Source organism: Jatrophihabitans lederbergiae (assembly GCF_031845305.1).
Lineage (GTDB): Bacteria > Actinomycetota > Actinomycetes > Mycobacteriales > Jatrophihabitantaceae > Jatrophihabitans_A > Jatrophihabitans_A lederbergiae.
In genome coordinates, this window is sequence record NZ_JAVREH010000003.1 from 168630 (window position 1) to 226300 (window position 57671).

At 69.1% G+C, this 57671-nt stretch carries 51 protein-coding genes and 1 pseudogene (1 of these 52 only partly in view); 39 read left to right on the forward strand and 13 right to left on the reverse strand.

Going from position 1 to position 57671, the window contains the following annotated elements:
- The first annotated feature begins 20 nt into the window (after nucleotides 1-20).
- From RM423_RS03735 to nadD, 12 genes are all read left to right on the forward strand, one after another.
- The gene (locus RM423_RS03735) at nucleotides 21-1505 is read left to right on the forward strand and encodes a DUF1800 domain-containing protein (RefSeq protein ID WP_311421646.1); all 1485 of its coding nucleotides are present in this window, start codon (nucleotides 21-23) and stop codon (nucleotides 1503-1505) included.
- A 62-nt stretch (nucleotides 1506-1567) separates the two neighbouring features.
- Nucleotides 1568-2890, forward strand: coding sequence for a DUF1501 domain-containing protein (locus RM423_RS03740; protein WP_311421647.1), 1323 nt, complete (start codon nucleotides 1568-1570; stop codon nucleotides 2888-2890).
- A 25-nt stretch (nucleotides 2891-2915) separates the two neighbouring features.
- The gene (locus RM423_RS03745; RefSeq protein WP_311421648.1) at nucleotides 2916-4907 is read left to right on the forward strand and encodes a TIGR03960 family B12-binding radical SAM protein; all 1992 of its coding nucleotides are present in this window, start codon (nucleotides 2916-2918) and stop codon (nucleotides 4905-4907) included.
- On the forward strand, nucleotides 4907-5713 hold the full coding sequence (locus RM423_RS03750) for a TIGR03936 family radical SAM-associated protein (protein ID WP_396327586.1): 807 nt from the start codon (nucleotides 4907-4909) through the stop codon (nucleotides 5711-5713). The genes RM423_RS03745 and RM423_RS03750 overlap by 1 nt, the downstream gene beginning before the upstream one ends.
- 123 nt (nucleotides 5714-5836) lie before the next feature.
- Complete coding sequence (locus RM423_RS03755) at nucleotides 5837-9259, forward strand: ribonuclease E/G (RefSeq protein ID WP_311421650.1); 3423 nt, start codon at nucleotides 5837-5839, stop codon at nucleotides 9257-9259.
- Nucleotides 9260-9421: 162 nt separating this feature from the next.
- Nucleotides 9422-9739, forward strand: a complete 318-nt coding sequence (rplU, locus tag RM423_RS03760) for a 50S ribosomal protein L21 (protein ID WP_311421651.1) — start codon at nucleotides 9422-9424, stop codon at nucleotides 9737-9739.
- A 4-nt stretch (nucleotides 9740-9743) separates the two neighbouring features.
- A complete protein-coding gene (gene rpmA, locus RM423_RS03765; RefSeq protein ID WP_311421652.1) occupies nucleotides 9744-10001 on the forward strand; it encodes a 50S ribosomal protein L27 in 258 nt (85 codons plus the stop codon).
- A gap of 226 nt (nucleotides 10002-10227) precedes the next feature.
- Complete coding sequence (gene obgE, locus RM423_RS03770; RefSeq protein ID WP_311421653.1) at nucleotides 10228-11697, forward strand: GTPase ObgE; 1470 nt, start codon at nucleotides 10228-10230, stop codon at nucleotides 11695-11697.
- Nucleotides 11694-12797 carry a glutamate 5-kinase gene (gene proB / locus RM423_RS03775; RefSeq protein WP_311421654.1) on the forward strand — a complete coding sequence of 368 codons (1104 nt, stop codon included), beginning with the start codon at nucleotides 11694-11696 and terminating at the stop codon, nucleotides 12795-12797. Before obgE ends, proB begins: the two co-directional genes overlap by 4 nt.
- A gap of 50 nt (nucleotides 12798-12847) precedes the next feature.
- Nucleotides 12848-14224 carry a glutamate-5-semialdehyde dehydrogenase gene (locus RM423_RS03780; RefSeq protein WP_311421655.1) on the forward strand — a complete coding sequence of 459 codons (1377 nt, stop codon included), beginning with the start codon at nucleotides 12848-12850 and terminating at the stop codon, nucleotides 14222-14224.
- A gap of 137 nt (nucleotides 14225-14361) precedes the next feature.
- Nucleotides 14362-15813, forward strand: a complete 1452-nt coding sequence (locus RM423_RS03785) for a glutamate synthase subunit beta (protein ID WP_311421656.1) — start codon at nucleotides 14362-14364, stop codon at nucleotides 15811-15813.
- 145 nt (nucleotides 15814-15958) lie between these two features.
- Nucleotides 15959-16612, forward strand: coding sequence for a nicotinate-nucleotide adenylyltransferase (gene nadD / locus RM423_RS03790; protein WP_311421657.1), 654 nt, complete (start codon nucleotides 15959-15961; stop codon nucleotides 16610-16612).
- Nucleotides 16613-16634: 22 nt separating this feature from the next.
- Here nadD and RM423_RS03795 read toward each other — a convergent pair whose 3' ends face one another.
- Nucleotides 16635-17759 carry a GNAT family N-acetyltransferase gene (locus RM423_RS03795; protein WP_311421658.1) on the reverse strand — a complete coding sequence of 375 codons (1125 nt, stop codon included), beginning with the start codon at nucleotides 17757-17759 and terminating at the stop codon, nucleotides 16635-16637.
- 67 nt (nucleotides 17760-17826) lie between these two features.
- On the opposite strand from RM423_RS03795, the gene secA reads away from it, so the two are divergent.
- From secA to RM423_RS03810, 3 genes are all read left to right on the forward strand, one after another.
- Nucleotides 17827-20700 (forward strand): preprotein translocase subunit SecA, encoded by a 2874-nt coding sequence (gene secA, locus RM423_RS03800; protein ID WP_311421659.1) that lies wholly within the window; start codon nucleotides 17827-17829, stop codon nucleotides 20698-20700.
- Nucleotides 20701-21002: 302 nt separating this feature from the next.
- Nucleotides 21003-22274, forward strand: coding sequence for a chitinase (locus tag RM423_RS03805; protein ID WP_311421660.1), 1272 nt, complete (start codon nucleotides 21003-21005; stop codon nucleotides 22272-22274).
- 88 nt (nucleotides 22275-22362) lie between these two features.
- Nucleotides 22363-22920 carry a hypothetical protein gene (locus RM423_RS03810; protein WP_311421661.1) on the forward strand — a complete coding sequence of 186 codons (558 nt, stop codon included), beginning with the start codon at nucleotides 22363-22365 and terminating at the stop codon, nucleotides 22918-22920.
- Here RM423_RS03810 and RM423_RS03815 read toward each other — a convergent pair.
- The 3 genes from RM423_RS03815 to RM423_RS03825 all read right to left on the reverse strand — a co-directional run bounded on the left by RM423_RS03815 (nucleotide 22917) and on the right by RM423_RS03825 (nucleotide 24801).
- Entirely contained in the window at nucleotides 22917-23486 is a 570-nt protein-coding gene (locus RM423_RS03815; protein WP_311421662.1) for an Rv3235 family protein, read from the reverse strand. The genes RM423_RS03810 and RM423_RS03815 overlap by 4 nt on opposite strands.
- A 2-nt stretch (nucleotides 23487-23488) precedes the next feature.
- Nucleotides 23489-24076, reverse strand: a complete 588-nt coding sequence (locus tag RM423_RS03820) for a LysM peptidoglycan-binding domain-containing protein (protein ID WP_311421663.1) — start codon at nucleotides 24074-24076, stop codon at nucleotides 23489-23491.
- 488 nt (nucleotides 24077-24564) lie between these two features.
- Nucleotides 24565-24801, reverse strand: a complete 237-nt coding sequence (locus RM423_RS03825; RefSeq protein ID WP_311421664.1) for a helix-turn-helix domain-containing protein — start codon at nucleotides 24799-24801, stop codon at nucleotides 24565-24567.
- Nucleotides 24802-24942: 141 nt separating this feature from the next.
- Here RM423_RS03825 and RM423_RS03830 point away from each other — a divergent pair, with 141 nt between their 5' ends.
- The 6 genes and pseudogenes from RM423_RS03830 to RM423_RS03850 all read left to right on the forward strand — a co-directional run bounded on the left by RM423_RS03830 (nucleotide 24943) and on the right by RM423_RS03850 (nucleotide 30221).
- A complete protein-coding gene (locus RM423_RS03830) occupies nucleotides 24943-25632 on the forward strand; it encodes an SAF domain-containing protein (protein ID WP_311421665.1) in 690 nt (229 codons plus the stop codon).
- A complete protein-coding gene (locus RM423_RS03835; protein ID WP_311421666.1) occupies nucleotides 25629-27038 on the forward strand; it encodes a P-loop NTPase in 1410 nt (469 codons plus the stop codon). Before RM423_RS03830 ends, RM423_RS03835 begins: the two co-directional genes overlap by 4 nt.
- A gap of 107 nt (nucleotides 27039-27145) precedes the next feature.
- A complete protein-coding gene (locus RM423_RS03840; RefSeq protein WP_311421667.1) occupies nucleotides 27146-28588 on the forward strand; it encodes a WS/DGAT/MGAT family O-acyltransferase in 1443 nt (480 codons plus the stop codon).
- A gap of 142 nt (nucleotides 28589-28730) precedes the next feature.
- Nucleotides 28731-28928 (forward strand): annotated as a pseudogene (locus tag RM423_RS25395) (patatin-like phospholipase family protein); the annotation flags it as partial.
- Nucleotides 28929-29217: 289 nt separating this feature from the next.
- Entirely contained in the window at nucleotides 29218-29724 is a 507-nt protein-coding gene (locus tag RM423_RS03845; RefSeq protein ID WP_311421668.1) for a patatin-like phospholipase family protein, read from the forward strand.
- Complete coding sequence (locus RM423_RS03850) at nucleotides 29721-30221, forward strand: DUF6912 family protein (RefSeq protein ID WP_311421669.1); 501 nt, start codon at nucleotides 29721-29723, stop codon at nucleotides 30219-30221. Before RM423_RS03845 ends, RM423_RS03850 begins: the two co-directional genes overlap by 4 nt.
- Before the next feature lie 6 nt (nucleotides 30222-30227).
- Here RM423_RS03850 and RM423_RS03855 read toward each other — a convergent pair whose 3' ends face one another.
- Nucleotides 30228-34454: an FtsK/SpoIIIE domain-containing protein gene (locus RM423_RS03855; protein WP_311421670.1), complete on the reverse strand. Its 4227-nt coding sequence runs from the start codon at nucleotides 34452-34454 to the stop codon at nucleotides 30228-30230.
- Between the two features lie 176 nt (nucleotides 34455-34630).
- Here RM423_RS03855 and RM423_RS03860 point away from each other — a divergent pair, with 176 nt between their 5' ends.
- Both RM423_RS03860 and RM423_RS03865 read left to right on the forward strand, forming a co-directional pair.
- The gene (locus RM423_RS03860; protein ID WP_311421671.1) at nucleotides 34631-34924 is read left to right on the forward strand and encodes a WXG100 family type VII secretion target; all 294 of its coding nucleotides are present in this window, start codon (nucleotides 34631-34633) and stop codon (nucleotides 34922-34924) included.
- A 34-nt stretch (nucleotides 34925-34958) separates the two neighbouring features.
- Nucleotides 34959-35534, forward strand: a complete 576-nt coding sequence (locus RM423_RS03865; protein WP_311421672.1) for a suppressor of fused domain protein — start codon at nucleotides 34959-34961, stop codon at nucleotides 35532-35534.
- A gap of 13 nt (nucleotides 35535-35547) precedes the next feature.
- Here the strand turns inward: RM423_RS03865 and corA are convergent, their stop codons facing one another.
- Both corA and RM423_RS03875 read right to left on the reverse strand, forming a co-directional pair.
- Complete coding sequence (corA, locus tag RM423_RS03870; RefSeq protein ID WP_311421673.1) at nucleotides 35548-36630, reverse strand: magnesium/cobalt transporter CorA; 1083 nt, start codon at nucleotides 36628-36630, stop codon at nucleotides 35548-35550.
- A 58-nt stretch (nucleotides 36631-36688) separates the two neighbouring features.
- Nucleotides 36689-37084 (reverse strand): NUDIX hydrolase, encoded by a 396-nt coding sequence (locus RM423_RS03875; protein ID WP_311421674.1) that lies wholly within the window; start codon nucleotides 37082-37084, stop codon nucleotides 36689-36691.
- A 55-nt stretch (nucleotides 37085-37139) separates the two neighbouring features.
- Here RM423_RS03875 and RM423_RS03880 point away from each other — a divergent pair, with 55 nt between their 5' ends.
- The 7 genes from RM423_RS03880 (at nucleotide 37140) to RM423_RS03910 (ending at nucleotide 41224) form a co-directional block, all read left to right on the forward strand.
- The gene (locus RM423_RS03880) at nucleotides 37140-37769 is read left to right on the forward strand and encodes a DUF6758 family protein (protein ID WP_311421675.1); all 630 of its coding nucleotides are present in this window, start codon (nucleotides 37140-37142) and stop codon (nucleotides 37767-37769) included.
- Nucleotides 37770-37865: 96 nt separating this feature from the next.
- Nucleotides 37866-38024, forward strand: coding sequence for a hypothetical protein (locus RM423_RS03885; RefSeq protein WP_311421676.1), 159 nt, complete (start codon nucleotides 37866-37868; stop codon nucleotides 38022-38024).
- Nucleotides 38025-38090: 66 nt separating this feature from the next.
- Nucleotides 38091-38654, forward strand: a complete 564-nt coding sequence (locus RM423_RS03890; RefSeq protein WP_311421677.1) for a PH domain-containing protein — start codon at nucleotides 38091-38093, stop codon at nucleotides 38652-38654.
- Nucleotides 38655-38678: 24 nt separating this feature from the next.
- Nucleotides 38679-39548, forward strand: a complete 870-nt coding sequence (locus RM423_RS03895) for a PHP domain-containing protein (protein ID WP_311421678.1) — start codon at nucleotides 38679-38681, stop codon at nucleotides 39546-39548.
- Between the two features lie 184 nt (nucleotides 39549-39732).
- Nucleotides 39733-39981, forward strand: a complete 249-nt coding sequence (locus RM423_RS03900; protein WP_311421679.1) for a DUF6458 family protein — start codon at nucleotides 39733-39735, stop codon at nucleotides 39979-39981.
- 30 nt (nucleotides 39982-40011) lie between these two features.
- Complete coding sequence (locus tag RM423_RS03905; RefSeq protein WP_311421680.1) at nucleotides 40012-40197, forward strand: DUF6131 family protein; 186 nt, start codon at nucleotides 40012-40014, stop codon at nucleotides 40195-40197.
- A gap of 337 nt (nucleotides 40198-40534) precedes the next feature.
- Nucleotides 40535-41224, forward strand: coding sequence for an RNA polymerase sigma factor (locus tag RM423_RS03910; RefSeq protein ID WP_311421681.1), 690 nt, complete (start codon nucleotides 40535-40537; stop codon nucleotides 41222-41224).
- Between the two features lie 381 nt (nucleotides 41225-41605).
- Here the strand turns inward: RM423_RS03910 and RM423_RS03915 are convergent, their stop codons facing one another.
- Nucleotides 41606-42028: a hypothetical protein gene (locus tag RM423_RS03915; RefSeq protein WP_311421682.1), complete on the reverse strand. Its 423-nt coding sequence runs from the start codon at nucleotides 42026-42028 to the stop codon at nucleotides 41606-41608.
- Nucleotides 42029-42410: 382 nt separating this feature from the next.
- On the opposite strand from RM423_RS03915, the gene RM423_RS03920 reads away from it, so the two are divergent.
- Nucleotides 42411-43709 (forward strand): hypothetical protein, encoded by a 1299-nt coding sequence (locus tag RM423_RS03920; RefSeq protein WP_311421683.1) that lies wholly within the window; start codon nucleotides 42411-42413, stop codon nucleotides 43707-43709.
- 26 nt (nucleotides 43710-43735) lie between these two features.
- Nucleotides 43736-44575: a RecB family exonuclease gene (locus tag RM423_RS03925; protein ID WP_396327587.1), complete on the forward strand. Its 840-nt coding sequence runs from the start codon at nucleotides 43736-43738 to the stop codon at nucleotides 44573-44575.
- On the opposite strand, the gene RM423_RS03930 is transcribed toward RM423_RS03925, so the two are convergent.
- From RM423_RS03930 to RM423_RS03940, 3 genes are read right to left on the reverse strand one after another with little or no spacing between them, the layout of a single operon-like run.
- Entirely contained in the window at nucleotides 44572-45438 is an 867-nt protein-coding gene (locus RM423_RS03930) for an alpha/beta fold hydrolase (RefSeq protein WP_311421685.1), read from the reverse strand. The two genes, RM423_RS03925 and RM423_RS03930, sit on opposite strands and share 4 nt — an antisense overlap.
- The gene (locus RM423_RS03935) at nucleotides 45435-46691 is read right to left on the reverse strand and encodes an outer membrane protein assembly factor BamB family protein (RefSeq protein WP_311421686.1); all 1257 of its coding nucleotides are present in this window, start codon (nucleotides 46689-46691) and stop codon (nucleotides 45435-45437) included. Before RM423_RS03935 ends, RM423_RS03930 begins: the two co-directional genes overlap by 4 nt.
- Before the next feature lie 28 nt (nucleotides 46692-46719).
- Complete coding sequence (locus RM423_RS03940) at nucleotides 46720-48306, reverse strand: DEAD/DEAH box helicase (RefSeq protein WP_311421687.1); 1587 nt, start codon at nucleotides 48304-48306, stop codon at nucleotides 46720-46722.
- A gap of 230 nt (nucleotides 48307-48536) precedes the next feature.
- Between RM423_RS03940 and RM423_RS03945 the strand changes: the two genes are divergently transcribed.
- Nucleotides 48537-49196, forward strand: coding sequence for a ferritin-like fold-containing protein (locus RM423_RS03945; RefSeq protein ID WP_311421688.1), 660 nt, complete (start codon nucleotides 48537-48539; stop codon nucleotides 49194-49196).
- Between the two features lie 76 nt (nucleotides 49197-49272).
- On the opposite strand, the gene RM423_RS03950 is transcribed toward RM423_RS03945, so the two are convergent.
- Nucleotides 49273-49500: a DUF3107 domain-containing protein gene (locus RM423_RS03950; RefSeq protein WP_311421689.1), complete on the reverse strand. Its 228-nt coding sequence runs from the start codon at nucleotides 49498-49500 to the stop codon at nucleotides 49273-49275.
- A 126-nt stretch (nucleotides 49501-49626) separates the two neighbouring features.
- Entirely contained in the window at nucleotides 49627-50259 is a 633-nt protein-coding gene (locus RM423_RS03955) for a TetR/AcrR family transcriptional regulator (protein ID WP_311421690.1), read from the reverse strand.
- Nucleotides 50260-50412: 153 nt separating this feature from the next.
- Here RM423_RS03955 and RM423_RS03960 point away from each other — a divergent pair, with 153 nt between their 5' ends.
- The 6 genes from RM423_RS03960 to RM423_RS03985 form a co-directional block, all read left to right on the forward strand.
- Nucleotides 50413-51450, forward strand: coding sequence for an alpha/beta fold hydrolase (locus RM423_RS03960; RefSeq protein ID WP_311421691.1), 1038 nt, complete (start codon nucleotides 50413-50415; stop codon nucleotides 51448-51450).
- Between the two features lie 71 nt (nucleotides 51451-51521).
- Complete coding sequence (locus tag RM423_RS03965) at nucleotides 51522-52427, forward strand: DUF3152 domain-containing protein (RefSeq protein ID WP_311421692.1); 906 nt, start codon at nucleotides 51522-51524, stop codon at nucleotides 52425-52427.
- A gap of 86 nt (nucleotides 52428-52513) precedes the next feature.
- A complete protein-coding gene (gene moeZ, locus RM423_RS03970; RefSeq protein WP_311421693.1) occupies nucleotides 52514-53674 on the forward strand; it encodes an adenylyltransferase/sulfurtransferase MoeZ in 1161 nt (386 codons plus the stop codon).
- Nucleotides 53675-53704: 30 nt separating this feature from the next.
- A complete protein-coding gene (locus tag RM423_RS03975) occupies nucleotides 53705-54016 on the forward strand; it encodes an MGMT family protein (protein WP_311421694.1) in 312 nt (103 codons plus the stop codon).
- A 72-nt stretch (nucleotides 54017-54088) separates the two neighbouring features.
- Nucleotides 54089-57241, forward strand: a complete 3153-nt coding sequence (locus tag RM423_RS03980; protein ID WP_311421695.1) for an ATP-dependent helicase — start codon at nucleotides 54089-54091, stop codon at nucleotides 57239-57241.
- Nucleotides 57238-57671, forward strand: partial view of an ATP-dependent helicase gene (locus tag RM423_RS03985; protein WP_311421696.1) — the 5' portion only. 2971 nt of this gene lie beyond the right edge of the window; 434 of the gene's 3405 nt are visible here — the first part of the coding sequence; its start codon is at nucleotides 57238-57240; its stop codon lies beyond the right edge, outside the window. Before RM423_RS03980 ends, RM423_RS03985 begins: the two co-directional genes overlap by 4 nt.

Consider the following 57671-nt stretch of genomic DNA (forward strand, 5'->3'; position numbering starts at 1 on the left):
TGACGGAGAGTGAGAGAGCGGTGCCGACAACGATCTGGCCGTCCATCGCTGCGGCGCGCTCGAATGCCGCGCGTTCGGCCCGGGCCCCGCTGGCCTGGGACCCCGACTCGCTGCTGCTGTCCCGGTTCGCCTTCGGCCCCGACGTTCCCAGCCGCGCCCAGCTGGCGAAAGCGGGACCGGACGCCTGGTGGCGCGAGCAGGTGGCGTTCGGTAGCGGCGCGGGGGCGGGCTACGGCGCCTATCCGGCGATCGCCGCGCAGGGCCCGCTGCTGCGGCAGAGCCCGGTAGCGGTGCGGGCCTGGCTCAAGGCCAACGGCAACGAGTACGGCTGGGATGCGATGGACCAGCTCACCAAGGTGACGCTCGGACTGCAGACCTGGAGCCATGGCCAGCTGTACGAGACGGTGGTGGACTTCTTCGCCAACCACCTCAATGTCGCCAACCACAACGGTGACGTCTGGTCCACCCGGCACACCATGGACCGTGACGTCATTCGCATCCACGCGCTGGGCTCGTACACCGACATGCTGCTGGCCTCGGCCCGCAACCCGGCGATGTTGCAGTACCTGAACCTGGCCGATTCCAACAAGACGGCGGTCAACGAGAACTACGGCCGCGAGCTGTTGGAACTGCACACGGTGGGCCTGGACGCCCGCTACACCGAGGCCGACGTCCAGAACTCGGCGCGCATTCTCACCGGCCGGACCCTGGACGGCGACTTCAACTACGTCTACCGGCCCAACCGGCACTGGACCGGCCCCGTCACGATTCTCGGTTTCAACCACGCCAACGAGACCGCGGACGGGGGAGAGGCGGCCGGGGATGCCTACCTTCGCTACCTTGCCCGGCATCCGAGCACCGCCAAGCGGCTGGCCACCAAACTCTGCCAGCGCTATGTCTCGGACAACCCGACGCCCACCCTGATCGCGGCGGTGGCGACGGCGTACCTGCAGAACGGCACCCGGGTCACCCCGATGCTGGCGGTGATCCTGCGTTCGACGGAGTTCTGGTCCAGCCGCGGCGCGAAGGTTCGCCGCCCCGCCGAGAACCTCATCGCCACACTGCGGGTGCTCGGCATCCAGCTCGGTGACGTCGGCAAGTCGCTGAACAGCCTGCACTGGATGACGTCTGCGGTCGGCAATGTGCCGCTGGACTGGTCCGCGCCCAACGGCTATCCCGACGTGGCCGCAGCCTGGCGCTCGTCCGGCTCACTGCTCAACCTGTGGGCCTATCACCGCGGCCTGACCCAGAACTGGTACGACGGCTTTGCCAAGTTCACCGCGACCTCGCTGTACGGCACGGCAAAGCCCCGGACGAGCGGCGAGGCCATCGACATGCTCACCAGGCGGCTGACCGGAATGACCTTCTCGACCGGGCACCGCCAGGCGCTGCAGGCGTTCCTCGGCGAGCCGGCCGGTACCCCGATCGGGCAGTCGCAGCTGCGCTGGTACCTGGAGCATCTGATTCCGGTCATCCTCGACGGCCCGCACCACGCGTTGCGCTGAGCCGCCCACTCCATGAGCCGACGAGCCGGCCGTTTCAGGAACACGCACGAGAGAAGGAACCGATGATCGACACCTCCGGCACTGATCAGACGGCGGCCCAGCCGCTGCTAACCGCACGCGCCGAGCAGGTCAGCGCCGAGCTCGCGGCGCAGGACGCCTGTTGGAGTTCCGGCTGGACCCGCCGCACGTTCCTGGCGGGTGCCGGGATGGTCGGCGTGGCGGCGCTGGGCAGCCAGCTGGTGTCGACGCGCGCGGCGTACGGCGCAACCACCACCGGCAACACCCTGATCACCATCTTCCTGCGCGGAGCGGCAGACGGGCTGCGGATCCTGGTGCCGACGGGAGCCGAACTCGGCGGCAACTACCTGCGCTCGGTTCGTGCCAACCTGGTGCCGGCCGAGGCGGAGCTGCTACCGCTGGCGGGCTCGGCAGGCTGGGCGCTCAACAAATCGTTGAGCCCGCTGCTGCCGTACTGGTCCACCGGCGAGCTGGCCTTCGTTCCTGCCGTGTCGGCCCAGGGCATTTCGCGCAGCCACTTCCAGGCACAGCAGTGCCTGGAGCGCGGGTCGGACACCGCGACGACCGGCTGGCTGGACCGCGCGCTGTCCCAGCTCGGTCCGGGCACCACCTTCCGCGCGGTCGCCCAGGGCTCTGCCGCACCCGCGTCGTTCACCGGGGAGCAGGCCAAGCTGGTGATGAACTCGCTCAAGTCCTTCTCCTTTCCCGGCTGGGACGGCGTCGCGCCGCGGAGCGAGACCGCCATCCGGACGCTGTACCGCGGCCTGGCCGGCCCGCTGGGCGAGGACGTGCCGACCACGCTGGCCGCCCTTGCCACGGCCGGAACCGCGCAGACCAAGGCCGGTCCGCGCAACGGGGCCAGCTACCCGTCCGGCAACTTCTCCACCGCCATGGCGGATCTCGCGACCCTGCTCCGCGCGGAAGTAGGCATGCAGGTGGCCACCGTCGACGTCGGCGGCTGGGACACCCACACCGACGAGGCCGGGGACCTCGACCGCAACCTCGCCTCGGCGGCCAAGACCCTGGATGCCTTTCTCACCGACCTAGGACCTCAGCGCCGCAAGCGCGTCACCATCGCGGTCGTGACGGAGTTCGGACGCCGGGTGCAGGTCAACGCCAGCGGCGGGACCGACCACGGTCACGGGAGCGTGCTGTGGCTGCTCGGCGGCGGGCTGTCGAAGGCAGCCGTACACGGCGCCTGGACACCGCTGTCGGCCTCGACGCTTGATTCCGGAGACGTGCCCGGTCTCAACAGTGCCTTCGACGTCTTCGGTGAACTGGCCCAGAAGCGGCTCGGCGTGGGCCGCGTCGACACGCTGTTTCCGGGGCTGGGGTTCAGTCCGCTCGGCGTCGCCCGCGTCGGTTAGCGCGCAGCCCGTAGCATTGGAGCCCGTGAACACCAGCCCCGATTCTCTCTTCGACACACTCGAACCGCTGCTGACCCAGGTGAGCAAGCCGATCCAGTACGTCGGCGGCGAATTGAACGCGCGGACGAAGGACTGGAACTCCGTCAGCGTCCGCTGGGCACTGATGTACCCCGACGCCTACGAGGTGGGTCTGCCCAACCAGGGCGTGCAGATCCTGTACGAGGTTCTGAACGAGCGCCCCGACGCGCTCGCCGAGCGGACGTACGCGGTCTGGCCGGATCTGGAGAAGTTGCTGCGCGAGCACGACGTGCCGCAGTTCACCGTGGACGGCCACCGTCCGGTCGGAGCCTTCGACGTCCTTGGCATCTCGTTCTCCACCGAGCTCGGTTACACCAACATGCTCACCGCGCTCGACCTGGCAGGGATCCCGCTGCACGCGTTCGACCGCGACGACAGCCATCCGATCGTGCTGGCGGGCGGTCACGCGGCCTTCAATCCCGAGCCGGTGGCCGATTTCATCGACGCGGCGGTGCTCGGGGACGGTGAGCAGATCGTCGGTGCCATCACCGACGTGATCGGGGCGTTCAAGGCCGAGGGCTCACCGGGCGGACGGGACGAGTTGCTGACCCGGCTCGCCGAGACCGGCGGGGTGTACATCCCGCGCTTCTACGACGTCAGCTTCGTTCCCGCCGGTGACGGCCCGTCCGCCGGTCAGCTGGCCGCCATCACGCCGAACCGAGACCGCGTTCCGACGCGGGTCAGCAAGCACACCGTGATGGACCTGGACGCCTGGCCCTATCCCAAGACGCCGCTGGTGCCGCTGGCGGAGTCGGTGCACGAGCGGATGTCGGTCGAGATCTTCCGCGGCTGCACCCGTGGGTGCCGGTTCTGCCAGGCCGGCATGATCACCCGCCCGGTGCGTGAGCGCTCCATCGAGGGCATCGGCAAGATGGTCGAGGCCGGGCTGAACGCCACCGGCTTCGAAGAGGTCGGCCTGCTGTCGCTGTCGAGTGCTGACCACTCCGAGATCGCGCCGCTGGCCAAGCAGCTCGCCGACCGGTACGAGGAGTCGCGGGTGTCGCTGTCACTGCCCTCGACCAGGGTGGACGCGTTCAACATCGACCTGGCGAACGAGTTCTCCCGCAACGGCCGGCGCTCCGGCCTGACGTTCGCCCCCGAGGGCGGGTCCGAGCGGCTGCGCCGGGTCATCAACAAGATGGTCACCCACCAGGACCTCATCAACACCGTGACGGCGGCGTACTCCCAGGGCTGGCGCCAGGTGAAGCTGTACTTCATGTGCGGCCTGCCCACCGAGACGGACTCCGACGTTCTCGAGATCGCCAAGATGGCTCAGGACGTCATCCGGGCCGGACGACAGGCCACCGGGTCACGCGACGTCCGGGCCACCGTCTCGATCGGCGGGTTCGTGCCCAAGCCGCACACGCCGTTCCAGTGGGCCGCCCAGGCCTCGCCCGAGGTGGTCGACGACCGGCTGCGCAAGCTCCGGGCCGCGATCAGCGCCGACAAGTCGCTGGGCCGCGCCATCGGCATGCGCTACCACGACGGGCAGCCGTCCCTGATCGAGGGCCTGCTCTCGCGTGGCGACCGGCGGGTGGGCGCGGTCATCGAGCAGGCGTGGCGCGACGGCGCCCGGTTCGACGGCTGGAGCGAGCACTTCTCCTACGCCCGCTGGATAGCTGCGGCTGACAAGGTTCTGCCGCCGCTAGGCGTGTCGATCGAGTTCTTCACCACCCGTGAGCGCGACGCCGACGAGGTGCTGCCCTGGGACCACCTGGACTCGGGCCTGGACAAGCAGTGGCTGTGGGACGACTGGCAGGACGCGCTTACCGGCTACGAGCAGGACGACTGCCGGTGGACGCCCTGCTTCGACTGCGGGGTGTGCCCGACGATGGGCACCGACATCCAGGTCGGGCCGACCGGCAAGACGTTGCTGCCGCTGGTGGCCACCGGCTCGGCCAAGGTTCCGTGGCCGGTCAGCACCTCGGTCCAGCGCTGATGGCCCGGCGCTTGCCGGAGGGGCCGGCGCACGTACCGCCCGTCCAGCGGATCCGGTTGCAGTACGCCAAGCGGGGCCGGCTGAGGTTTTCCTCACACCGCGACTTCGCCCGGGCCTTCGAGCGATCGCTGCGTCGCGCCGATATCCCGATGGCGTATTCGGCGGGCTTCCATCCGCACCCCAAGATCAGTTACGTCGGGGCAGCGCCCACCGGCGTCGGTTCCGAGGCGGAGTACCTCGAACTGGCGATGGCGCGGCACTGCGAGCCGGAACAGGTGCGCGCCGCCATCGATGCCGTTCTTCCAGACGGGCTCGACATGATCCGCGCCGTCGACGCCGCGGACTGCCCGCCCGGGTCGCTGGCCGAGGTGATGCAGGCATCGGTGTGGCAGCTCGAGCTGGTTGCTGATCCGCAGTCGCTGCGTGAGGCAGTGCTTGCCCTGCTCGCGGCCGAATCGGTGCTCGTCGAGCGCCTCACCAAGGACGGCCGGCGCAGCCTCGACGCCCGGGCCCCCATCGTGTCGGCTGAGATGTCGGACCACCCGGATCAAGAGGGGCGTGCGATACTGACCATGGTCGTCCGTCAGGTAACCCCGACGGTTCGGCCGGACGATGTGCTTACCGCGCTTCAGTCAGTCGCCGGTTTCGCCCCGTCGCAGCCCCCACGGGCCACGCGGCTGGCGCAGGGACCGGTCGATGAGACAGGCACGGTGGCAGATCCGTTGTGCACCACCAAGCTCTCGGCCACCGAGCTGTCGGCCACCGAGACGCTACTGAGCACTGAACCGCCTGTCGGCACCCGCTGACAGGCTGAGAAGACTTTGTGTCCCGCTCGCGGGTGGGACGCCATACCGCCACTGCGCGGCCGCATGCCGGCGAAGTAAGCCGATGCAAACGGCCCCGGTGGTGAGACAGGAGCACCACGAGCCATGCTCGATAACGAACCCATCGACAACACTGGGAACACGTACAACGCTGGCAACACTGGGGAGGCCGGCAACACAGGGTCGGCGCCGGATTCCGGAGCCCCCGTTCCCGCTAAGAAGGCCACTCGTAAGGCGCCAGCCAAGCGTGCCCCCCGCAAGACCGCGGCTCAGAAGGCTGTCGAGGCCGCCGCTGCCGAGAACGCACCGGCCGCAGGCGCCTCTGCTGCCGACGCACCAGCTCCAGAAGCACCGGCCACGCCGGTCGCGAAGGCACCGGCCACGGACGCCAAGCCGAAGCGAGCGCCCCGTGCGCGCAAGGCGCCGGCCAAGAAGGCAGCCGCTTCGGAAGCTGCTCAAGTCGAGGTTCCGGCGACAGCAACTGACGCGCCGGCAGCTACTGACGCTCGGGCCGACAGCACGCCGACGGTAGGCGACACCGATGCCGATAACGCGGCTACCGATGAGGTGCCGCAGGCCGAGGCCCCCGAGCGCAAGGCCCCGGCCAAGCGCACGCCCCGCAAGCGCACCAGCAAGGCAGCGGCCGCTGCCGTCCCAGCCACCGACCCAGCGGCCACCGATTCAGCAGTACCTGACGCACCAACAGCGGACACCGCATCCACGCCCGTTGACAGCACCACCGCCGAGACCACCGAGCCGCTCACCTCGGCAGCGGGCCAGCCGACGCTGACGGCTCCGTCGGTGCTGTTCCAGCCCCCGGCCGAAGCCAAGGCGCCCTCGCGCCGCCGTCGTGGCTCGGCCAAGGCGCCGGCTCCCGAACCGGTCGCCCCGCCCGCTGACGAGCCGACGTCGGCCGCCGATACGGACGGAACCGGCGACCTCGCCGTGGACGACCTCGTCCCGGCGGAGGAGCTCGGAACCGAGGCGGTCGTCGAGTCAGATATCGACGCTGATGCGGACACCGACGCTGATGCCGAGGCAGAGTCCGATACGGACGCAGAGGACAGTAGCGAGACCGGTGGCCGCCGCCGCCGCCGTCGCGGCCGGCGAGGTCGCGGCAACCGCTCCACCGAGGACGCGACCGACTCGACCGAGGTTTCCGACACCGAGCCCACTGAGCCGGCCGAGCTGTCCGTGCTGGCCGAAGACGCCGTCGATGAGGAGGAGGAGGAGGACCACGCGGACGCTGTGGCGGAGGCCGCGATGTCGGCCAGCGCCCGTCGCCGCCGTCGTCGCCGCCGTTCCACCGGCGCGGACGGGGCAGAGGCCGTCTCCGAAGACGACCCGCCCAACACCGTCGTGCACGTCCGCGACAGCCGTGAAGGCCGGGGCAGCAGCCGCGGCAGCGCTGCCGATGACGACGGCGTACGTGGTGTCAAGGGCTCGACCCGGCTCGAGGCCAAGCGCCAGCGCCGCCGTGACAACCGTGACTCCGGACGGGGTCGAGCCCCGATCCTCACCGAGGCCGAGTTCCTGGCCCGCCGCGAGGCCGTCGACCGGGTGATGGCGGTTCGGCAGGCCGGCGACCGGACCCAGATCGCGGTCCTCGAAGACGACATCCTGGTCGAGCACTACGTCACTCGGGCCAGCGCGAGCAGCGCGGTGGGCAACGTCTACCTCGGCCGGGTGCAGAACGTGTTGCCCTCCATGGAGGCTGCCTTCATCGACATCGGCCGTGGCCGCAACGGCGTCCTCTACGCCGGCGAGGTCAACTGGGACGTCGCCGGTCTCGAGGGCAAGGCGCGCTCCATCGAGAACGCGCTCAATCCGGGCGACACCGTTCTGGTGCAGGTCACCAAGGACCCGATCGGGCACAAGGGCGCCCGGCTGACGAGCCAGATCTCGCTGCCCGGCCGCTTCGTCGTGTACGTCCCGGGCGGCGGCATGACCGGCATCAGCCGCAAGCTGCCGGACGTGGAGCGTAGCCGGCTCAAGGCCATCCTGAAGAAGGTCGTTCCGGACGAGGCGGGCGTGATCGTACGTACCGCGGCCGAGGGCGCCACCGAAGAGGACCTGGTCAGCGACGTCGAGCGATTGAAGACCGAGTGGGAAGCGATCAGCAAGAAGGCGGAGAAGACGAAGCAGTCCGGTGACGGGCCGCTCATCGTGCACGGTGAGCCGGACCTGGCCATCCGTGTCGTCCGCGACATCTTCAATGACGACTTCAAGAAGCTGGTGGTCTCCGGGTCCGACATTCACCGGACGCTGACCGACTATGTCTCCGACATCGCGCCGGAGCTGGCCAACAGGATCGCCCTGCATACCGGCGAGTCGGATCTGTTCCGCAACCTGCGGGTGGACGAGCAGCTGGCCAAGGCCTTGGACCGCAAGGTCTGGCTGCCCTCCGGCGGCTCGCTCGTCATCGACCGCACCGAGGCCATGACGGTGGTGGACGTCAACACCGGCAAGTACACCGGTTCCGGCGGCAACCTCGAGCAGACGGTCACCCGCAACAACCTCGAGGCGGCCGAAGAGATCGTCCGTCAGCTCCGGCTGCGCGACATCGGCGGCATCGTGGTGATCGACTTTATCGACATGGTGCTGGAAAGCAACCGGGACCTGGTCCTGCGCCGGCTCACCGAGTGCCTCGGCCGCGACCGCACCAAGCACCAGGTGGCTGAGGTCACCTCGCTCGGCCTGGTGCAGATGACGCGCAAGCGGGTCGGCGAGGGCCTGCTGGAAGCGTTCAGCGAGCCGTGTGAGCACTGCAAGGGCCGTGGCGTCATCCTGCACCTCGACCCGGTCGAGAAGAACCAGCAGAACGGCGGCACGTCCGCTGCTCCTGCCGCGGTGAGCGCCGGCGAGGAGCGGATCGGTCGAGGCCGGCGGAACCGCAAGGCCCGGTCGGAGCAGACCAGCCTGCCGGAGCAGCCAGACCAGGCCTCGTTGGCCGCTGAGGAAGAGAAGCGACGCAGCGCAGCCAATGCCATCGCGGCGATCGTGGCGGCGACGAACGGCCACGAGGCGGTTGTGGCCGTGTCCGACGAGAGCAGCGCCGATCGGGTGGACAGCGACCCGGCCAGCGGTGATGTCGTCAGCAGCGACGCACTCAGCAGCGACGAGATCAGCAGCGCGGTCAGCAGCAATGCCGTCGGCAGCAGTGACGCGACGAGCGGCGCGAACGGCGCTGCCGTCAATGGCAGGCGATCCGGACGTAGGCGTGCCACCAGTCGTGGCGCTGTGCGGCCGGCCGACGAGGCCACGGACCAGCCCAGTGGCGATGCGGCGGCGGAGGCTTCCGCTGTACTGGTCAGCGAACCGGCCGCCAGCCAGCCGGCCAGTGACTCGGCAAGCAGGGAGCCGGCCGCCAGTGAACCGGTGAGCAGCCAGCCGGCGGCTGAGCCAGCTCCAGAGCGGGTCACCGGGACCGCCACGGTGTCTGCGACGGTCCCACCGCGCCCCCGGCGCAGGCGCGCCGCAAGCCGCCCGGCCGGGCCACCGGCGGGCGTGACGGCGGCTGAGAGGTAGCCGCTTTGCCTGTGGGGCAGGACGTGCCGTAATCTGTACAACGGCCACTGCTCTACGGGTGGCCGTTCTCGCGTGACGTCGTTCTGGTGCCTGACTGCAGCCGCCAGCGGACGCAGACGCAGACCATGATCTCGATAGCTGTTCGACAGGAGTGGATTTCCGATGTACGCCATCGTCAAAACCGGCGGCAAGCAATACAAGGTCGCTGTCGGTGACGTCGTGACGGTTGAGAAGCTGGACGTGGCCGCTGGCGGCAGCATTGCTCTCCCCGCGATCCTCCTCGTCGACGGCGAGAACGTCACGACCGACGCCACCGACCTCGCTGCCGTGTCCGTCACGGGTGAGCTCGTCGCCCAGGTCAAGGGCCCCAAGATCAAGATTCACAAATACAAGAACAAAACCGGCTACCACAAGCGGATCGGGCACCGTCAGAAGCTGTCCCAGATCCGGGTCACCGGCATCGAGAGCGGAAAGAAGTAGAGCCATGGCACACAAGAAGGGTGCATCCAGCTCCCGCAACGGCCGCGATTCTCACGCCCAGCGCCTCGGCGTGAAGCGTTTTGGTGGGCAGCTCGTCAATGCCGGCGAGATCATCGTCCGGCAGCGCGGAACCCACTTCCACCCAGGTGACCTGGTCGGCCGTGGCGGCGACGACACGCTGTTCGCGCTCGCCAGCGGCAACGTGCTGTTCGGCTCCCGCCGCGGTCGTAAGACCATCAGCATCGTTCCCGTCGAGGCCTAGGAGCCTTCGGTACCAGCGGAGCAGTTAACTTTCATCAGAAGGCGGGCACCGGGACTCCGGAGCCCGCCTTCTGCGTTATACCGGTACACCTTCTGCGTTATACCGGTACACGCAGTCGCAGCACGAACTTCCGGCTGCTGTACCTCCAGCTACAAGCTGTATGGACTGCCGGCGGCACTCGGAACTCCGTTCCCAGGCCCCGGGCACTGAGAAAGGAGCACCCGGCGTGGTGAAATTTGTCGACCGGGTGGTCCTGCATGTGACCGCCGGTAATGGCGGTCACGGTTGCGCCTCCGTGCACCGCGAGAAGTTCAAGCCGCTGGGCGGCCCCGACGGTGGCAATGGCGGCCGCGGCGGTGACGTCGTGCTCACCGTGGACCCGCAGGTGCATACCTTGCTGGACTTCCACCATCACCCGCACCAGAAGGCAGGCAACGGCCGTCCCGGTGCCGGCAAGCATCGCAGCGGCGCCGACGGGGGCGACCTGGAGCTGGCCGTTCCGAACGGCACCGTCGTGCACGCCGCGGACGGCAGCGTGCTGGCGGACCTCACCGGAGCCGGCGCCCAGTACGTGGTGGCCCGCGGTGGACGCGCCGGGCTCGGCAACGCGGCGCTGGCCTCCACCCGTCGCAAGGCTCCGGGCTTCGCGTTGCTCGGCGAGCCCGGCGAGGCGCTCGACGTCGTCCTGGAGCTCAAGTCCATGGCCGATGTCGGGCTGGTCGGCTTCCCGTCCGCGGGCAAGTCCTCCCTGGTAGCCGCCATCTCGGCCGCCCGCCCCAAGATTGCCGACTACCCCTTCACCACCCTCGTTCCCAACCTGGGCGTCGTCAGCGCGGGGGCGACCACCTTCACGGTTGCCGACGTCCCCGGCCTGATCCCGGGCGCCGCGCAGGGCAAGGGCCTCGGCCTGGAATTCCTGCGGCACATCGAACGGTGCGCGGTGCTGCTGCACGTGCTGGACTGCGCGACGCTGGAGCCCGGCCGCGACCCCATCAGCGACCTGGAGGCGATCGAGGCGGAGTTGTCGCAGTACGAGTCGTCCCTCGGTGACCTGCTGGAACGGCCACGGCTGGTGGCGCTGAACAAGGTGGACGTTCCGGAAGCGCGCGAGCTGGCCGATTTCGTCACCGAAGAGCTCACCGGCCGCGGCTACCGGGTGTTCGAGATCTCGGCGGTCTCGCACTCCGGCCTGCGCGAGCTGACCTTCGCCCTGGCCGGCCTCGTCGAGGAGTTCCGCGCCGGCCAAGGCGCGGTGGAGCCGGCCCGGATCGTGCTCAAGCCCAAGGCCATCGACGACTCCGGATTCACGGTCTCCGAGGACCCTGCCGAGCCCGGAACCTACGTCGTCCGCGGCGCCAAGCCGGAGCGCTGGGTCCGCCAGACCCAGTTCGACAACGACGAAGCTGTGGGCTACCTCGCCGACCGGCTGGCACGACTGGGGGTCGAGGACGAGCTGGCCAAGCTCGGCGCGGAGCCCGGTGCGACGGTGACCATCCTGGACTTCGTCTTCGACTTCCAGCCCACCGCAGGCATGGCCGACGAGGCGTACGCACCGACCCGGCGCGGCGAGGACGAACGGCTCGATCTCAACACCCGCCCGAATGCCGACGAGCGGCTGGCGTCGAAGAAGGTCCGCCGGGCGCATGTCTCGGACGAGGAGCTGCTCCTCGAGCGCGCGGTCGAAGAACGGCTGTGACCGCTCCGGCGGACCGCGGGGCGGTCGCGTCCGCGCCCCGGACCGTCGTCAAGGTCGGCTCGTCCTCGCTGACCCATCGGGGCAAGCTGCAAGCCGGGCCGCTGGATGCCCTGGTCGACGCGCTCGCCGCTCGGCGGGGCGCCGGACAACAGGTGGTGCTGGTGTCCTCGGGAGCCATCGCGGCCGGTATCGGGCCGTTGGGGCTGAAGGCCCGGCCGCGTGACCTCGCCACCCAGCAGGCCGCGGCCAGCGTGGGTCAGTTGCTGCTGGCAGAGCGGTACGCCACGTCCTTCGGCCGGCACGGTTTGACCGTCGGCCAGGTGCTGCTCACCGCCGACGACCTGCACCGCCGGGGTAGTTACCGCAACGCGGTCCGCACCCTGGAACGGCTGCTGGCGCTCGGCGTCATCCCGATCGTCAACGAGAACGACACGGTCGCCACCCACGAGATCCGGTTCGGGGACAACGACCGGCTGGCCGCCCTGGTGGCCCATCTGGTGCAGGCGGACGCGCTCGTGCTGCTGTCCGACATCGACGGGCTCTACACCGCTGATCCGCGCAAGCCCGGGGCGGTGCTGATCTCGGAGGTGCATGACGCCAGCGACCTGGCAGCCGTCACGGTGCTCGGCTCCGGCTCGGCGGTGGGCACCGGCGGGATGGCGACGAAGGTCGACGCCGCGCTCATCGCCACCGGGGCCGGCATTCCGGTACTGCTCACCGACGCGCCCTCGATCGGCAACGCGCTGGCCGGCGTGGGCGGCACGTTCTTCGCCCCGGCAGCCCGCAAGACCGCGTCGCGGCTGTTCTGGCTTCGGCACGCGACGACGCCACGGGGACGACTGGTGCTGGACGCCGGAGCGGTGCGGGCCGTCACCGTCAGGCGGGTGTCGCTGCTTCCCGCCGGGATCACCGCGGTCACCGGTGACTTCTCGGCGGGTGATCCGGTCGAACTCGCCGACGAGGCCGGCCGGGTACTGGCCCGCGGCCTGGTCGGCTTCGACAGTGACGACCTGCCCGACCTGCTGGGCAAGTCGACTCCGGACCTGCCGCAGGAGCTGCGCCGCGAGGCCGTCCACCGGGACGACCTGATCCTGCTCTGAAGTCGAAGTTTCAACACCGTTTCATGCCAGCCGCGATATATCATCGAGTGATGACCCAGCGGGACAGCAGCACCGAGCCCACAGCCGCGACCGAGACAGCCGCGACCGAGACCGCCGCGACCGAGACCGCCGCGACCGAGACCGCCGCGACCGAGACCGCCGCGACCGAGACCGCCGCGACCGAGACCGAGGTACGGGCGGTCGCGGCCCGTGCCCGAGCGGCGGCCATCGAGCTGGCTCCGCTGACCCGAGGCGCGAAGGATGAGGCGCTGCACGCCATGGCGGACGCGGTGCTCGAGGCCACCGACGAGCTGCTGAGAGCGAATACCCGCGACGTCGACCGGGCGCGGCGGGCCGGCACCCCGGAGCAGACCATCGACCGGCTGGCGCTGTCGGCCGAGCGGATCGCCGCCATGGCACAGGGCTTGCGCGACGTCGCCGCGCTGCCGGACCCGGTCGGCGAGGTCGTCCGGGGCTACAACCAGCCCAACGGCCTCGAGATCAAGCAGCTCCGGGTCCCGCTCGGCGTCGTCGCGATCGTGTACGAGGCCAGGCCCAATGTCACTGTCGACGCGGCGGGGCTGGCGCTGAAGTCCGGCAATGCCGCGCTGCTCCGGGGTTCGGCAAGCGCGTACGAGTCCAACTCGGCACTGATCGGCGTACTGGCCGAGGCCGCGGTCAAGGCCGCCCTTCCCGAGAACTGCGTGCAGCTGGTGCCGGGCACCGACCGCTCCAGCGTCGGCTACCTGCTCGGCGCCCGCGGCCTGGTGGACGTGATCATTCCGCGCGGGGGAGCGGGCCTGATCCAGTACGTGGTGGACAACTCCTCGGTTCCGGTGATCGAGACCGGCACCGGCAACGTCCATGTGTACGTCGATGCCGGCGCCGATCTCGAGCTGGCCGAGAAGATCGTGCTGAACTCGAAGATCTCGCGTCCCAGCGTGTGCAACTCGGCGGAGTCGCTACTGGTGCACCAGGCCGTCGCGGCCGAGTTCCTGCCCCGGATCACCGCTGCCCTGCAGGCCAGTGGCGTCATCCTGCACGGCGACGACAGCTTCACCCGGGTCAATGACGAGGTGTGCCCGGCGGTGGACGACGACTGGGGGACGGAGTACCTCTCACTGGACATCGCCGCCCGGCTGGTAGCCGACGTCGACGAGGCGATCGAGCACATCCGCCGCTGGTCCACCGGCCACACCGAGGCGATCGTGACCTGCGACCTCGGCACCGCCCGCCGTTTCATCTCGCGGGTGGACTCCGCGGCCGTGGTGGTGAACGCCTCCACCCGCTTCGTCGACGGCGGCGAGTTCGGCTTCGGTGCCGAGATCGGCATCTCGACGCAGAAGCTGCACGCCCGCGGACCGATGGGTTTGCCCGAGCTCACCACGACGAAGTGGGTCGTGTTCGGCGACGGCCAGATCCGCTGAGTGCGACTGCCGGCCTGGTGCGGTCAGCCGGCTCTCCCCGGCGTGGTGCGTCCCGGACGCTGACGTCACGTATTCTCTTAGCCGGGCCGGTGTTGTCCCGAATCGCATGATGGACTCGAAGAGAACGAGGCTGCGAAGTGGGCGACATCACCGGTTTCCTCAAGCACGAGCGCCAGCTGCCACCCCGGCGGCCGGTCGCGGTGCGGATCCAGGACTGGCGCGAGGTGTACGAGCCGGTCGATCCAGAACTGACCCGTACCCAGGCAAGCCGTTGCATGGATTGTGGAATCCCGTTCTGTCACAACGGCTGCCCACTCGGAAACCTGATTCCGGAGTGGAACGACCTGGTGTACCGGGACCAGTGGCACGACGCCATCGACCGGCTGCACGCCACCAACAACTTTCCCGAATTCACCGGACGGCTGTGCCCGGCGCCCTGTGAGGCCTCGTGCGTGCTCGGCATCAGCCAGGACCCGGTGACCATCGAGCACGTCGAGAAAGAGATCATCGAGCGTGCCTGGGACAGCGGCTGGGTCACTCCGGTGCCCGCATCCACCGAGACCGGCAAGCGGGTCGCCGTGGTCGGATCGGGTCCGTCCGGGCTCGCGGCCGCGCAGCAGCTCACCAGGGCGGGGCATCAGGTCACGGTGCTGGAGCGCGCCGACCGCATCGGTGGCCTGCTGAGGTACGGCATCCCCGAGTTCAAGATGGAGAAGCACGTCATCGACCGCCGCATCCAGCAGATGACCGCGGAAGGCACCGAGTTCCGGACCGGCGTGAACGTCGGGGTCGATGTGACCCCCGAGCAGTTGCGCGCCGACTACGACGCCGTGGTGCTCGCCGGCGGGGCGACCCAGTGGCGGGACCTGCCCATCCCGGGCCGCGAGTCCAAGGGCATCCACCAGTCCATGGAGTTCCTGCCGCTGGCCAACCGAGTTCAGCAGGGCGACCTGGAGGTGGCCCCCATCTCGGCGGCGGGCAAGCGCGTCGTCATCATCGGCGGCGGCGACACCGGGGCGGACTGCCTGGGCACCTCGCACCGGCAGGGCGCGCTGTCGGTGCACCAGTTCGAGATCATGCCCCGGCCACCGGCCGCACGTGCTGAGATCAACCCGTGGCCGACCTGGCCGCTGATGTTCCGGACCGCGTCCGCGCACGAAGAGGGCGGCGAGCGGCTGTTCGCGGTGAACACCGAGCGCTTCGTCGGGGACGGGGACGGAAATGTCACCGCACTGCGAGCACACGAGGTGCAGCTGGTGGACGGCACGTTCGCCAAGGTCGAGGGTTCCGAGTTCGACCTGCCGTGCGACCTGGTGCTGCTGGCGATGGGCTTCACCGGTCCTGAGCGCGCTCCGCTGCTCGACGGCCTCGGGGTCGACCTGACCGCTCGTGGCAACGTCGACCGCGACTCCGGATGGGCGACGAACGTCGAGGGCGTCTTCGTAGCCGGTGACATGGGCCGTGGCCAGAGCCTGATCGTGTGGGCCATCGCCGAGGGCCGCTCAGCCGCGGCCGCAGTGGACCGCTACCTGTCCGGGGACTCGACGCTGCCCGCACCGATCAGCCCCACCACGGCGGCCCAGCGCTGACCAACCCACGCCGCACGGTTAGCCACCCGCCCGTCGGGTTAGCCACCCGCCCGTCGGGTTAGCCACCCGCCCGTCGGGTTAGCCACGCGGGTTAGCCGTACGCCGACGGCCGGCCGTGGCGAGCCGCTCTCGTAGGATGCCCGCCATGACGTTGGCCCCCATTCCGCCCCGCACCGACGGCGACACCTCACCCGCGATCTCGGTGCCGGCCACCAGGGCTCGCAGGGTCGGCATCATGGGCGGTACGTTCGACCCGATCCACCACGGGCACCTCGTCGCGGCCAGCGAGGTGGCCGACCTCTTCGACCTCGACGAGGTGGTGTTCGTCCCCACCGGCCGGCCGTGGCAGAAGGCGGAGCGGCAGGTCAGCGCCGCCGAGCACCGGTACCTGATGACGGTGGTGGCCACGGCCTCGAACCCCAGCTTCTGGGTCAGCCGGGTGGACATCGACCGGCCCGGGCCTACGTACACCGTGGACACCGTCCGCGACATCTCGGCACTCCGGCCGGGGGCGGAGCTGTTCTTCATCACCGGGGCGGACGCCCTGCAGGCGATCCTGTCGTGGAAGGACGCCGACGAGCTGTTCACGATGTGTCACCTGGTGGGGGTGACCCGGCCGGGTTACCACCTGTCCAGCGAGCATCTGCCCAGCGACAGCGTCACCCTGCTGGACGTGCCCGCCATGGCGATCTCGTCCTCGGCGGTCCGGGACCGGGTCCGCGCCTTCCGTCCGGCGTGGTACCTGGTTCCGGACGGCGTGGTGCAGTACATCGGCAAGTACGCCCTCTACCGTGGCTGATGACGCTGAGGGAACCTGCTGCTCAGCGCAGGCCGGGCCGCACCCGTCCGTAGCCGATCTCGTCGCTGAAGCTGCCGTCGGGGTTGCGCAACCGGGCCTGGAACAGCGCGTCGCGGGTGAAGCCGGCCGCCTCGGCCGAGCGGGCGGAGGCGACGTTCCCCACCTTGCAGCCGAGCTCCAGCCGTGCGGTGGAGGTCTGTGAGAAGACCCAGCCGGCCACCAGGTTCAGGGCCCGGGTGGTGAACCGGCGACCCCGGAACTCCGGGAGCACGCCGTAGCCGATGCCGAGCAGGTCCGGTGGGCCGACCGTTCGTAACGTGAGCACGCCGGCCCCGACCCCGGTGGCGGCATCGCAGATCAGCAGCATGGCGCGGCGGCCGGTGAGCCACATCAGGGCGGCCCCGTTGGCGAGCTCTGTCGCGGCCACCTCGGTCAGCGGCTCACCGCCGAATCCCCAGGCGCGAGACAGCTCGTTGTTCGTCTCGGCCTGCAGCGTCCTCCAGTCCGACCCGGTGACCGGGCGCATCGTCACCACGCCGTCGGTGAGTTCGGTGAGCGCCGGCCAACCAGCGGCCACCGGCTCCCCTGAGTCGCCGGCGAGCCGCGCGAAGACCGCGCTGTCGCACGGACCGTCCGGACCGGGCAGGTAACCGCGCAGGACGCCCTCGAAGCCGAAGCCCGCGCGCAAGGCCACCCTCGCCGAGGCGGTGTTGCGGGGGTCGCACTGGATCTGGATGCGCCCCAGGCCGGCGGCGAAGCCGAACCGGGCCAGCGTCGAGGTGGCCTCCGTCGCGTAGCCGCGGCTCCAGAAGTTCGAGGCGATCCAGTATCCGATCTCAGCGCTGGCCCGTCCCGACACCGGAAAGTTCAGGGACGCGCTGCCCACCAGCTCGCCGGTGGTGTTCTCGGCCACGGCGCAGTCCAGGCTGCTGCCTCGGCCACGACCGGCCGTGCCGCCCTCTGTGACGAACGCGACGGCGTCCTGAGCGGTGTAGGGCGTCGGTAGTAAGGGCAGGTAGGCGCTCATCCGCCGATCCGCCATGACGGATTGCACGGCCGGGGCATCAGAACGCTGCCAAGGCCGCAGCGTCAGCCGTCCACCGTGCAGCACCAGGCCGTCGAGCTCGATGCCGTTCCATTCCGCCATGGCACCCAGATTGCCAGATTGTCGACATTGAAGTTCACCGCCGAGACAGGGCACGTACGATGAGGGTGTGGTACTTCATAAACTGCTGCGCGCCGGCGAAGGCAAGATCGTCAGGCGGCTCAATTCCATCGCTGATCACATCGAGACGCTCGAAGAGGATTACGTCGATCTGACGGACGCCGAGCTTCGCGCGCTGACCGATCAGTTCAAAGAGCGCTACGGCGACGGCGAGACGCTGGACGAGCTGTTGCCCGAGGCGTTCGCGGTCGTGCGCGAGGCCGCCCGCCGCACGCTGGGGCAGTTCCACTACAAGGTGCAGCTGATGGGTGGCGCCGCGATGCACCTGGGCAACATCGCCGAGATGAAGACCGGTGAGGGCAAGACCCTGGTCTCGACGCTGCCGGCCTACCTGAACGCACTGTCCGGTGAGGGCGTGCACGTGGTCACCACGAACGACTACCTCGCCTCCCGGGACGGCGACTGGATGGGCCGGGTGCACCGGTTCCTCGGCCTGTCGGTGGGCAAGATCCTGTCGAACATGACACCTGAGGAGCGGCGCGCGTCCTATGCCGCCGACATCACCTATGGCACGAACAACGAGTTCGGCTTCGACTACCTGCGCGACAACATGGCGTGGTCCCTGGACGACCTGGTGCAGCGCGGCCACAACTTCGCCGTCGTCGACGAGGTCGACTCGATCCTGATCGACGAGGCCCGGACGCCGCTGATCATCTCCGGCCCGGCCGATGAGAACCAGCGCTGGTACCCGGAGTTCGCCCGGCTGGCGCCACGAATGCGCAAGGACGAGCACTACGAGGTCGAAGAGGGCAAGCGCACCATCGCGGTCACCGAGGCCGGCGTCGAGTTCGTCGAGGACCAGCTGGGCATCGACAACCTCTATGAGGCGGCCAACACGCCGCTGGTCGGTTATCTGAACAACGCCCTGAAGGCCAAGGAGCTCTACAAGCGCGACCGTGACTACATCGTCCGCGAGGGCGAGGTGCTGATCGTCGACGAGTTCACCGGACGGGTGCTGGCCGGCCGGCGCTACAACGAGGGCATGCACCAGGCGATCGAGGCGAAAGAGGGTGTGCAGATCCAGCAGGAGAACCAGACCCTGGCCACCATCACCCTGCAGAACTACTTCCGGCTCTACTCCAAGCTGTCCGGCATGACCGGAACCGCTCAGACCGAGGCTGCCGAGCTGCACCAGATCTACAAGCTGGGCGTGGTGCCGATTCCCACCAACCGCCCGATGGTGCGCCTCGATGACACCGACCTGATCTACAAGAACGAGGACGCCAAGTTCGCCGCGGTGGTGGACGACATCGCCGAGCGCCACGACAGGGGCCAGCCGGTCCTGGTCGGCACCGCGAGCGTCGCCAAGTCCGAGCTGCTGGCCAATCTGCTGCTGCGCCGCGGCATCCCGCACGAGGTGCTCAACGCCAAGCAGCACGACCGCGAGGCGGCGATCGTCGCGATGGCCGGGCGCAAGGGCGCGGTCACGGTGGCGACCAACATGGCGGGCCGCGGTACCGACATCATGCTCGGCGGCAACCCCGAGTTCATGGCCGACAGCGAGCTCCGCGAGCTGGGGCTGAGCCCAGCCGACACGCCCGAGGAGTACGAGGCCGCCTGGCCCGGTGCGCTGAGCAAGGCAAAAGAGGCGGTGGCCCGCGAACACGACGACGTCGTGGAACTGGGCGGCCTGTACGTCCTGGGCACCGAGCGGCACGAGTCGCGCCGTATCGACAACCAGCTCCGCGGTCGGTCGGGCCGGCAGGGAGACCCGGGCCTGTCCCGCTTCTACCTCTCACTCGGTGACGACCTCATGGTGCGGTTCAACGGCGAGCGCATCGCCACCATCATGAACTTCCTGCGGCTGCCCGAAGACACCCCGATCGAGAACAAGCAGGTGTCCAAGGCGATCCAGTCGGCCCAGACGCAGGTCGAGGGCCAGAACTTCGAGATCCGCAAGAACGTCCTGAAGTACGACGAGGTTCTCAACAAGCAGCGCACGGTCATCTACGACGAGCGCCGGCGGGTGCTGTCCGGTGCCGACCTGAGCGACCAGATCCGGCCGATGATCACCGACGTCGTCACCTCCTACGTCGAGGGCGCGACGTCCTCGGGCTACCCGGAGGACTGGGACCTCGACCAGCTGTGGGTCGCGCTGAAGACGCTCTACCCGATCTCGCTCACTCCTGACGAGGCGATCAAGACCGCGGGCGGTGAGCGCAACGACCTCTCCCGCGAATTCCTGGTGGAAGAGATCGTGGCCGACGCCCAGGCCGCCTACTACCAGCGTGAGTCCGAGCTCGGCGAAGAGGTCACCCGCGAGCTCGAGCGCCGGGTGCTGCTGTCGGTGCTGGACCGCAAGTGGCGTGAGCACCTGTACGAGATGGACTACCTGCAAGAGGGCATCGGCCTTCGCGCGATGGCACAGCGGGACCCTCTGGTCGAGTACCAGAAAGAGGGCTTCGACATGTTCAGGGCCATGATGGACGCGATCCAGGAGGAGTCGGTCGGCTTCCTGTTCAACCTCGAGGTGCAGGTCGACGCCGATGAGCCTGAGGCCGGGGCGTCGGCCGAGCTGGTGGTTCCCGACTCCGAGGGCGAGCTTACCGACGTCACGGCCGCGCGGCCGGAGATCAAGGCCGGACTGTCCGACCTCGATCCCGACACCGCGTCCGGCGAGGTTGAGAACGAGGAGCATCCCACCGTTCTGGCAAAGGGTCTCGGGCCGTCGGGTGACGGGGTGCCGTTGACCTACAGCGCACCGGCGCTCGGCTCGGATACCCCTGAGGTGCACACCGAGGACGGTCACCCGGCCGCTGAGGCCAGCCGGGGCGCCATTGCTGAGGCGAACCAGGGCGCCGCGACGAAGCAGCGGCGGCCCAATCCCAACCGGGGTAGCCGGGGGAACAAGCGCAAGCGCTGACCTGTGACGGGCTGGGTGGCGTCCGTGCTGTCCGGTTCGCACATTGGTCTGGACCAGTTTTGCCGGTTGGTGGCCACTCGCGCCCGAATTCGGGCTACCACCAGGCAAATCTAAATTGGACTAGACCAAAGTATTGACAGCGCCTTCCGTGTTGGTGCACATTCTCTCTATTGGCGCGATCTCTTCCCAGAGTTCCCGCTAACCGAACGGCACAACAGTGCCGAGCGGCGAGAGCGCCCGTCCGGCGCGACCCCCCACGCAGGTGCCGGACGAGGGTGCAACCCGTGCCCCAGGAGAACGAAATGAAGCGAGCACACCTCGCGTCGGCCCTGCTGGCGGTGACCGTGGCCGCTGGTGTCAGCGCCGCGGCCACCGGCAACGCCGACGCAGGAGTCACCCGGCCTGCCGCGGTCACTCCGGCCGCGACCCTCAGCAGCAACTGGTACGCCTCGGCGCCGTACCTGATGCCGCAGAGCAACAACCCGCCCGACCCGACGGTCGTCATGGCCGCTACGGGACAGAAGGCGTTCCAGCTCGCGTTCATCCTGGCGCCCAACGGCGGTGGCTGTAGCCCCACCTGGGACGGGACCAGCGCCGTCTCCTCCGACACCGTGGTCGCGGGGGTCATCAACAAGATCCGTGGCGCCGGCGGCGACGTCTCGGTGTCCGTCGGCGGTTACGGCGGCACCAAGCTCGGCCAGAACTGCGCCGATGTGGCCTCTACCGCGGCCGCGTACCAGCAGGTGATCACCAAGTACGGCCTGAAGGCGATCGACTTCGACCTCGAGGAGCCCGAGTACGAGAACACCGCGGCGATCGCGAATGAACTGGGCGCCGCGAAGACCCTGCAGGCGAACAACCCGGGCCTCTTCATCTCGATCACCATGCCGGGAACGACCTCGGGCACCGGCTACTTCGGCACCCAGCTGATCGATGCGGCAAAATCGATCGGCTTCACTCCGAACAACTACTCGATCATGCCCTTCGACGGTGGGTTCAACGGCGGGTCATCGCAGGTTGCGGCTCTCGAGTCGTTCCACAGCCTGCTGATGAGCCACCTGGGCTGGAGCTCGGCCACCGCGTACGCCCACGAGGGCTTCTCCGGCATGAACGGTAAGTCCGACGCCTCGGAGATGTTCTACCAGGCCGACTTCCAGACCGTTCTCGACTATGCGACCAGTCACGGCCTGGGCCGGTTCACCTTCTGGTCGGTCAACCGGGACCGACCGTGTGGCTCCACCACCGACAACGGCGTGTGCAGCAACGTCCCGCAGAATGCCTGGGACTTCACCAAGTTCACCACGAAGTTCGCCGGTGCGACCCCGCCTACCAGCACTCCGCCTACCAGCACACCTCCGCCGACGACCACACCTCCGCCGACGACCACGCCGCCGACGACCACGCCTCCGCCGACCACCGGCACGTGCACGATTGCGGCCTGGAGCTCGACGGTCGCCTACAACGGCGGGGCGGTGGTGTCGTACAACCAGCACAAGTGGACCGCCAAGTGGTGGAGCCAGGCCGACGTACCGGGTGGCGCCGCTGGCGTATGGACGGACAACGGCACCTGCTGAGCTCAACGCGCGCCTGGTTCTCCAAGTGCACCGAAGCCCGACTCGATCGCAACGCACACAACACCTCACAGAGCGGGGAGCGGGCCTGATGCGGTGGGACGGCCTGTTTGCGGACCTGGAAGCGCAGGCCGCGGCATTGCACAGTGCTGAACGCGGCGCGGAGATCGAGGAGCGCACCCGGGCCGAGGCCGGTCGACTGACGTTGCTGGATCGGTTGCGTCCCGCGGTGGGCGCCACGGTTCGGGTGCGTAGCCGCGGCGGGGTGTCGATAGCCGGCGACGTCCAGCAGGTCGGTAGCGAATGGATATTGCTGGACGAGGGAGCAGGACGCGAAGCCCTGGTGGTGCTGTCGGCCGTGACGTCCGTCGCCGGACTGGGTCGGCTGTCGGCGGTGCCGGACACCATGGGTGTCGTGCAGCTCCGGCTGGGACTGCGGCATGCGTTGCGGGGCATCGCGCGGGACCGCTCACCGCTTCGGCTGCACCTCGTCGACGAGACCGTCCTGGACGGCACGCTGGACCGAGTGGGTGCGGACTTCATCGAGTTTGCCCTGCACCCGCCTGGTGAATCTCGACGGCGTGCCGAGGTGCGGGAGGTGCTGGTGGTGGCGCTGTCCGCGGTCGCCGTACTACGCCGGGACGGCTAGCCGATCTGCAGCCGGACGCAGCGCCAGCGGCCGTCCAGACCCTCCAAGCGCAGTGCCATCGCACGGAAGCGGTCCTCCACGCGCAGGACGGCCGCTACCTCGGCGACACCGTCGGCCGGCTCGGTGAAGTGCAATGAGTGCACCGCGGCCGGACGCTGGCTCGTTCCCAGCCGCGAGATCCGGCCGGCGTCACGGGCCAGGCCTGCCTGCACGGCGGGGCTGGTGTGCTGACTGAGCTGACCGGGGGAGCGGCGTCCGGTCGCGGTCTCGATCACCCCGACGACCAGGCGGCGGGTAAACGAGCGAAGCTCCGGAAGGTCGTGCCGACCGGTCGGCTGAGCCGCGAACGGATCGATACCGGCGTTCAACCTGCGGGCCGACGGAATGCTGAGATCAGCGGGTTCAAAGGGCAGCAACTGGTCGAGCGGGCCGACCAGGCTGAGCCTGCGCGGCGGCTGCTCGTCGTCGAAGGGCGGTTCACGCTGCGGAGCGGGGCGCAGCGCGAACCGCTGCCGTGCCGCCTCGGGAGTCGGTGCGAAACTGGACGCGAGGGTCGTGACTGACATGGCTATTCCTTCGTGGTGGGTTGAGTCGCTGCCGGTGCATGGAGCTGCGATCCGGGCCTGAGCACGTTGGGGTCCGGGCCGACCGTCGCTCGGTTGGCGGCGTACCAGCGGGGCCACTCGGTGGCTATCTGCGCCGGTGTGGCGGAGCCTCCGAGCTGCCGGCGGGCGATGAGCCATAGCGAGTCGCCGGGCCGCACGGCGACCTCCGAGGCAGGTGCTCCCCGCGGGGTGGTCGCACCGGTGCCCGGCGAGTCGCTGTCCGTGGGCCACTGGAGAGCCAATGCGCTTCCCGCTGCGGCATCCGTCGGCCACGCGGGCGCGGCGGCCGATTCCGCGGCACCCTGCGGCGATGCCGACCCGCCGGCAGCGAACGCGCTGGCCGGGGCTGCCAAAATGCTTGCCCCCGCCGCCGCGATCACCACCCGGCGAAGCGCGGACGGCAGGGCGTGACGCGCGATGAGGTCCGCTACCCGTCCGAGCTGGCCGGGACCGAGCGACAGCACGGTGGCCGACGTGCCGAGACAGAGCCACATGGCGGCCAGCCACAACAGCGCGCCCGCCAGCGTGGCCACGGCGCTGTCCGCGCCCACGGCATCGATCCACTGGTGCGGCGCTGACAGGTCGAGAACGAGCTCACGTGCGTGTGGCCAGTATCGAGTCGCTACTACGGCAGCCGCGAGTGGAGCGACGGCGGTAGCGGCGCGGGCGAGGCAAGAAGACACGGCAAACCCTTCATTTGCTTACGTTTGCATTCATACGCTGCTGTCTGCGCCTAGGTCAAATACGGACGCTTGACGTGAAGAGTCCCTGCCGTTACGGCATGACGACGTGCGGCTTGGCGAATTACTGGTGCGGTCGCGGCACTCTCCAGTCTTGGAGCCCACTGCTTGAGCCGAGTGCCTGCGGCCGGCTGACGTGGAATGGAGTCGACGTGGTCATTCACATCGGCACGTCGGGTTGGAGTTACCACGCGAGGGCGTTGTCGACGGTGCTCGTGGGATGGGCCGACGGGTGACATCTCCGCGCTGCTGGGTAGGCGCTACCACGGATCACCGATCGCTGCCGGCGCGCGCCCCGCTCAGGTCTGGTCGGCCGCGGATTCGATGAAGGGGTGCTCGGCCACGAACTGCCGGGTCTGGTCATACATCCGGGCGATGTAGGCCTCGAGCTGCTCCCGCTCCACCCGCCACTGGCCGCGGCCACCGATCTTGATCGCGGTCAGCTCACCCGAGCGCACCAGCGCGTACGTCTGGGAGGCCGAGATGTTCAGCACCTCGGCGACATCACTCAATGTCAGGAACCGTGCGTCGGTCATCGGGTCACCTCCTGTGCGCTCGCTGCCGGGGCGACGATATCGCCTCGTCGAGTGTGGCAGTCGGTGTGGATGCCGCCCGGGTTATCCACAACCTTCGACGCGGCTCCACCCGCAGCCGTTCCATCAGGCAAGATGCACGCTATGGCCGATACGTCACAACGGGCGCTGCCCGCCTCTCCGACACCGCGTCGGGTGAAGACGCCCAGCTGGCTCGATCGGAGGCTGGTGACCGGCGTGGTGCTGGTGCTGGTGGCAGTGCTGGTCGGTGCGTCGGTGCTGTCCTCGGCGGACAAGCGCCAGCCGGTGTGGAGCCTCACCCATGACGTCGCGGCCGGCACGGTGCTCACCGGAGCGGACCTGCGACCGGTGCGGGTGCAACTCGGCTCCGCGGCGGCGGGCTACCTGCCGATCACCGAGGCGGTGGCGGGCAAGACGGTCCGGCACGCGATGGGTGGCGGGCAGCTCCTACCGCGGGACGAGGTCGCCGTGCCACCGGGCGGCGTGACGGTCACCGTGCCCGTCCAGCCCCAGACCGCTCCGGGAATCGGCAGGGGTGACCGGGTCACGGTGTGGATCAGCACGAAGACCTGTCGCGGCGTGGTGCTGGTCAGTGGCGTGCCGGTGCAGAGCGCCGATCGGGCGAGCAGGGCCGGGTTCGGCTCGGACAGCGGCTCGCTGCTCGTACTGCGGGTGCCCTCCGCCGAGGCGACCAGGATCGTGTCGGCGCTGGACCTTCCCGGGGCGGTGATCCGGGCCGGTGTCCTGTCGTCGGATCAGCAGGCCGAGGACGGCACCGCCGACCTGACGGCCTGCGCGGGTCCGGGCACGTGAGCATCGCCGTGGTGACCGCCGCCGACGGCGCCGCCTGGGAGGCGGTCCTGCTGGCCGACCCCGGCCTTCGCGCCGCAGACGTCATCGACATCGTGCGCAGATGCGTCGACGTCGTGGAACTGCTCGCAGTGGCAGCGTCCGGGCAGGCCATGGCAGCCTTGGTGGACGCCCGGCTGCGCAGGCTGGATTCGGACGCGGTGGACCGATTGCTCGCGGCGGGGGTCGCTGTGGTCGGCGTCGCCGGTGGTGAGGCCGACTCGGAGCTGTTGCGGGAGGCGGGGGTCGGCTTCTCCGTCATGGCCGGCTCCGACGCCTCGGTGTTCGCCGAGGTGATCGCGGGCGCCGTCCGGGATCTCGCCGGTGACGAACCCGGCGGTCGAAGCTTCGGCGACCCGGCCTTCGCCACCGGGTCGGTGCTTCCGCCGGTCGACCCGCAGCGGCCGGGTCTGATCCAGCCCTTCATCCCCGCTGAGAACTTCTCCGCGGGGATCGGTGCCGGCGTGACCGCGTCCCCCAGCTCGCCGGTGGCCGGGCTGCCGGCCAGACCTGCCGGTAGCCCGGCGAACGGAGCCTTTGCCACCGAACCTGCCGTGATCGCCGTCTGGGGTCCGACCGGGGCTCCTGGCCGCAGCACCGTCGCGGTCACGCTGGCTGACGAACTGGCCAGGCTCGGTATGAGTTCGCTGCTGATCGATGCCGATGTGTACGGCGGTGTGGTCGCCACCATGTTCGGCCTGCTCGACGACTCTCCCGGCCTGGTGGCCGCGTGTCGACAGGCGCAGGCCCACCGACTCGATTCGACCGCCTTGGCCTCGCTGTGCTGGCAGTTACCCGGCGAGCTGCGGGTGCTCACCGGGATCGCGCGAGCTGACCGGTGGCCCGAGATCCGGCCGACCGCCCTCACCGAGGTACTGGACGTGGCCAGGGACCTGGCGGCCTTCACCATTGTCGACCTGGGCTTTGCGTTGGAAACCGACGAGGAGCTGAGCTTCGACACGCTCGCCCCACGGCGCAACGGGGCCACCCTGGCGACTCTGGATGCCGCCGACCTCGTGCTGGTGGTCGGTTCGGCCGACCCGGTCGGGACGCAGCGGCTGGTGCGCGGGCTCGCCGAGTTGCGGGCCGCTGAGGTGAACGCGCCAGTATGGATCGCGCTCAACCGGGTCCGGCGCGGTTCGGTGCCGGGCAACCCGGGCACCGAACTCGACACGGCGCTACGCCGTTTCACCGGTCACAGCGCGGCCGCGTTGTTGCCCTATGACCTCACCGGGCTGGACCAGGCAGCCGTTGCAGGCAAGACTCTCGGCGAGGCGGCGCCGACCAGCCCCCTGCGGCGAGCCGTCACCGAACTCGCGACCGCGTTGAGCGGTGTTCCCGCACCCTCTCGCGGCAGGCGTCGAAGGTAATGTGTCAATCCCGGCGCAGGACCCATGCCGCCCACGCTCGACCATCGGCACCAGCTCGCCACTGAGGTCCGTCCGGTTGAGTCCGTAGCGAAGGAGCCCACCCGCAGATGGCAGACCGGCTGAACCCGCTGGACGTCTCGTTCCTTTACCTCGAGGGACGCAACACTCCCATGCACGTGGGCGGCCTGGCGGTGTTCGAGCCGCCGGCGGACGGGTTCGACTACGACAAGTTCGTCGACCTGATCGAGCAGCGGATCTCGCTCGTGCCCCGGTACCGGAAGAAGATCAAGTCGGTGCCGGGGCATCTGGCCAACCCGGTGTGGATGGACGACACGGCCTTCGATCTCGGCTACCACGTCCGACGGTCGGCGTTGCCCCGTCCGGGTTCGGAGGAGCAGCTCAAGGAGTTGGTGGCACGGGTGCAGTCCCGCCCACTGGACCGCAACCGGCCGCTGTGGGAGATGTACCTGGTGGAGGGCATGGCGGGTGGCCGGTTCGCCGTCATCCACAAGACGCACCACGCGATGGTGGACGGCATCAACGCCATCGACATCGGCCAGGTCATCCTCGACGTCACGCCGGTCCCCCGGGCGCTGCCGGAGGACCTGTGGATGCCCCGCCCGGAGCCGGGTGCGGCGACCTTGGTGATGGACGCGGTGACCGACTTGGTTCGCCGGCCGACCGCTGTGGCCGACACCGTCCGGATGGGGCTTGCCGACGCGCGCAGCGTGGTATCGAAGGTGTCCGCCGCCGCGGGCGGTCTGCTGTCGGCCGCGAAGGTGGCGGCCCGGCCGGCGCCCGCGTCGCCGCTGAACGCCTCGATCGGGGCACAGCGCCGGTTCGCGGTCGCGCGGACAGACCTCGATGACTACAAGCGGGTCCGTAAGGGTGGCACGACGAGTGGCAACGGCGGGGCCACCGTCAACGGCGGTGCGACAGTCAACGACGTCGTGCTGGCCACCGTCACTGGCGCGATCCGGGGCTGGATGCTGTCCCGGGGTGAGTCCGTCACGCCGGCCAACACCGTGCGGGCGATGGTGCCGGTCAGTGTCCGAGGCGACAGCGAGTCCGGCCAGTTGGGCAACCGGGTGTCCTCCTACCTGGTGGACCTGCCGGTGGGCGAATCCAATCCCATCGTGCGGTTGAGCCAGGTCAGCTATGCCATGAAGGCGCACAAGGAGTCCGGTCAGTCGGTGGGCGCCGACGCGCTGGTCGCGCTGTCCGGTTTCGCTCCGCCGACGCTGCACGCGCTCGGGGCACGGGCGGCGAACAGCTTCACCCGCCGGCTGTTCAACGTCGTCGTGACCAACGTGCCCGGACCGCAGTTCCCGCTCTACGCCGCGGGGGCCGAGATGCTGGAGATGTTCCCGGTCGTGCCGCTGGCCAACGGGCAGGCGGTGTCGATCGGGCTGACCTCCTATGACGGCGGCGTGTACTTCGGGCTGAACGCCGATCGCGACGCCATGTTCGACGTCGATGTGCTCGGCTCACTCATCGAGGAGTCGCTGGCCGAGTTGGTCGAGGCGACCGGCGGCTCCCGGAAGCGGTGAGCTGGCGGCTGGTGCTGCTGTCTGACGGCGCGCCGCGCTGGTCGCCTCGCACGCACGCCCCGGTCGCTTGGCGCGTCGGCTGTGATCTCCACACTTGTGAGGCAGGCTCGACGAAGGTTGTTCGCCAGAGGGGACTGAGCGCATGTCGGATCACCAGAAGCCGGTGCGGCGAGCTTTCGTGTTCGGTGGCGGTGGTGTGCTGGGTTTCGCGTGGATAGTCGGGGCGTTGACCGCGATCCAGCACGAGCTCGGCATCGAACCGGGTGCTGGCGACCTGGTTGTCGGAACGTCGGCCGGCTCGGTGATCGCGGGCCTGCTCGGCTGCGGGGTGGACATCGACACGATCCGCCGGCACCAGCTGGGCATGCCGCTGCCCGAAGACCCGGCCATCACCTGGAGCTACGACGTCGACACCGGTGGCAGCCTGCCCCGCCGACCGGGACTGCGCCCCGGCTCGCCGCGTCTGCTGTGGGATGGCATCCGGCAACCCTCCATGGTGTCGCCGGTGGTGGCGCTCGCAGGCCTGCTGCCCAGAGGGCGCGGCAGCCTGCAGCCGATGCACCACATGTTCGAGTCGCTGCTCGCGCACCGCGGGCAAGGGCTCGTGGCCGGCCAGGCGCACCTGGATCGTGGCCACCGACTATTCGAACGGGCGCCGGGTGGTCTTCGGACGGCCGGGGGATCCGACTGCGAACCTTCCGGAAGCGGTGTGTTCCTCGTGCGCGATCCCAGCGTGGTACGCGCCGGTGCGGATCGACGCCCGCTCCTACATCGACGGCGGCACAGCCTCGAATGCTTCGGTGGATCTGGTGCCCAAGGACGAGTTCGACGAGGTGTACGTACTCGCCCCGATGGCAGCCTTGGAGCCGGACAGTCCTCGGTCCCCGGTCGCGATGGTGGAGCGGCGGATGCGCCGGGCCATCACCAAGGGCATCGCGGGCGACGTCGCCGTCCTGCGGGAAGCCGGGGCCCGCGTCATGCTGCTGACGCCGGGGCGGGATGATCTCAGCGTGATGGGCGCGAATCTGATGAACCCGAACCGTCGAATCGTGGTGCTGCACACCGCGATGCGGACGGCTGCCGTCGAGCTCCGAAACCAGCAGCATGGCGCCCGACGCCGGGTGGCCACGCCGTGAGGGTCTACCTGCCAGCCACGACCACGGTGCTTGCTCGGCTGTCCTCCACCGGCGTCCTCGGGCCGGCGCCGTTGACAGCGTTCGCGGTGACCCCGGGACTGCGGGAGTACTACATCGACGATGACATCGAGGAACTGGAGTACGTGGCTGCCAATGAGGCCGCGCGAGCCGCTCTGCGGCTGATCGCCACTGACCCTTCGGCCGCGCCGCGCCGGATCGTGGTGGCTGCTGACGTGCCGGACCCATCGGTCGAGGTTCGAGACGACCTCGACCGCGGCGTGGTCCGGATCGCCGTAGAAGTGCCGCTGGGCTGGTGTGCATCGGTGCACGCGGACGACGCTGACGCCGCGGCCACCGTGGCGGTGGCGGCGCGGCGAATAGATGCCGCTGACCTAGGCGACACCGAGGCCGAGGAACTGGTCGACGACGCCGAAGGTTTCGAGCTGTCGTGGTACGCGACTCAGGAGATCGACGATCTGCTGGCGAACGCAGGCTGACGGCGGTCATATCGTTGCCACTTGGACCGGCAGTCCATTGGGCGCGACCATCCGGGTCTGATCGGTTATCAGCAGTCCGCGGCCTGGGATGCCGGCGGCCGGCTGTGGCGCGATGCGCACACCGAGCAGCTCCCCATCGCCCGGCGTTGGTTGCAACAGAAGCCCGCGGCGGTGTCGCCGGACGTCGGTGGCGATCCCGCGAAAGCTCACCATCAGGTCGTCGGCGCGTGCGGTGACCACGACCGCACTGTGGTGGCGCGAGACCAGGTCGGTCACCGCGTCGCCGGTCGCAGTGTCGGTGAACTGTTCGGCATCGTCGAGGAGGATCAGGTCGCCGTCGAAGTCGCTGAGCAGCCGGGTGGCATCCGCGCCTTTGTCGGCTCGCACGCCGTCACCCTGTGGAAAGGTGACCGCCAACCCGCGCAGTCCTGCCCAGACCGTCAGCGGTGACCGTGCTGGTGCCGCGATCAGCATCCGCAGCCCGGCTGACACCGCTTGAGTCGCGATGGTGATCACGGCGGTGCTGCGACCACTTCTCGGCGGACCTGCGATGAGGAATCGACTGGCGGAGTCGAATACATCCGCCCACACCTCTTCAGCCGTGTCACCGCCCACCCCGAGCAGGCAGCCGGTCGGCACCTGGTCTTTCGTACCGGCCAGTTCGGCCAAGCGCACGGTGGCCGGCAGCGTTCGGACGCGGATCGCCGGTCCGTGCCGCGCGGGAGGCTGACTGGCGGCGATCGCGCGAAGCGCGGCGCGCTGGCCAGCTGGACTCGGGTCCGTGTCGAGAAGCGCAAGCTGGATTTCCAGCCCGTCCTCGAGGTCGATGGCCTGACCGGGCCTGGGATCAGCGGGCAGCGCGGCAGGCGCCAAACCGGCCATCGCGTAATCGTTGCGATCGGTCATGCGGAGCAGCAGCTTGCGGCCCAAGGCGGATGCGATACGGACCCCCAGGGCAGCCCGGTCCCCGGTGATGAGCAGCGTGAAGCCGGCGGCCGGGCTGTCACGGAGCAATCGCAGCACAATCTCTGCAGACCTTCCTCCGTCGTGTGTGTCGCTGAGCGCGCTCAGGCCATCCCAGCCGTCTATCACGATCAGCACCGCGGGCAGTTCGGTGCCGGCCTCCAGTGCTTCGGCAAAGCTGCCGACACCCAGGTCGGCGAGCGCGCGCTGCCTCCGGTCGAGTTCGTCCAGTAATAGGTTGAGCAAACGGGCCATCGGCACCGCATCGTCACGGCCCACGGCCGCACCGGTGTGCGGCAGGTCCACCAGCCCGGCCAGGCCGTGACCAGCGCAGTCGAGTGAGTAGATGTGCAGCTCATCAGCGGACAGCTGGCAGGTCGCCTGCGCGACGAAGGTGCGCAGGCCGGTGGTGCGGCCGGACCTGGGGCCGCCGATGAACGCAATGGAACCACCGGCCGCCAGGTCGTGAACGGCAGCGAACTGGGCCTGCCGGGCGGGATCGTCGGTGAGACCGAAACTGACCTCGAACCGATGTGTCGTGTCGCGGGTCAGGTCGGCGGTGCTCACGTGAGCCGGCAGTGGTGGCAACCACGGCGCGGTGGCCGACTGGTGGCCGAACCGCACGGCCGCGAGGCTGATCGCATCGCACACCCGTCGCAGGTCCCCGTCGTCGGCACGGGCGGCGGCTGCCGGGCGCCGGTTCCAGTCGTCCAACTCAGTGACCGTCACCGGTGCCTCGTCATCGGCCAGGCCGGTGACTCGCGCCGTCTGGAACTCCACGAGCCCCCGGGTCAACCGCGCGAATGCCCGGCCTGGGTGATGCTGCGGGATCCGGCTGGCCGCGTCGTCGGCAAGGACATCGCTGGATTCACCCGCATCAGTTACCCGAAGGGCAATGCGCAGGGCCATGTTGGCTTTGATCTCCGGGGAAACGACGCCGGCGGGCCGCTGAGTCGCCAGCACCAGGTGCACACCGAGCGAGCGGCCACGTTGCGCCACCCCGATGAGGCCGCTGAGAAAGCTCGGAAACTCTTCCGCGAGCGAGGCGAACTCGTCCACGACGAGAACCAGCCGCGCCAGCGGTTGAGCGGCTGCCCGCGTGCTCCGGCGGTAGGCGTCCAGGTCCGTGACGCCGACTTCGGCGAAGGCAGCTTCCCGGCGCCGCAGTTCGGCGTTGAGGGAGACCAGCACCCGGCGGGTCAGCCGCGGATCGAGGTCCGTGACCAGGCCAACGGTGTGCGGCAACTCCGCGCATTCGGCAAAGGCTGCCCCACCCTTGTAATCGATCAGCAGGAAAGACAGCTCGCGGGGAGGTGAACGCACCGCCAAACCGACGACCACGCTGCGCAACAGCTCGGACTTTCCCGAACCTGTTGTTCCGGCGATCAGGGAGTGCGGCCCATCCCGCGCCAGGTCGAACTCGATGACTCCCTCCGCCGACACCCCGACCGGCGTGGCGGCAGAGCCTGCCCCGGTCCAGCGCTCCGCCAGCGGGGCGGGAGCGAGGTCGTCGGGGTGCGTGATGTCGTGGAGTCCCAGCAAGCTCACCTCCGACGGCAAGTCGGCGGAGCTGTCCACGTGGGCCGGACGCAGCGGCGCGAGGCTACGGGCCAGCCGATCACACCACGCCAGGGGCACGCGCTCGGCCGTGACGCTGGTCATGATCTCCCGTCCGGAAACGGCAATCACCAACGCCGATCCGGTGTCGGCGGTGGTCACCGCCGTTGCCCGGCATGAGGGCGGTAACAGGCGCACCTCGATATCGATGCACACAGCGGTGATTCCGACGGCCGGGCCGTGCTCGAGGACGAAGCGGAGACCAGGGACCGACGCCATGGTGCTGACCCGGTCGATGAGCAGCACGGTCCACGGTCCCGGCCAGGCAGTTCCGACAGCGGCTGACCGCCGGTCCGTCACTATCCGCACGAGGTCACCGACAAGCTGACGGTGCTCTGCGGCATCCACGGCGATCGTGGGCGCCGTCTCAGGTACCCAGCGCAGCCAACGCCAATCCTCGCTGGAGCCGTCCAGGAGTGCGGCGATCGTGAGGTCAGTCGGCGAATGCATCGCCAGCAGCTGTCCGAACACCCACCTGGCCGTACCGCGGGCAAGTGGAAGCGGGCCGGCCAGGCCGAGCGCGCCTTGAGTCAGTGGAACCGTGGCCGGCACGGAGCTGACCAGCAGGCCCTGAATCGGCGCAGCCGCACGAGTCGCGTACGTCTCGGCCGGCCGATCGGCGACTCCCAGGCGCACGAGCAGGAATCCCGAATCCTCAGCTGGCCGTTCCCACAGCCGGCAGTCCGGGCCGGTGACCGTGTGGAGGATCGCGGCGGCGTCAGGGAACTGTCGCCGCCGCCGTCGGGCCTCTGCGTCCAGGCGGCCGGACAACAACACCTCGGCCGCAGCCTCGGACCGGGCATGCCGCAGCCGTTGCTGCCGGCTGGTGCGGCGCCAGTCCCAGCGCTGAGAAACGGCCCCCGCCAACAGGGTCACCGGGGTCAGCAGCGCGAATGCGAGAAACTGGCTGCTGTGCATGGCGAGCGCCAGGCCGACACCGAGTCCGGTCGGCAGGAGTGCCGCCAGCCATTGCGTCTTGGGTCGGGGTTCCACAGCGGGAGCGGCCGGAAACTCCACGGCTTCGGTGAGGCCGGTACCGGTGATGCGCGGGGGCGTGTTCACCCGAACTCGACCATCCGCGTCTGACCTGGTGGCAGCCGGTGGCTCATCGGCGGTGGTCGCGCACAGGGTGGAAGTGCCCAGGGTGAAGAGCGTGCCCGCGGGCAGCCGCACCGGCTCGGGACCCACCTTCTCATCACCCAGCCAGGTCCCGTTCGTGGAGCCGAGGTCACGCAGCCAGAGGCCATGTGCGTCCACTCGGACTTCGGCGTGCCTTCGCGAGATGTCCGGATCCTCGACGGTGATGTCGGCGGTCCCGTCTCGGCCGATTACGTGGGTGGCACGGGCGAGGTCGATCAGCTGGCCGCAATCCGGTCCGCCCACCACGCGCAGGTGGAGCATCGAGACGCCAGGCGAATGCCGGTCGGCTCTGGAACCGAGCGTTAGCACGTCCCCCGAGCGAAGACCGGCGTCGCCTAGAAGGGTGCCGGGCGACACGAGCTGACCGGAGCTGAATACCGCTTGATTCGCTGTCGCGCCGAGCTGTTTCATCAGCTCGGGGCGCAACGTCAGCATGGTGGTTCCAGGCGGACCGGTGATCTCGAGATCCTGGTCCGGTCGGCCGGATACGTGGGCGGTCAAGGTGACATGCATGTCGTCAGTTGTAACCGAGCTACGCCTGCCGCGACGACGCCGGGAACAATCTGTGGATAAGTTGGCGGCGGCCTCGAAGTTATTCACAGCGATCGAGTTTTGGCTTATTGAGCTGATGATCTGCGTACGGTTGCTGAAGTCGATCACCACACAGCCACGAGAGGACACCACCTTCCATGACCGGATTGAAAGTCTCACCGGAGCAGCTCAGCAGCCTGGGCGGAACTTGCAACCGCACCGCGACCGACGTACGCGGCCAACACGCTGGTTTGAAGAGTCAGCTCACTCCGCTGTTCGGCGCGGACTGGTCGGGTGCCGCCGCTAGCCAGTTCGCCGCTCTGTACGAGCAGTTCAACAAGAACGCCGAGGGGATGTCTGCGGCCTTGGACGGCATCGGTCGGCTGCTGGGGCAGGCCGGTCAGAGCTATGCCTCGGTGGAGCAGCAGATCACCGCCTCCTTCCGGGGCTGACACCACATGAGTGGCGGCGCGATACCGTGCGGGGGTGGCCCAGCATCCCGACGTCCTCTCAGCCGTCGCAGCGGCGTATCACCAGCATTTCGAGGTTGCCCCGGCGCGGGCGTCGATATCCTTCCTGGGTGTCGACCCGATCGAAGTGCTGCGCTACGCCGACGACGGCCGCGACCATTACCTGAGCCTGGGCATGTCGCGGTATCCGATGGTCGATCCCGCGGCGGACGTCATCGACGAGAGGGGTGCGCCGCGCGCCGAACTGATGCTGTCGGTGACCGGCCGGCCCGACGCGGTGTGGCGTCGGCTCGCGATTCTCGCCGCGGCTCCGGCAGTGGAGGGCGCGGTGTACGCACCCGGCAACAGGGTGGATGTGGCGGAGCCGCTGTGCCCGGGCTCCCGCTGCACCGGCGCGGTGCTCAGCGAGGGGCCGCTTCAGCCCATTGCGGTGACCGGCGTGGCCGATGTGTTGGTATTCCGGCTGCTGCCGGCAACTCAGACCGAGCTGGCGTGGGCGCGGGTCCATGGTAGCGACGAGCTGCTACAGCGCTGGCAGAACGCGGGCACCGACCTCATCGATCTGATGCGCGATCCCGTGGGTCTGGGCTAGCCGCGTGCACTGATCACAACCAGCCGTTGCGTTTGAAGGTGTGATGCAGCGCCACGCAGATCGAGGCAGTGAGTCCGATCGTGAATGGATAGCCATACGTCCAATCCAGCTCCGGCATGTGGCTGAAGTTCATGCCGTAGATCCCGGCAACCAGGGTCGGCACGGACACGATGCCGACCCAGGCCGAGATCTTGCGCATGTCCTCGTTCTGCAGAACGCTGACCTGGGCGAGGTTCGCCTGGACCAGTGTGGTGAGCAGGTCATCGAATCCGGCAACCTGCTCCACCACGCGGGTGAGGTGATCGTCGACGTCACGGAAATACTCGCGAACGTCCTCGTGGATGAAGCGTATGGGCCGCTTGCCGAGCAGTTGCAACGGGGCCGACAGTGGCCCAGCCGCCCTCTTGAGGGCGAGCGCCTCGCGTTTGAGTATGTACAGCCGGTTCGCGTCGCCGTAGCGGTTTGCCCCCGAGAACACCGAGGTCTCCGCCTCGTCGATATCCGCCTGCAGTGCCGCCGCCACCACGAGGTAGTCATCCACCGCCTGGTCGAGCAGCGCGTGCAGCACCACCGACGGGCCGAGCGCGAGCTGCTCGATGTCGGCTTCCAGCCGCTTGCGCATATGGCGCAGGCTGCCGTGCTCGCCGTGCCGCACCGTGATCACGAAGTTCTGGCCGATGAACACCATCACCTCACCGGTTTCGACCACCTCGGCGCTGCGTGAGTCGTCGTTGGCGTCGTAGTGCACCGTCTTCACTACGGCAAACAGCGAATCGTCGTAACGCTCCAGCTTCGGCCGCTGATGCGCGTGCACAGCGTCTTCTACCGCGAGGGGGTGCAGGTCGAAGGCCTCGGCGATGTCCTCCAGTTGGGCCTCGGTCGGTTCGTGCAGGCCGATCCAGACCATGCCCGATCGGTGCTGCCGCACCTCGGCGAGGGCATCCTGCCAGCGGCCGGAACCGGGCTGTCGCACGCCGTCGCGGTACACGGCCGCGTCGACGACCGCGGTGGAGCGGTCGACGTCCGGAATGGGGGAAGCGTCCGCAGGGCCGCGGCGGAGCGCGCGGCGTGGCGTACGAACAGGCAGGTTAGGCATCGCTGCCCAGTGTGCCTCGAATAGGAGTCGCAATCCGAAAGGCGCGGAAGCGAGAGAGCTACTGCGGGAGTAGGCCCCACTCCCGCAGCGCGTCGAACAGACCTTCGGCCAGGCTCAGCCGAGTCAGGTCGGCTCGGCTGAACCAGCCCGCGTCGCCCGCGTCATCGCCTGCGGCCAGTTCTCCGGACACCACCCGGCACACGAAGTCGTCGATCACGTACACCCCGCCTTGCGGAGCGGCCCGCACCACCCGGCCCGCGAGCCGTTGCACCTCGACGGCCAACCCGGTCTCTTCGGCCACCTCCCGAACACACGCGGCGGCCGTGGACTCGCCTGATTCGCACTTGCCACCGGGGACCGACCAGGTCAGAGCCGACGGCGGTGTGGTGCGCAGGATTAGCAGCAAACGCCCATCGTCATCAAAAATGATGCCGCCGGCGGCGGGAATGGTCATAGTCGCGGAGTCTGCCGCATTGACCTGACCCGGTCGATCAGGGCAACGTGGAGCTGTGGGTCTGTCGTGGTGTCCGAAGTGCGGCGCTGAGCTTCTGGCGCCCAGTGTGTACAGCAGTGACTGGCGCTGCGCCGAGCACGGGCCGACCCTGCCACTGTCGATCTTCGCTCGCCGGGACGCCGCCGCGCTGGAGCACATCCGCGAGCGCGCCGAGGTGCCGTTGTGGGTGCCGGACCCGGTGCCGCTGGGGTGGACGCTGTCCGGGCTGGCCGCGGTCGGCGATGACCGCAGCCGGTTCCGGGCCACGGTGGTCGCCTGTCAGGGCCCCGCACCGCTCGGCGGTGAGGGTGAGTGGCTGATCGTCGCCGAGGAACCCGGGGTCGGCCTCGGGTCCAGTTACGCCCGCAGCTCGACGACCGACGCGCGGGCGTTGTCAGCGGGCGTCGCGGCAGCGAAGATCCATGCGCTCGGCCACCCGACGTCGCTGTGGCCGGTGCTGGACACCGTCGCTGACCGCAGCGCCTACGTGGGGGAGGCTGACGGGGTCTGGCTCTGGCTGATCAGCTTCCCCGCGGACGCCGGCTACGCGGTGCTCGAGGACCTCGCCGTCACCGATGTGCGCCACCGCGCCGCTCCGTCGATCGGCACGGGTCCACTGTCGCGACGGCTCCGGCCGGGCAACTGACCAAGCGCGCCTCCCACCGAACGGGTCCGCTTCCGGTAGACACGGAGCGACTGTGGTTGAGGCCAACCGCGCCCGAGGGCGTAATGAGGAGTTCTCGTGCTTAGGAAGACCGGACTGCTGCTGCTGGTCGCGTTCCTCATCTTCTTCGTCGTGAACTCGCCGACCGACGCCGCGGCGGTGGTGAAGAACGTTCAGCACCTGCTCGCCCACGGGTTCGCCAGCATCTCGCAATTCATCAAGAGCTTCCGAAGCTAGTCGACGCGGACCACTCGATGCTGCCGGCTCAGCGACGGCCGTCAGCGATGGCGGGAGCTGTCAGCGATGGTTGAACTCGAGAAGTACCTGATTCCCTCGGAAACCCCGGTCGTCGAAACACGGCGGCACTGGGCCAGCCTCGGCCGGAACGGTGTGATTTACCTCGGTTGCCTGCTGGTCTCGTGGTTCCTGCTGGCCTACCTGAGCAGCGAGCGGTTCTTCAGCGTCGTGGGGGTGGTGCTGCTCCTCGGGTCCTCCGCCTGGTTCGCGGTGATCTGGCATGAGTGGCGAACGGAGCAGTTCGTCATCACCGACAAGCGAGTGCTGCTCATCAACGGCGTCCTGACCCGGCGGGTCGCCATCATGCCGCTGTCCAAGGTCACCGACCTGACCTACGAGCGGTCGTTGACGGGACGGATACTGGGGTACGGTGCCTTTGTCATGGAGTCCGCCGGCCAGGTGCAGGCGCTCAGTCGGATCGACTACTTACCGCAGCCGGACACCATGTATCACGATGTGTCCGTCCTGTTGTTCGGCCCCAGGCAGGCCGCTCGGCGGCCACCGCGTACCCTCCCGGAACCGGGGAGCGAGGACGAACACCTGACCAGGCGATTGCCGCCTCAGCCTTGAGGGGCGCTCCGTAGGGTGGTCAGCGTGATCGATCTGCATACCCACAGCACCGCGAGCGACGGCACGGACACCCCGGCGGAGCTGGTCGCGAACGCGGTCGCGGCAGGCGTCCGGACCCTGGCTGTCACCGACCACGACACCACTGGCGGCTGGGACGAGGCCGCGGCTGCCGTCCAGCGGCTGCCGGTGCCCTTCACTCTGGTGCGTGGAACCGAGTTCTCCTGCGTCCATCCCGGACCGGACGGCCGCCCACTGAGCCTGCACCTGCTCGGCTACCTCTATGACCCCGAGTCGCCAGAGTTGAAGGCCGAACGCGCCCGGCTGCGCGAGAGCCGACTGGGACGGGGTGAGGCCATCGTGGAGAGCCTTGCCCGGGCCGGGTATCCGGTGAACTGGCAGCAGGTCGTGGGGATCGCTCGCGGTGGGTCCGTCGGACGACCGCACATCGGTCAGGCGCTGGTCGAGGCCGGTGTGGTGACGAGCGTGAACGAGGCATTCGCCGAACTGCTGTCGAACTCCTCGCCGCATTACGTTCCCAAACGCGACATGCCGGTGCTGCTCGCAATCGCGCTCATCAGGCAGGCCGGCGGGGTTCCGGTTATCGCTCACCCCTGGGCCCGCCGCCGAGGCAGGGTGCTGGACGAGGCCGGCCTGGCCGAGCTGGTGACCGCCGGGCTGCTCGGCATCGAGGTCGACCACGTCGACCACGACCCCGCTGATCGCATACGGCTGCGCGAGCTCGCCGCTGAGTTCGGAACCCTCACGACCGGCTCGTCGGACTATCACGGCACCCACAAGACGGTGCGCCTCGCGGCGGAGGCCACGCACCCGGACGAGTTCGAGCGAATGGTCGATTCCAGCTCCGGGGTCGGACTGGTGACCTCGGGGGTGTGACACAAATCGAGACAGTGACGCTGAGTAGGTGGGGTCAACAAGCACCTGCAGGTTCGGGTCATCGTCGAGTAGGCGAAGACAGCTCTATTGGCTGCATCCGATCAGCGCTATGTTCGAGGCGCAAGATCAGGTCGCCGGTCGGGTTGCCAGCTCACGAGGTCCGACTTCACTCGAGGGAGTAAGCATGCGCATAGGAGCGAGCCTCTTCCTGATCGCGGTCGGGGCGATCCTGAAGTTCGCAGTCAAGGCGAATGTCAACGGAGTCGATGTCGGCACCGTTGGAATCATCCTGATGATCGTGGGTGTTGTCGGGCTGCTCATCACGCTCGCGTTGATGAACACCCGTCATCGCACCGACGTGATCCACAGCCGCACAGGCACGACGGTCATCGCCCCGGACGACCCGATCGATCCGGTGGACCCCCGTTACTGAAGAGATGGGCTCCGGCTCATCGTCGTCCGCATGCGCAAGTCACTCACCACTGGAGGAAACATGATCATCCTAGGCATTATCCTGCTCATCATCGGGCTCATCGCCCATATCGGAATCCTGACGACCCTGGGAATCATCATCCTGATCATCGGTGCCGTTCTGGCCATCCTCGGTGCCATGGGCCGCGAAATCGGTGGGCGTCGTCACTTCTACTGATCGGCAGTCCCCGCTGAGTTCAGCCCGCTGATCCTGGCGCGCTGAGCGGTTGCTGTTGTTCGTTGAAGGCCCGGTCGCATCCACGATCGGGCCTTCAACTGTCTCGGATCGTTGCAAAACCCAGCGGTCGGCGCTACGGGTTGTCCGCCGCACGCTGCTTTTCGGCACGGCGGCACGAAATCCGGGCCACCAGGCCCTAGGCTCATGGAATTCTTACCTGCCGGACGATGCCTCTGCCGCCGTCGACTGCGCAGCCGAGTTCGGCGCTGGGCCGACCCGATCCGGTGAGGTGCACGTGCTTCACCGCGACACAGGTCCGACGGGAGAGCAACAACTGGTGTGCCCTCCGGAGTCAGGCACCGCCGCGCAGGACCTGAGCGGACCGGTCCTGCTGACTCCTGGTGCCGCCACGGCGCCACCAGCACACGCTCCCGCGATAGCTGAGCCGATAGTGCCGAACTCCGCGGATGAGCTCGCGCTCGCCGTGATCGCCGCCCAACATGGCGATGAAGCAGCCTTTTCCCGGGTCTACCGACTGGTGCATCCGGGCCTGCTGCGATACCTCATAGTGCAGGTCGGGACCGACGCGGAGGACATCGCCTCCGAGGCCTGGGTGCACGTCTGCCGCGACCTCGCGGACTTCACCGGTGACGGCGACGGTTTCCGCGGCTGGGTCGCCACGATCGGTCGCCACCGTGCGCTCGACCACATCCGGGCCCGAGGCCGTCGACCCGCGGATGCGACGCCGGCCGAGGCGTTCACCGGCATTGCCAGCGCCGATGACACCCCGCGCCAAGCAGAAGAATCGCTGTCGACCGCGACCGCACTCGCTCTGATCGGCTCACTTCCACCGGATCAGGCGGAGGCCGTGTTGTTGCGCACCGTGATCGGGCTGGACGCCAAGTCCGCCGGCGCGGTGCTCGGTAAACGTCCGGGTGCCGTCCGCACCGCGGCCTACCGGGGACTGCAAAAGTTGGCCAAGACCTTGGAAGTGGACGAACATTCGCAAAGTGGACGTGCCGATTGAGGTGCCGGTGTGACAAAACCGGGGAATGAGGCGCTGAACGAACGAGATGACCGCCCCCGACGATGGCAGCAGCGGACCCCAGCCGGACGAGCACGATATCGCCCGGCAGATTCGTGAGTCCGAAGCGCTGTCACGACTGATCGCCGCTGCGTCCGCACCACCGTCCAGCGCGGAATTGTCCGGCGAAGCCGACGCCTTGAAGGCCTATCGCGAGGTGCGACCCGCCCCCCAGCCGCGCCGATCGCTGCTGCTGCCGGGCTCCCGCGGAGTCAAGCTGGTCGTGGCGGGGGGAGCAGCGACCGCGGTGCTCACCGGTGCGGGGATGGCCGCGGCCGCAGGCGGCCTGCCCCGCCCCTTGCAGGCAGCGGCCCATCAGTTCTTTCACGCCCCGTCTCCCACCGTCGAGCCGCCCCAGCCGTCGCCCACGACCGGCGCGGCCACCTCACAACCGGACGCGTCGTCGAGCGCGACAGCATCCGTGCCACCGTCCCCGTCCGGTTCGGCAAGCGGTGGACGGACCGGGTCCTCCAGCGCTCCGGCGCCCAGCGGTTCGACCGGCTCGGCGAGTGGCGCACCGTCCGCCACCGGATCGGCTGGCTCGATCGGCTCCGCTCCGTCGGTTGGCTCCGCTGGGTCGATCGGCTCGGCTCCGTCGACGTCACGGCCGCCGCTGCCATCGGTCACTGAATCGGCCACCGGCTCGGTCACTGAATCGGCAACAGGATCGGCGGACTTGTCGGCGAGGAGCTCAGTCGGCCGCTCGGCGTCCCCATCGGTGACGCGGACCGGTGATTCTCTCGGCACCGGCACTCCCAGCACGTCGCCGTTGTCCTCCTCTTCCGGGGCGACGACGGCCCCCGCGGAATCAGTGACCGGTCACTCTGCAGCAGCGACTGGCCCCGCTGCGGAAGCGACTGTTGTACAAGCGGCGGCAGCGCCGGCTGCACAAGCGGCGGCCCGGTCCAACCAGACATCCGGCGGTGGCGGCGTTGAGCGGCGGACGCGTTGAACGCGTTGAACGCGAGAACATCTCGTCCACAACCCGAGCCGTGCCGAACCAGCCTGGCGGCTCAGCCCACTAACATGATCCGATGAGCACATCGTGGTTTCGCCTTCTCGAGCCCGGCGCCGCGCTCGGCGCGTTGTCAGCCGCATCCTCAACTTCCGTAGTGGGAATCGGGTTCTGATGAAAATCCGCACACTGCTCGCGGTCCCGGCAGTGCTGTTCACAGCGCTGCTCGTCACGGCGGCACCTGCTGGCGCCGATACCAGCGCGGCGATCGACCAGTTGAAGTCCAACAACCTCTACGTCGACGAGTCGGCCGGCGCCAAGCTCGAGCAGAGCGAGGCCAGCTCCGCACTTTCCGATTCGGTGAAGGTCGCGGTACTGCCCTCGAACGCCGGGGACGCCCGCTCCCTCGCGACAGAGATCGGCGAGCGGCTGGGAGGTGACCTCACCGTCGGCGTCTTCGTGGGCAACCGGTTCAACGCCGCCTCGAACGTGCTGTGCAGGGGACAGGCCAGTTCACTCGCGACCCGGGCCGTCAACGACAACATCAGCCAGCTGAGGTCCAACAACGATCTCACCGCAACCATCAAGGACTTCGCGTCGATGGTGAAGAGTGCCGGCCACTGTTCCCGAAACGCCGGCCAGGGCACCAGCTCACCCGACATCGGACGCGACCGCAGCAGCGGCACGAGTGGCTGGGCGATCCTGGGCATCTTCGGTGGGCTGGGAGCCGCGGCCGTGGGTGCGCTCGCCTGGCGCCGCAAGCGCAAGGACAGGCGCGCTCTAGCCGATGCCCGGGCGCTGATCCAGCCGTACTACGACCGGCTGGCCGGTGATATCTCCAACCTGCAGCCCGGTGACAATGCTACCGCGCGGCAGGCCCTGTCCGACGCTTCGGAGCGGTTCAACTCCGGCGGTTCCCAGCTGGCCAGCGCCACCACTCTCGCGCAGCTCGGCGGCGCGCGCCGCAGCATCCTCGAGGGGCTGCAGGCGACTCGCACGGCCCGCGTCGCGCTGGGTCTGGACCCGGGGCCCGACCTTCCCCCGCTCGCCGAGTCCACCGCTCCACAGCTGACAGACGCTCGCCAGATCGATGTGGGTGGCCAGACCGTAGAGGGTTATCCGAACTACACCCCTGGCGCTCCGTACTACTTCGCGGGCGGCGGCGGATACGCCGGCGGCTGGTACTCGATGCCGTTCTGGCAGTCGTTGCTGATCGCTGAGGCATTGACCCCGGGCTGGGGCTGGGGCTTCGGCGGCATGGGCTGGGGCGGTGGCTGGGGTGGCGGTGGCTACGGCTATGACAGTGGTTTCGAGAGCGGGTACGACGAGGGCCGCGAGTCCGTTCAGCAGGACGGCGGCGACTGGGGCAGCAGCGGCGGCGGCGACTGGGGCAGCAGCGGCGGCGGTGACTGGGGCGGCGGTGGCGGTGACTGGGGCGGCGGTGGCGGCGACTCCGGCGGCGGCAGCTGGTGACCGCTGAGGTCGAGCAGCTGGAACTGATGGCGCTGCCGCGTCGGTTGTTCGCGGCCACCCCGTCCAAGCTCGCGGCATTCGACTGCCCTCGGCGGTACCGGATGACCTACCTGGACCGACCCGCGCCGCCCAGGGGTGGTCCGTGGGCGCACAACTCGGTCGGCGCCGCGGTCCACGTGGCGCTCGCCCGGTGGCGGCGCCTGGAGGTGGAGCACCGGACGCCCGAGGTCGGCGCCAGCCTGGTCCGCAGGCACTGGCAGTCGGACGGATTCGCCGGTGCCGACCAATCCGAGGCATGGCGGGAGCTGGCCGCCGAGTGGGTTCGGGCCTATCTCGTCGACGAGGCCGGGCGCTGGGCGGACGGGGCCGAGCCGCGCGGCGTAGAGCGCACGGTTGCCACCCGGACCAGCACCCTCGCCATCTCGGGACGCGCTGACCGGATCGACGAGCGGGACGGTGAACTGGTCATCGTCGACTACAAGACGGGGCGTTCCAAGCTGGACTCCGGTGACGCCCGAGGCTCCATGGCCCTCGCTCTCTATGCGATTGCGGCCGAGCGGACCTTGCGGCAGCGGTGCCGTCGCGTCGAGCTGCACCACCTGCCGACCGGTGAGGTAGCAGCCTTCGATCACACCGACGAGTCACTGGACCAGCACCTCGGGCGTGCCGGTGAGACCGCTCTCGACATCATCGTGGCGACCGACACCCTGGCTGCAGGAGCAGATGCCGACGAGGTGTTCGCGCCGCACCCGGGCTCATCCTGCGGCTGGTGCGACTTCCGCAGGCTGTGCCCCGAGGGGAGCGCGGTGTCGCAGTCCAGGAACAGCTGGGCGGGGCTGGGCGAACTGCCGGGAGAACGGGGCTAGTTCGCCGCGGCAGGCGCTCCAGCACCGCGAGGCTCAGCGGAGTCAGGCGCCCAGAAGGCCAGCAACGCGCGCGCCGTTTCGGAAGGGTTCTCCACCGCCGGCGAGTGGGCGGCGTTGCCGATCACGACATGCTCGGCGGCCAGTCGTCGGGCCATGTCGACCTGGACGGCAGGTGGCCAGGCATCATCGCGGACGCCATGAAGTACAAGCTTCGGCAGCGCCACCGCTGCCAGCTGCTCGGTGCTGTCGGGGATCTGGCGCAGCGCCTGACCCATCACCCGCAGGCCCACCGGATCGTTGGCAAGAAATCGGGTCTTCAGGAATTCCCGCAGTGCTGGTGAGGAATTGACGAACGACGGGTCCACCTGGGCCCGCGCTGCCATCTGCGCCCACAGTCCTTGCATGCCCTGCTCGGCCAACACGGTCTCGCCCGCGTCGAGCACTGCCCGGCGCAGCCCAGGCAGCGGGCCGGGGCCCGAGCCCATCAACGTGAAGCTGTCGAACAGTATCGGCTCGGCAAGCACAGCAACCCGGGTGACGAGACCGCCGAAGGAGTGACCGACCAGGTGCAGCGAGGCAGCGACCGGCCGCAGCTGACCGGCGAGATCGCACACGTCAGCGGCAAGGGAGTCGATGCAGTAGCCGTCCTCGTCCTTCGCCCACGCCGACTCGTACTGGCCGCGCTGGTCGATCGCCACACTGCGATACCCCGCCGCGGCGAGCGGTCGCAGCAATGGCAGGAAGTCCTCCTTGCTGCCGGTGTACCCGGGGACGAACAAGATCGTCGGCTGCGCGTCCTCGGTGGACGGCGCGCTCTCGATCGCGGCGGTGCTGCCGGACGCCAGGCTGTACTCCGTCTTCACTGATACATCGCAGTCTCGTCGGAGGCCACCAGCAGGCCGGTGCCGACGGGGTAGCCCCGGAACGTGCCGGAGGGAGCGGGGGAGAGCGAAACGCTGCGCTGTTGCCTGCCGTCGGCCAACTGGCGCAAGACGGTGTGGCCGCCCAGCGACGATGCCACCAGATCCGTGCCGATCACCCAGGGCGGTCCGGACGCCGGAGCCGTCCAGCGGACGGTGCCGGTGGCGGACAGGGCCAGCAGCGAATCCAGCCACACGAACTCGACCGGCTGCCCCTGCGGATCCGTGGTGTCGACCGTCGTCGCCGCCCGGGGCAAGTGTGCTGCCGCCCCGGCGACCGCGGCCGGCGGGAGGAGTCGGGCGGTCCGGGTGTCGGCGCCCTTGTCGGCGGTGAAGCGGTGCAGGTCACCGGTTACCAGGTCCAGGGCGCCGACAAGCGCGCCGGCCGCGACCGGAGCCATCGGGTTGGCGACCGTGATGCTCCACTTCTGGCTGTCGTTGGTGAGATCGCGCAGCACCAGGTGGTGCACCGAGCCGCAGTCCATCGCGATGAGCACGCCCTGCCCGCCGGCCAGCGCCCGGTTCACCGAGCACCCGTCTGGTGCCACCCAGTTCCACCGGTCGAGCCCACCGGCATTGTCGAATACATGCACCGAGTGGGCGGCAACGGTGAGCACCACATTCGGTCCGCTGGCCGACGACGTCCGGCCGTTGTCAGTCAGCGTCCGGTACCACTTGACGGCTCCGGTTGCGGTCACGAATCCGGTGACCTCGTCGCAGTTGCCCTGCCGGTGGTAGATGGCGATGGTCGAGGAATCCTGCTGCAGCACCGAGCAGATCGTCTGGTCCGAGCGGGTGTAGTGCCAGCGCACGGCACCGGTGATCGCGTCGCGGCCGTTGACCGTGTGGGAGTCGTAGCTGACGACGATGCCGGCGGCGTACGGGTTGCCGCCGGCGGGACGGTCGGAGCTGTGCCACCGTTGCGCAAGCGCGCTGCCGGTACTGCCGACGGGAATCGGGGCGGGGGCCGCGGCGCTCACGCGGCTGACCTTGTCCAGCTCGCCGTGGGCGTAAGCCAGCCGGACGCCACCGAACACCAGCAGTACCACCACCGCCAGCACGGCCGCGTACAGCCGCATCGCCCGCCGGTTGTGTTGCTGGTAGGCGAGCAGGGCCGGTTCGACCGGGTTACCGGAGTCCGGCCGCGAAGCGAAATCTGGCCGGGCAGGTTCGCTCAGCTGCTCTGATTCCGACACTGGGACATCCTGATTCACCGGGAGGAAGCTACTCCGACGGGGTGCCCGCCGGAGCGTCGCCGCTGATCGGCGTGCCGGCGCGGGTACGGCGCCTGCGCCGGTTGGCCGAGGAACGGGTGGGCTTGGCGGCTTCGTCACCCGAGGCCGCCGGCCCGGTCTGCGTGGCGGTCGAGCCGCCGCTCCGGCTACCGGAGCGTCCGGAGCCGGTACGGGTGCGCTCGCGTCCACCACCGGACTTCTTGCTGGTCGGTCCGCCCAGGTCCTCGACGGCCTCCGCCGACAGGCCTGCGCGGGTTCGCGAGGCGCGGGGCAGCGTGCCCTTGATGGTCGTGGGAATGTCGAGCTCGAGGTACAGGTGCGGCGAGGTGGAATACGTCTCCACCGGCTCGTGCAGCGGCAGGTTCAGGGTGTCGCAGATCATCTTCCACTTGGGCAGGTCGTCCCAGTCGACCAGCGTCACCGCGGTGCCGGACTTGCCCGCGCGGGCCGTCCGGCCGATCCGGTGGACGTAGGTCATGGCGTCCTCGGGGCACTGGTAGTTGATGACGTGGGTGACGTCGTCGACATCGAGGCCCCGGGCGGCCACGTCGGTGGCCACCAGTACGTCGACCTTGCCGGAGCGGAACGCGCGTAGGGCCTGCTCGCGGGCGCCCTGGCCGAGGTCACCGTGCACCGCGCCGGCCGCGAACCCGCGCTCGACCAGCTCGTCGGCGATCTTCTGCGCGGTGCGCTTCGTCCGGCTGAAGATCATGGTCAGGCCGCGGCCGTTGGCCTGCAGGATGCGTGCGAGCACCTCGACCTTGTCCATGGCGTGCGCCCGGTAGGCGAACTGGTCGACGTGCTCGGTGGCGGGAATGTGGGTGTCGGACTCGGCCCGGATCTGCATCGGCTGGTTCAGGAACTGGCGCGCCAGCGAGACGATCGGGCCCGGCATCGTCGCCGAGAACAGCATGGTCTGCCGCCCGGCCGGTAGTTGCGCCATCAGCTTCTCGATGTCGGGCAGGAAGCCCAGGTCGAGCATCTCGTCTGCCTCGTCGAGGACCAGGCAGCGCACGAACCTGAGCTTCAGGTGTCCCTGCTGTGCCAGGTCGAGCAGTCGTCCGGGAGTTCCGACGATGACGTCCACCCCAGCCTTCAAGGCCTCGATCTGCGGCTCGTACGCGCGGCCGCCGTAGATGGTGACGACCTTGGCGCCGAGGCGCTTGCCCGCGGTGGAAAGGTCGCCGGACACCTGCACGGCAAGCTCGCGGGTGGGGGCGATCACCAGGGCCTGCGGGGAGGCTGCCTTGGCGCTCGGAAGCTGCAGCCGGTTAAGTAGCGGTACGCCGAAGCCCAAGGTCTTGCCGGTTCCGGTGCGCGCCTGGCCGATGAGGTCGGCTCCTGCCAGCGCAATCGGCAGCGTGAGCTCCTGGATGGCGAAGGTGTGTTCGATGCCGACGTCCTTGAGGGCGTCGATGATCTCGCTCTTGATCGCGAAGTCGGAGAACAACGGGCTGTCCGGCTTGACGGGGGCGTGGCCGGCCAGCGGTGCCGGCTCGGGGGTAATCGGCTCAGCAATCACCGCGTCCGTCGGGTCGGCGGGTTGCGGGGCGTCGGTTTTCAGGTCGTCAGTCATGTGTCATCCGATTCTGGTCACAGGTGCATCGAGTGTTGGGCACCTGTGGCGCGGCCATCGGAAGTGGCCGCCAGCGCGGCAGACGCCCGCTAGGACGGTGAGGCAGGCGGATCGAATCGCCATCAAAGATGATCGCCTCACGTGGAGTCTACCGGGCGGCCGGGGGAGAACCTGACATCGACGAGCTAGCGTGGGCACACTGCCAGGACGACGAGGAGATCCGGACGGCCATGACAAGCACAGACCAGTCCGACGGCGCCGCCATAATCGACCTGCTGGGGGTGCTTGCCTACGGCGAGCTGAGCGCGTTCGACCGGATGGCGGCAGACGCCCGGATGGCTCCGACGACGGCCCTGCGCGCGGCCCTGTCGGCGGTCGCGGCCCAGGAGATGGGCCACTACGGCAAGCTCGTGGCCCGCATCGAGGACCTGGGCGCGGACCCGCAGCAGGCGATGGCGCCCTTCATCGAGGCAGTGGAAACCTTCCACGCCCGGACCGAACCACGCACCTGGGGCGAGGCGCTGGTCAAGGCCTACGTCGGTGACGGCCTGGCGGCGGACTTCTACCGTGAGGTGGCCGAGTACGTCGACGCGTCCACCCGGGCGCTGGTCATCGAGGCGCTCGCCGATTCCGGCAACTCGGAGTTCGCCATCCGGGAGGTCGGAGCGCTGGTGCGCAATGATCCCACCGCCGCGTCGCGGTTGTCCCTGTGGGGCAGGCGCCTGGTCGGCGAGGCGATCAGTCAGGCCCAGCGGGTAGCTGCCGAACGTGACGCGCTGGTGCTGTTGATCGTCGGTGGTGCGGGCGACCTGACGGGGATCAGCCGGCTCACCGAGCGGATCACCGACAAGCACACCGAGCGGATGACCGCGATCGGCCTTTTCAACTGAAGGCGGCCCGCTAGCGCCATCGAGGGTTCGACTTGAGGGTTTGACTTAGGGGCGGCGGCCCCGCCTTGAGGGGAACTCAACCGGCGACGAAGCCGACCCGGCGAACATCGGCCTGGGCGATCTCGATGTAGGCGATGAGGTTGGCCGGAACGATGACCTTGCGTCCCCGCTCGTCGGACAGCGCGAGCTGGCCGTCGACGCTCTTGAGTGCGGTGGCCACCCGCTCCTCGACCTCGGCGGGCGTCTGAACGCTCTCCAGCACGATCTCGCGAGGCGTGTGCAGAACGCCGATCTTGACCTCCACGAGAAGTCCTCCATGTTCGATGTCGCGTCATGCGCCGGACGATCTGTCCGCTGGGTCTACGCTAGCCGACCGGCCTCTCGTACCCTGACTCCGACCGCTGCGCTGTGAGCGAACGACCCCAGTACCTTAAGGGTTGTTGAGCGGGAAGTTCGAGATCCCGCGCCATTGCAGGGTCTCTAGCAGTCGTACCGCCTCCGCTTTGGAGATCGGGCGGTCGGCGTCCAGCCACCAGGTGGCGGTGATCTGCGCCGCGCCGGTCAATGCCACCGACAGCAGCTCAGCCTGCGCCCGGCCGAGGCCGGTGTCGGCGGCCACCGTGTCCGCGACTGCCTGCATGGTGAGCCGGGCCACCCGGTCCACGCGCTCGCGTACCGCGGGCTCGTTGCCGAGGTCGGACTCGAAGATCAGCCGGAAGGCGCCCTCGTCGCCGCGGTCCTCGCCGTCGACGAAGTCGAAGTACGCCGTCAGCACGTTGTGTACCCGGATCCGATTGTCCTCGGTCTCGGCAAGCGCCCGGCGGACGCGGTCCAGCACGTCCTCCGCGTGGGTGTCCAGCAGCGCCAGGTACAGATCGAGCTTGCCGGGGAAGTGCTGGTAGAGCACCGGCTTGGAGACCCCCGCGCGAACGGCGATGTCGTCCATCGCGGCGGCGTGGTAGCCGTTGTTGACGAAAACCTCTTGCGCTGCCGCCAGTAACTGCTTGCGTCGGGCGGAGCGCGGAAGTCGCGCCCCCCGGGAGCTGTCCACGGTTTCGGTCATGACGACCCTTCTGACGAGCCACTGGGGCGACTGCTGATGCTACCGGTGGGTACGACTGCTACCGGTGGATACGACGGGCGCCCTCGACGTACTGCGGGAGCTCCGGCTGTCGGTGGCGCGGGGTCTGTCGATGGCGCGAGGTAATTTGGGCGGGTGAAGAGCTTCCGGGAGTCTGCCCACCGCCGGCCCGTCGGCCGCGCCGTTCGCGGGCCGGTCCGCGTCGCCGAGCTGGCCGGCCCGAGCGACTTTCCTCTCGCCCAGGTGGACCCCTCCCGCCCGCCCTGGCCCGGTCGCCAGCTCCAGGTCAATGGCCTGGACATCCAGGTGCGCTCGACGCCGTCATCCAACCCGGATGCCGAACCTGCGCTGTACGTGCACGGCCTCGGCGGGGCGTCCACCAACTTCACCGATTTCGCTGACCTGCTGTCGCCGTGGCTGAGCGCCGAAGCCATTGACCTGCCGGGTTTCGGTGGCTCGGGCCCGGCGCCGGACGGCAACTACTCCATCGCGGCACACACCAGGGTGGTGATCAGCTACCTGGAGCAGTCCGGACGAGGCCCGGTCCACCTCGTCGGCAACTCCATGGGCGGCGCCATCTCGATCCAGCTAGCGGCCAGCCGTCCAGATCTCGTGCGCACCCTGACGCTGGTGTCCCCGGCCGTTCCGGACCTGCGTCCCAAGAAGGGCTCGGATGCGCTGATGCCGCTGCTCCTGCTACCCGGTCTCGGCTCCCGGGTGCTGGCGAAGCTGGACCAGAGCCCGGCCGAGCGGCGCGCCAGGGCAGTCGTAGACCTCTGCTTCGCCCACCCCGAGCTGGTTCCGGCCAACCGGCTGGCCGAGGCGGTCGAAGAGATCGAGACTCGCCGTGGCCATCCGTGGGCGGGCGAGGCGTTCATGAGCTCCTTGCGCGGCCTGGTGCGGACGTACCTCACCGCGGGCAGCCGGTCACCGTGGCACGCGCTGAGCCAGATCAGTGCCCCGTCCCTGGTGGTGTGGGGCCAGCTGGACCGGCTCGTCGATGTGGCCAATGCGCCCCGCGTCGCCACCACCCTGCAGGACGCGACCCTGCTCGTACTGCCCGAGATCGGCCACACCGCCCAGCTCGAGGATCCGGCCTCCACAAGCCGTGCGGTGCTGGCGCTGCTGGCGCGCGCAAATGACGGCAATAAGCAGGCCGGTGTGGGAGTCTGACGCCCGTGACGCGACCGACGGCCCCCCAGCGCCGCCCGCCAGATCGGCCTTCCGCAGGTACACCGCCGACGATGCACAGCAGGTGGCGGCATTTCGCCGCCCGGTACGGGTGGCGTGCCTACGCGCTGCCACTACTGGTCCTGGTGTCGATCTTCGCGCTGTCGACCACGAGCTTCCACAAGCACCGCAAGGCTGGCGTAGACGCCACCGCTGGCAGCATGGCTGTTGCGTCCGGGGCGCAGTCCGCGACGCCGACGCGGACTGCGCCGACGCCCACCCGCACGTCGGCTGCCAAGCCCTCGAGCACGCCGCCGACCCGAGCCCTGGCCCCGCTGGCGTTGCCACCCGGTGCCACGTACAGCAAGAGCGGCAACGGTACGTTCACCACGGTTCCCGGCACCTCGGGTGTAATCGGCAAGGGCCGGCTGTACCGGTTCTCGATCGAGGTCGAGAACGGTGTGGGCGGGGTCGACACCGAGGCCTTCGCCGCCACGGTCATGAAGGCTCTGGGTGACCCGCGCTCCTGGACGCGGACCGGCCAGATCTCGCTGCAGCGGGTCGACACCGGTGCCGTCGACTTCCACCTGAGCCTGGTGTCCTCGATGACCGTCCGCACGCTCTGCGGCTACAGCTTGCCCGTCGAGACGTCCTGTTATGACGGCGGACAGAGCAGAGTGGTCCTCAACGTGGCGCGCTGGGTTCGCGGGGCGCGGGTGTACCCGGGCGATATCGAGACCTACCGGCTGTATGCGGTGAACCACGAGGTCGGGCACGCGATCGGGCACAACCACAGCCACAGTTGCCTGTCCAATGGCCTCGCGCCGGTCATGATGCAGCAGACCATCGGCACCAAGACGGCCAACGGCACGGTGTGCCGGGCCAACCCGTGGCCCTTCCCCAGTGGAGTCTCCGACGCTCCTGGCGCCGAGCAGCCCGGTGACGGGCCGGACAGCGAGTTCTTCCAGCGCAACTCCTGAGCGAGAATGGGAATCCGCGAAGGCCGCCCCGACGTTGTGACTGGCGTTGATGTGCCGAATCCGTGCGTGGAAGGAACTGAGATCTCGTGTCTCTGCCGCCGCTTGTAGAACCCGCTGAGTCGCTCACCGTCGAAGAGGTGCGCCGCTACAGCCGCCACCTCATCATCCCCGACGTGGCGATGACCGGGCAGAAACGCCTCAAGAACGCCAAGGTGCTGTGTGTCGGCGCCGGCGGACTCGGCTCACCGGCCCTGATGTACCTGGCCGCGGCAGGCGTCGGCACCCTCGGCATCGTCGAGTTCGACGTGGTCGACGAATCCAACCTGCAGCGCCAGATCATCCACGGCCAGTCAGACATCGGGCGACCGAAGGCGGAATCCGCGCGCGACACCGTGCACGAGATCAATCCGCTGGTCGATGTCGTGGTGCACAACACCCGGCTCGACAACGACAACGTGCTCGAGATCTTCGCCCAGTACGACCTGATCGTGGACGGCACCGACAACTTTGCCACCCGCTACCTGGTCAACGACGCAGCCGTGCTGCTGGACAAGCCCTACGTCTGGGGGTCGATCTACCGCTTCGACGGCCAGGCATCCGTCTTCTGGAACAGGTACGGGCCCAACTACCGGGATCTCTACCCGGACCCGCCGCCGCCGGGCATGGTGCCGTCCTGCGCCGAGGGTGGTGTGCTCGGCGTGCTCTGTGCCTCGATCGGCTCCATCATGGCGACCGAGGCGGTCAAGCTGATCACCGGTATCGGCGAGACGCTGGTGGGCCGGCTGATGATCTATGACGCCTTGGAGATGACCTACAACCAGGTCAAGATCCGCAAGGACCCGAACACGCCACCGATCACCGAGCTCATCGACTACGAGGCGTTCTGCGGAGTGGTGTCCGAAGAGGCACAAGAGGCGGCTGCGGGTGCCACCATCACCGCGGCCGAGCTCAAGGAACTCATCGAGTCCGGCAAGCCGATCGAGCTCATCGACGTCCGCGAGCCGGCCGAGTGGGAGATCGTGTCCATTCCCGGCGCCAAGCTCATTCCGAAGGACCTCATCCTGCGTGGTGAGGCGCTGCACGAGCTTCCGCAGGACAAGCAGCTGGTGCTCTACTGCAAGACGGGTGTGCGGTCGGCCGAGACGCTGGCCGCCGTGAAGAACGCTGGTTTCTCCGACGCGGTGCACGTGCAGGGCGGCGTGACGGCGTGGGTCAACCAGATCGACCCGTCGCTGCCGTCCTACTGACAGTCGCCGCTCGCCAGGCAGGGATCCGTCGTGTCAGCTGAGAACATTTCGCTGGCCCAACGGATTCTTGCCTGTGTCGAGCTCATTCCCGTCGGTCGGGTGATGTCCTACGGCGATGTGGCCGAATACGTGGGTACGCGGGCGGCCCGCAACGTCGGACGGGTGCTGGCGAGGGACGGCGGCACGGTGCCGTGGCACCGGGTGCTCCGCTCGGACGGAACGTGTGCGGAGCACATCCGCGTGGAGCAGCTGGCACGGCTGGCCGCCGAGGGAGTGCCCATCCGGGGTGAGCGGGTCGACTTGGCGGCCGCTCGCTGGGACGGCCGCCAGCTCGGCGTATGACTGAGCCGCACGTTTCGTCGGTCCAGGCCGGCCGCAGTCGGTTTTGTCGGTGCCTTGTGATGGGATCGTCCTGTGCAATCGAATCCCGCCTTCCGCCTGGTGCGCTCGCACCTGCCCATGGTGGCGGTTCCGGCTCTGGACGCCGAACAGCAGCGCGTCGTGGCGCACGACCGCGGGGTGCTGCGGGTTCTTGCCGGCCCGGGCACCGGCAAGACCACCACCCTGGTCGAGGCCGTGGTGGACCGTGTTGCCAACCGTGGCGTGCCGGTCGACAACGTGCTGCTGCTGACCTTCTCCCGGCTTGCTGCGGGTCAGCTGCGCGACCGGGTTACGGCGCGTTTGCAGCGCACCATCGCCGAGCCGGTGGCTCGCACGTTTCACTCCTACGCTTTCGGCCTGGTCCGTCAGGCGGCCGTGCTTGCGGGCGATCCGCCGCCCCGGCTGCTGTCCGGGTCCGAGCAGGACGTCACGCTGCGCGAGCTACTGGCCGGCCGGCTTGCCGACCAGGTGGATTCCTGGCCCACGGAGCTGTCTGCCGCGGTGCAGACGCAGGCGTTCACCGACGAGCTCCGGGATCTGCTGATGCGGGCGATCGAGCGCGACGTTACCCCCGAGACGCTCGCCGCTCTGGGGCACAAGCACGGCCGCCCGGACTGGGTGGTCGCGGCCGGGGTACTGCGTGAGTACCTGGACGTCACTTCACTGAAGGCGCCAGGCGCCTTCGACGCCGCCGAGCTGATCCAGCGCGCCGCCGCGGAGCTGCGGTCCAATCCGGAGCTGCTGCGAGCGGAGCGCCAGAAGCGGCGCCGGATTTTCGTCGATGAGTACCAGGACACCGATCCCGCTCAGGTACAGCTGCTGAAACTGATCTCTGCCGGAGCCGACGAGCTGGTGCTGATCGGTGACCCCGACCAGGCCATCTACGCCTTCCGCGGCGCGGAGCAGAGCGCGCTGGCTGACATCGACCTGCACTTCGGCTCGCTGACCGGCGCTATTCCGGCCGAGCGTGGTGGCCAATTAGAACTCAGCGTTCCCGTCGACACCGTCTCCCTGTCGGTGTGCCGGCGCAGCGGGCCGACGCTGCTGGCAGCGTCACGGCGCATCGCGGCGCGGCTCACCGGTCCGGTGCAACACCGGTCACTGGTATCAGCTCCCGGGCTGCCCGAGGGCAAGGTCGAGGTGACCCTGTTCGGAGCGGCCAGCCAAGAGGCAGCGCACATCGCCTCCGTCCTGCGGCGAGCCCACGTCGAGGACGGCGTGCCGTGGTCGCAGATGGCGGTCCTGGTCCGCTCGGTCGGCCCCGCGGCCGACAGCCTGCGCCGGGGTCTGGTGGCGGCCGGTGTCCCGGTCGGCCAGGCGGTTCGCGGCGCGCTCAGTGAGGAACCCGTCGTCGCGCAACTGCTCGAGTTGCTGCGAGCTGTTGCCGCCCCGAAGGCGTTGAGCCCCGAAGCCGCCGAGGCGCTGCTCGTGGGGCCGGTCGGGCGGGCAGACCCCTTGCAGGTCCTGAGGATGCGCCGTCATGTGCGCCGGGCTCCCGGTGGGCCGCTGACGCTGGCGGATCTCATCATCGAGCCGGCAGCGGTGGCGTTCGTGCCCGAGTCGGTCCGCGCTCCGGTGTTTCGAATCCGGGCGGTGCTCGAAGCCGGGACGGAGCTGACGGCTGCCGATGCACCGGCCGAGGATGTGCTGTGGGCCGTGTGGCAGGCCACCGGCCTGGTCGGTCGGCTCAATCAGCGCAGTCTCGAAGGTGGGCCGGACGGCGCGCGGGCCGATCGCGCTCTCGATGCCACCCTGGCGCTGTTCACCGAGGCCGCGAAGATGTCGGACCGCACGCCGGGCGGCGGCGTGGGGCAGCTGCACGAGTGGGTGACTCAGCTGCAGATCACCGACGCCGGTTCCGGCGTGCGCCCCCAGGCGACCGACGATGTGGCGATCCTTACCGCGCATGCCAGCAAGGGCCTGCAGTGGCAGGTGGTCTGTGTCGCGGGGGTGCAGGACGGGGTATGGCCGAACCTGCGCCAGCGCGGTTCGCTGCTGGGTGCTGACTTGCTGGTCGACGTGCTCGCCGACCGCGCAGTGGTATCCAGCGGGTTGCTGAGTGAACGGCTCGTCGAGGAACGCCGGCTGTTCTACGTGGCGATCACCCGGGCCAGCCGTTCGCTGCTGGTCACCGCGCTGGACAACGAGGACGCGCAGCCGTCCAGGTTCGTGGAAGAGCTCGACCCGTTGCCCGACACGGTCATCGCTCGGCCGGTGTCCGCCCCGTCGCGCAGATTCGTGCTGCCAGGCCTGGTCGCCGAACTGCGCGGGGTGCTCACCGACCCCACCCGGTCGGCCGCTGAGCTGAGCGCCGCGGCCGAGCAACTCGCCCGACTGGCTGAGGCTGGCGTGGCCGGCGCGCACCCGCTGAACTGGTGGGGGCGCGCGGAGTTGTCCAGCGCCGAGCCGATTCGCGGCGCCGCCCGAGGGCCGGTGCCGATCCGGCCATCCAAATTCGAGGCTTACACCGACTGTGAACTGCGTGCGCTGCTCACCGAGCTCGGCGCCACCGATGCAACCGACGAGGTCGCCGCCTCGCTCGGCACGCTCGTGCACTGGGTTGCCGAGCAGGCCACGCCGGATGCGACCGTGGCCGACCTCACCGAACTGCTGGAGCAGGGCTGGTCCAGGCTCGAGTTCGGTGCTCCGTGGCACGCCGTCAGCGAGCGAGCCAGGGCCCAGCGGATGCTCGACGCGCTGGCAAAGTGGCTGTCCGAGAGCCGGTCCCGGCTGACCCTCGTCGCGCGCGAGCAGCCCTTCTCGGTACAGGTCGGCGACGCGCTGCTGTCCGGCAAGGTCGATCGGCTGGAGCGAGACACGGCCGGACGGCTGGTGGTGATCGACCTGAAGACCAGCAAGACCAAGCCAACTCGCGACGAGGTGACCAATCACGCTCAGTTGGCGGCGTATCAGCTGGCGATTGCCGAGGGCGGCTTCACCGACGGTGTACCGGTCGAGCCGGGCGGTGCGCAGTTGGTTCAGGTGGGCGCGGCCACTCCCGGGCACCAGGCCCAGCCGGCGCTCTCCGACTTCGCCGATCCCAGCTGGGTGCACGCCGAACTCGTGCGGATCGCGGCGGTGCTGCGCGGCAACATCGTGGCGGCACGGCCGGGCAAGGCCTGTGCGCGATGCCTGGTGCGGTCGAGTTGCCCCGCGCAGGACGATGGCAGGCAGGTGACCCAGTGACTACCAAGACCACCTACCGCCCGGTCGACATCGCCCGGATGCTCGAGCTGTTCCCGCCGACCGACGAGCAGGCAGTGGTGATCCAGGCACCGCTGCGGCCCTCGGTGGTCATCGCCGGCGCCGGCTCCGGCAAGACCGAGACGATGGCCGCTCGGGTGGTCTGGCTGGTCGCCAACGAGCTGGTGGCTGCCGACCGCATTCTCGGCCTCACGTTCACCCGCAAGGCCGCCGGTGAACTGCAGCACCGGATCCGCGCCCGACTGAAGTCACTGCAGCGGGCACTTGGCCGGGACTATGAACCGACGGGTGAGCCGACGGTGCTCACGTACGCCGCGTACTCCGGTCGGCTGGTGGATGAGCACGGCATCGTGCTGGGTGCGGAGCCCGGCTCCCGGTTGCTCACCGAGGCGGCCCGTTGGCAGGTGGCCGA

Excerpts from the sequence above, each read along its gene's own strand:
- RM423_RS03740 (WP_311421647.1), top strand. The coding sequence starts at position 1,568 with ATGATCGACACCTCCGGCACTGATCAGACGGCGGCCCAGCCGCTGCTA.
- RM423_RS03750 (WP_396327586.1), top strand. The coding sequence starts at position 4,907 with ATGGCCCGGCGCTTGCCGGAGGGGCCGGCGCACGTACCGCCCGTCCAG.
- RM423_RS03755 (WP_311421650.1), top strand. The coding sequence starts at position 5,837 with ATGCTCGATAACGAACCCATCGACAACACTGGGAACACGTACAACGCT.
- rplU (WP_311421651.1), top strand. The coding sequence starts at position 9,422 with ATGTACGCCATCGTCAAAACCGGCGGCAAGCAATACAAGGTCGCTGTC.
- rpmA (WP_311421652.1), top strand. The coding sequence starts at position 9,744 with ATGGCACACAAGAAGGGTGCATCCAGCTCCCGCAACGGCCGCGATTCT.
- RM423_RS03780 (WP_311421655.1), top strand. The coding sequence starts at position 12,848 with ATGACCCAGCGGGACAGCAGCACCGAGCCCACAGCCGCGACCGAGACA.
- nadD (WP_311421657.1), top strand. The coding sequence starts at position 15,959 with ATGACGTTGGCCCCCATTCCGCCCCGCACCGACGGCGACACCTCACCC.
- RM423_RS03795 (WP_311421658.1), bottom strand. The coding sequence starts at position 17,759 with ATGGCGGAATGGAACGGCATCGAGCTCGACGGCCTGGTGCTGCACGGT.
- RM423_RS03805 (WP_311421660.1), top strand. The coding sequence starts at position 21,003 with ATGAAGCGAGCACACCTCGCGTCGGCCCTGCTGGCGGTGACCGTGGCC.
- RM423_RS03810 (WP_311421661.1), top strand. The coding sequence starts at position 22,363 with ATGCGGTGGGACGGCCTGTTTGCGGACCTGGAAGCGCAGGCCGCGGCA.
- RM423_RS03815 (WP_311421662.1), bottom strand. The coding sequence starts at position 23,486 with ATGTCAGTCACGACCCTCGCGTCCAGTTTCGCACCGACTCCCGAGGCG.
- RM423_RS03825 (WP_311421664.1), bottom strand. The coding sequence starts at position 24,801 with ATGACCGACGCACGGTTCCTGACATTGAGTGATGTCGCCGAGGTGCTG.
- RM423_RS03830 (WP_311421665.1), top strand. The coding sequence starts at position 24,943 with ATGGCCGATACGTCACAACGGGCGCTGCCCGCCTCTCCGACACCGCGT.
- RM423_RS03840 (WP_311421667.1), top strand. The coding sequence starts at position 27,146 with ATGGCAGACCGGCTGAACCCGCTGGACGTCTCGTTCCTTTACCTCGAG.
- RM423_RS03855 (WP_311421670.1), bottom strand. The coding sequence starts at position 34,454 with ATGCATGTCACCTTGACCGCCCACGTATCCGGCCGACCGGACCAGGAT.
- RM423_RS03860 (WP_311421671.1), top strand. The coding sequence starts at position 34,631 with ATGACCGGATTGAAAGTCTCACCGGAGCAGCTCAGCAGCCTGGGCGGA.
- corA (WP_311421673.1), bottom strand. The coding sequence starts at position 36,630 with ATGCCTAACCTGCCTGTTCGTACGCCACGCCGCGCGCTCCGCCGCGGC.
- RM423_RS03875 (WP_311421674.1), bottom strand. The coding sequence starts at position 37,084 with ATGACCATTCCCGCCGCCGGCGGCATCATTTTTGATGACGATGGGCGT.
- RM423_RS03890 (WP_311421677.1), top strand. The coding sequence starts at position 38,091 with ATGGTTGAACTCGAGAAGTACCTGATTCCCTCGGAAACCCCGGTCGTC.
- RM423_RS03900 (WP_311421679.1), top strand. The coding sequence starts at position 39,733 with ATGCGCATAGGAGCGAGCCTCTTCCTGATCGCGGTCGGGGCGATCCTG.
- RM423_RS03905 (WP_311421680.1), top strand. The coding sequence starts at position 40,012 with ATGCGCAAGTCACTCACCACTGGAGGAAACATGATCATCCTAGGCATT.
- RM423_RS03920 (WP_311421683.1), top strand. The coding sequence starts at position 42,411 with ATGAAAATCCGCACACTGCTCGCGGTCCCGGCAGTGCTGTTCACAGCG.
- RM423_RS03925 (WP_396327587.1), top strand. The coding sequence starts at position 43,736 with ATGGCGCTGCCGCGTCGGTTGTTCGCGGCCACCCCGTCCAAGCTCGCG.
- RM423_RS03940 (WP_311421687.1), bottom strand. The coding sequence starts at position 48,306 with ATGACTGACGACCTGAAAACCGACGCCCCGCAACCCGCCGACCCGACG.
- RM423_RS03945 (WP_311421688.1), top strand. The coding sequence starts at position 48,537 with ATGACAAGCACAGACCAGTCCGACGGCGCCGCCATAATCGACCTGCTG.
- RM423_RS03955 (WP_311421690.1), bottom strand. The coding sequence starts at position 50,259 with ATGACCGAAACCGTGGACAGCTCCCGGGGGGCGCGACTTCCGCGCTCC.
- RM423_RS03965 (WP_311421692.1), top strand. The coding sequence starts at position 51,522 with ATGCACAGCAGGTGGCGGCATTTCGCCGCCCGGTACGGGTGGCGTGCC.